Below are 51,208 nucleotides of genomic sequence, written 5' to 3'. Positions count from 1 at the left end.
AAACACTCCCCTTTTCAATAAATAATTATATCATTTTTTTCATAGCGTAGAAATACAACTTATTAACAGCTATACTTCTTTATTTTTAAAGGTTTTATTCAAATTAAAATAACAAATAATTTAAAAAATGAGTTGTAAAAATACAACCCATTTTATAGTTTTTTATTTTTTATTCTATCCATGCCTCAGCATCACTATCTATTTCTTTAGTTTCATAAAGATCTTCTAGAAAAATTTCAGCTCTTCTTTTACTATTAAACTCTCCAAAACTATACTCTTTACCGTTTATTTCAACTATAATCTCATACATCTTTAAGCCACCTCTTCTCTATAATCCTCATCATAATAAAGTTCTCCATCTTGGATAAAATATCTTCCAAAGATTCCTATTCCACACTCTTCATAATATAGCCAAATATTATTTGCTTTATCTCCAATTACTTCTTTGCAGATATTAATAAAACTTTCAAATAGCTCTAATGATATTGGGTTCCATGCAGTACTAAATATTAACTCATCTTTATTGATAGAGGAAAATAGAGAGTTCCATTTAGTCCCCCAATTTTCAGTACACCAGTCATACCACAGTATTAACATCTCACCATTATAATCTTTAAGTTCCTCTGATGAATATTTCTCATCCACATAACGATCTATATTAACTAACTTACCATCTATTCTGACCTTCAGAATTTTATTCTTAATTATTTCATCTAATATCTTTTGCTCTAGTTTATCTGGATTCTCATAGTAATATTTACTGAAAGCTTCTAAAGTATTGGTTTTAAAAGCTCTTAATAGAATATTTCGAGGTCTTTTAATAACCTTATTAAAATCAAAATATTCATCTTCAAATTCATCTTTAGACATAACCTTTTCTTTTATTCTCTCTAGTTCCTCTTGTGTTACATTCAATCTGATTCTATTAAAACAGTAGTTAGGCATTTGCTATCCTCTCCTTTATTTCATTTATTGTGTATTGCTGTACATTAAACTCATTTAACAGTTCTTCCAATTCCTTTATATCCTTAGCTTCTTCTATATACCATTCTCCCCAAGCTATTATATTTACTATAAATCCATCCTTTGTAATGTCTACCTGAATATCTTTAGTTCCTAAGCAATTAATACTTTCTGCTGATATAACTTTATCCATAACCTCATCTCCTTTTAATGTTCAATAAGCCCATTATCATAAAAGCTAAAATAATCCTCATCACTTATAATGATGTGATCCAGTAATTTAATGTCTAATATTTCTAACAGGTCTTTTAGCTCATGTGTTAGTTCAATGTCTTTTCTACTTGGCTTCAAATCTCCACTAGGATGATTATGAGCGAATATAATGCCCTTAGTTGGGTATTTTAAGGCTCTCTCTACAATCAGTCGAGGATAGACTACACTTCTGTCTATAGTTCCTCTAAATAGTGTTTCTTCCCCAATTAAACGATTAGAGGAGCTTAAGTATATAACCTTAAACTCCTCTGTATTTTTGAATCCTATATCACTTCTTAGATAATTAAGAAGTTCAGTTTTGCCCTTTACTGTTGCAAGGTCTTTCTTTCCGATGTTTCCTTTGCTTATTGTAGTCATAAGTTCCTTAAACTGTTCTAGCTCTTCACTTATCTCATAACTCTTTATTTTAGTTACTACTTCATCTATGTCTTTACACTTTAGAAATCTCAATATTTTCTTCATATATCCTCCATTTTATACAACAGTTGAGGGTTTAATACCCTAACCATTTTTTACCTTCACAAGCTACTCTATTAAATTCATCCCAGATCTTTTCATCTAGAAATTCAAAATGAATAGTTCCCTTTTTAAATATTTTAAACTTAAAGAATTCTGAGTTATTCCATTCACCAAAATTTACTCCCATATCAACTTTTGATTCTATGGTTAGAATTCTACCGATATCTTTTCCAATTAAATTACAGATTACTTTTTCTAAATCTCTTAGCTTATCTCTTTTTAGATAACTAAGCTTTTGTAATCTGTTGCTGCCTTTATCGTATTTCAAATAGAATGTATCAATCATATCTGGAAGGATAAACTTCTTTCCAACTTTCCATCTTTCATTAGTTTTCCATCCCTCTATATGAACTCGATTCTCTGGATAATATCGAGTTAAATAATCAAAGCTCTCTTCTATACAATTCTGAAAAATCTGTTTAGAATTCTGGATTAGAATTTCCAATAATTTATTTATATTATCTACTGTAAAAGGCAAGTTGCTATACTCCTGCTTATTATCAAAGAAATCCTTTTTAACCTGTGATGTCATTTTTTCTTCTAATTTAGTTTTATCAAATACTAGCTTCCAAAATGATGTTCTTACTTTTTCAAGAACCTCTTCATACTCTTTTTTACTATTACTAGAATTCTTTTCTAATAGGCTTTTTACATAAACTTTTTCTATGATTCCATCTAAGAAATATTCTAGTTTGCTTTTTAGAGTTAGATATTCCCCTACAATCTCTTTTACTGCTGTATATTTATCTTCTAAATTTTGTAATACATCTACTTTAGCTAGTTGGTTCATATTAAGCTCTTGAAAATCAATATCATCTTCTTTAGAGAAACCATCAAATTTAAATTCAAACTTCTTACCCTTAGTTTTATTTTGCAATTTAATTAATGCAACTTCTACATTAGTTTTTCTTTCAGCATCTTTAAAACAGTTTCCAAGATATTCTATATCAGCATTATTTCTCTCTAATATATCTATTAGAAGCTTTCTCTCTTTTGTACAAGGATTTCTTATACTCTCAGCATTTAAAAGACATCTTATGTATGTTCCTTCCTCTGATATATCCCAAGCTTTAAGCAAATGCTTAACTCCATTATCAAATGGTGGATTCATAAGGATTAAATCAAAAATATGATCTGGTTTATATTTTAGAAAATCATCTCCTAATATTGGATATTTCTTTTCTCGCAATATACTTTGTAATTCTGGACTCTTTTCAATACAAAATACTTTAGCTGATTTTTGATTTACAACACTAAGTAAATCACCTTTTCCTGCACTTGGTTCTAATATATTCATACCCATTAAATTAAGTCCTGATACCATTTTTAATCCTATTTCATATGGTGTGGGATAGAAATTCTTATCAAACATTTTCATCCTCCTTTATTTCTATGAAAAATGAATTTCTTTTATCTTCATATTTTTTCATCTCATACAAAAAGTCATCACAAGCTTTCTGATAATTAGTTTCAAGTATTAAAAATATGTCATGAACCATTCCATACTCTGGATCTGTTTCTAAATATTCTCTACAACATCTGTATTTGCTTGTAGGTGGATTTAGTGCTAAAGCTTGGTATTGACTCAATGGGAGTTTATAAAGTCTTGCTCTAATCTTTTTCTTTGTTGTAGTTATTCTCATAGCTATTTTCTTTTCAGTAGCAAATCCCTTTTGGTCTCTGTCTCCTTCAATTAGAAAATCTTTCATAAACGCTTGTAAAGCTTTCTTAAATGATTCAAATTCCTGAATTGTATATTCTGTTATTTTAAACTTCTTAGTGCCTTTTAGTTTATTTGCTACTGCTCTATGTAAATAATATTTCATAATTTCCTCCTAAATTAAAAGAGGTCATCCCTAAGGACGACCTCTTGTCTAATTCTCTATTTAGTTAATTTCACTTTCTATAGCAACATCTTTGCCACTGAAAGCCATTCCTATTTTTATTACTTTTGATACTCCATTATTTTTCATAGATATATCATATTTTTTCTCATTTATTTGAGCTAAAGCTTCTCTCGCTTTATCTTCAATGGAGTTTTTATCACCTATTTTAAACTCAAATATTAATCCATAGTTGCTCTTATCTTTAGGTTCTAGTGCTATATCATATCTACCATAACCACTTTCTCTATTAGAAGTAATTATATACTTATCACCTAGTGTTAAAAGAACTCCTAGCATAAAGTGATGATAGTATTTCTCGCTATCTCCAGTATCATGATAACTTACTGCGGACATATACATTTTTTTAAATTTATTTATAAATGAATTTAAATTTCCTAAAAATAAATCTTCCATCATAGTTCCATAAAAGTGAACATCTCCTTTTGTGTATGTCTCTATGAAACTTTGTCTAAAGAAACTTTTAATCTCTTGATTAGGTATTTTTAATGAATATGATTTAAGTCCAGTTATTGGAGATATTCTCATTTTCTCATATGTTAAATATCCTGAAAATAACATTAAAGACCAAACAGTATTCGTATTATTTAAATCATCAAATATTATATTTTCTGAAATCGTTTCCCAGATTGATTCTCCCTTGAATATTAACTCCAACTCCTCAAATACCTTTTTATCATTTTTAGCTAATAGTTGTTTTATTAGAGCATTATCACTTGTATTTATCCAGTAGGGATTAAGTTCTTTATTGTTAATACAATTTATAATAGACCAAGGATTATAAACTAGTTTATCTCCAAATCTATAACCGTTGTACCATTTTTTAATTTCTTCTAGTTCATAATCTAATTCATAATATTTTAAAGCTTGTTCCACTTCACCTTCAGTTAATCCAAAATAATTAAAATTATTATCCAATATTGTAGATACAGTAATATTATTTAAGCCAGAAAATATACTTTCTTTTGCTATTCTCAATATTCCAGTAAGCACTGCAAATTCCAAGTAGGGATTTCCTTTTAATGCTGCACTCAGAAAATTACGAAAGAAGAATATAGCTTCATCATAATAACCTTGTGAGTGGGCTGTTACTAATGGAGTATCATATTCATCTATTAGGATAATTACTTTTTTTCCATATTTTTCATACAAATGCTCTGATAAATTTAAAAGTGAATTTTCCTGTGCATCTCTTTTTTCTTCTAAAATAAGTCCATATTTTTTGTATTCTTTTTTTATCAAACCTATAAATTTTTCTAAGCAAAGCTCCCAGTTATTGACTTTTATATCTTTTAAACTGATATATATAACTGGATATTCACCTTGATATATCATTTTATCTGTATTCGAAATATTAAGATCATTAAATAAATTTCTATTAAGCTCTCTATCTTCTATGTTAAAGAAATAGTTAAGCATTGACATATTTAAAGTTTTTCCAAATCTTCTTGGTCTTGGTAATAGTGTTACTTCGGATTTCTTATTCAATAATTCATCTATGAACATTGATTTATCAGCAAAATAATAGTCATTTTCTATTATTTTTTTGAAGTCATCTATTCCTGCAGGTAACTTTTTCTTAACCATCTTTTTCACCTCATTAATATATTTTCTTTAGTATATCACATCTTCTACTCAAAATTAACACTTATCTATTCTACTGTGAAACATGAAATTCTCTAATTCTTGATTATATTCTGTAGTTCCAACTTCATATTCAAAACTTTCCATATATTCTCTCTCTGCTTTTTGAAATTCTTCCATCGCTTCATCTAAAGTTTCAAAACATCCTCTAAACTCTAGTTGATATGTACCATTATAAGTACTTACTACATACATAAATTACCTCTCTAAACTGTTTAAAATCAATTTTAAAGCCTATCTTATTTGTAACGAGTATTTGTCTTCTAAATGTACTCCTTTTATGTTTTTACCCTGTTTTAAGAGTTCTGACAACGTCCTTTTGTCTGGTACTAATTCTATTTTCTTTTGAATATATTTTTTAGGTATAAGATCTAAATTATCTATTGCAACTGAAACACTTTTTCTAAGTCCTAAGTTTCCTAATTCTGTTTCAATTTTATTTTTATCTAAATTTAAAAGAATGTCTGTAAGATACTTTTTCAAGTTATTAACTTTTTTTTCTTTTTGTTTTCTAAGCTTTTCTAATCTATCTTCTTCTTGTGATAGTATTTCAACTTCTAAAGAAATATTCCTAATATATTTGATAATGTTACTACTTTTATTTTCTAGTTCTTCTTGTAAAAACTCCATAATATAATTATAGTTTTCTCTATCACTCTCATTCTGATCTGACTCTAAGAATATATCTAACGTATCTATCATTCCGTTTACAATTTCATAAGCTTTCATAATTTCCTCCTAAATATAAAAACCTCTGGAAATCTCCAGAGGTCTATTGTTTATTATGCTATTTTATTATTTTTCATTAAATATTTGCACGCATTTACTATTTTTACATCTTTGCTATTTGTTATCAGATAAATTAAGTAATCCTTGTTTTCTTTAAGAATATCTCCTAAAGTTTTTCCTTTGTATTTTCCAAAAGTTATTTCTATTCTTTTGGCTTTTTCATCTTTTGGCAGATCATCTTTAATTTCATTAGAAATATTCTTACTTAAATTTAATGTTGGAGTATCTTTAAATATGTAACTCTTTCCTTTTTGTTCTATAGGATACCATCTATTTTCAACTTCATATAGATACCGACCTATTCCCCAAACGGAAGCAACTCTTTTAAAAGCACAACTGATTCCACCTTTAATCGACTCATAGTCTGTAACTCCCGATCCATCTTCTTTTGCTATCCATTCACTATCAATTCTTATTTCTAGAGTTGCAATGAAACCCCCAGTTATTTCTTTGTAAGATACTCTCCAGTTATTTAACCCCACAGTATCATCAAGTCTATTTTGAATTGCTCTTGCTTGAACATAGGCTAAAGCTAGACCTTTTGTTTTATCCGAATTAGTAGCACCAACTCTAAATTCTAGTTCTTCATCAGAGAATGGTTTTTCTAATCTTTCTTTTAATGTTTTTACATCCATAAGTGACCTCCTTAAAATACTATAGTTTGGACTATCACTTATATAATATATAATCATTTTTTATTAAATTATTCTATAAAATTTAACTCCAATCATCGTCATCATCGTCATCATCGCTAGAATCATATTCATAGTTATTATATTTATTTAGATTATTAAAAGTACTTTCATAGTTATTTAAAATAATTTTATATTCATTTTCATTAAAAAAATTAACATTAGGATTATCAAGAAAAGCTTCTAAGTTAAAGTCAAGTTTAATATTTTTAGTTTTAGATTTAGGATAAATATTTAAAAAATTATTGAATTTAAAGAAAGGTTCTTTAAATTCAAAATCATAAATATTCATAGAATCTATTGATATATATTTTTTAGTTAATTCAATAAAAACTTTAAAATAAAAATATAAATTAGAGTCATATTTTATTGAATTAAATGTAGTAATATTGGATATTGTTGATCTGATAAGTCTAAAGTCATTTTGCTTTCTATAATAATAACTACTAATATAACTATCATTACAATTTTGAAATTTTTTATTATCAAGTTCAAATAGTTCTAACTCTGAAATAAATTTATTATATTCTTTTAAAGAATCGGATTTAATAAGACTAAAATTTTTACATTCAATAAAATTAGATAAAAGACCTTTAGAATTGATAGCAATTTTATATTTATAACCATTATAAATGAATATAACTCTATTTTTCTCTAAGTGGTTTTGCTCAAAATTAAGATTGGATTTATCTAATTTTTCCTCCAATACAGATTTTATAAAATCTTTGCTTCTATCTTTTTCGGAAATATTAGTTAAAATATTAGTTAATTGATTAATTGTCATATTTTATCGCTAATTTAGGTAATATCCTAATTAACTCCTCCTTATCTTTTGTATAATTTATAATACATAAATTTTTATCAAAATCATCTTTAAATTTTTCTAATTTATTTCCAATATTAATTCTATCTATATTATTAGGAATAAAGAAATTCGAATACTGTTTTGGATAAGTTTCATCACTACTTTTAAATATAAAATACTCATGTTGAAGTAAATCTAATTTTATTTCTCTTAAATAAACTTCTAGCTTTTTATTGTAATTTGAAATCTCATTTTGTAAGAGTTTTATAACTTTAGATTGTTCATTTACAGTTTGTTTTAATGAATTTATTTGTCCTTCTTGGTACTTTAGTATAGAGTTTAGTGTTGATTCTAAGTTTTTAAACTCTTCTGGAAGATTAAGACTAATAGATGTATTTAAAATATCTTTCCAATTTTTAAATAATCTATAATTATTATAAGGTTCTGAATACTGTTGAATAATATAGTTTTCATTGTTTTTTAAGATAGGTATAAAGTATTTTTTTTCATCTTCTTTTAAGTTTGAGTATAATTCATTTTCTTGTTCATTTTCAATTCTACCAAACCTATTTAAAGGAATCTTATATATTTTGCCTTCATCAAAGAATTTTAAATGTAATCTATTTTCATAGAAATAAACTTTATCAACTTCATTTAGTGTTTTATTAGCAATATGTCTAATATCTTCTTCAATAAATTTTAAAGCTAATTTTTTAACGTCACTATTAAAAAGATTGAAAGTTTCATTTCCTAAGAAGCTTCTCCCAAATAAAGCAATGTGCTTTATAGCATTTAATTCAAACTCTGTATAATCTTCGTTTGGATAAATCAATTTTATAAGACCTTCAAGAGTTGCATTATAGTGAGAAATAGATCTAACTGTATCTTTTGGATTAGCTATAGTTTTAACTTCTAAAGATATTTCTCTAAGTAAACTTAAAATATGTATGAAGTAATTTATATTCAAAGATTTTTCTGAATACTTTTCTAAATAATGAAATTGTTCAAATTTAAGATGCCATCCAGGAATAACAAAACTTATTCTATCTTTAAATGGTGACTGTCTAAAGGCTTCAGGAAAGAAAGTAAATAAATCTATTTTATAATTAGGATTAGTTAATAGATTTAATTGTTCTTCTTTAAGGTTACCTACAAAACCAATTGAAACAGAATTTATTATATTAGCTCCATTTCTTCCAGAATTTCCATCAGCTAAAAAGCTACGTAGTTTTGTTGCTAACTCTGGTGATATTGAACTTCCCTCAGAAATTTCATCAAATACTACAACTTTGTAATTACTTAAAATTCCTAAATCATTCTTAGATTTAGCATCTCCAAATAGCTTGGATTCTGTTAATGAACCTGTTGGACAATATGCTTCTCTTGAAAATTTTTGATATGTAGAAGATTTTCCAGTGCTCTTATCTCCTAATTCAATAAAGTTAAATGATTTCTGGCAAAATGGAATTATTCTAATTAATAGTATTATCTTCTCCATAAAAGAAAGATTGAACGGTTCATATCCAAATGTTCTTAAAATTAAATTGACTCTTTCACTAACAGAGTAATTTTGAACTAGTTTTTTCCAATCCTCAAGAGAAAATTCTTCATTAATAGAATCTTCTAAATCATAATATGTTGATAAACGATCTAGTTGTATCTTTTGGGTAATAGAATGTTTATTAGGGTTAAATGCAAAAGTATAGTTTGGCATACTTAAATCCTCTCCTTGTGTAGGGTTATAAAGCAAAAGCTTTTAAATAAAGAGTATCATAATATATCAAATGAAATCAAGATATTCTATCAAATAGAGATTTAACGTTTGAGTAGCTCTTGAAACGCTAGTATAGACCATTCAAATTATATATTTTACATTGCTATTTTAGAAGAATACAATGTAAGAAAATTAGCTGTGATTAATATGGGAGGGTGTATGAGACCAAATATTTTTAAATTTGCTACAAGTGAGCTATCACAAGATGCTCTTATATGCTATGTATTAGATTATTATAATGACCTATTTAAAGATAAATATCCGTTAGAAAATAAATTTGCAAGATATGTTATTAGTGAAATTTTAGAAAAAATAGAAATTAAAAACCTTGAAATAAATAGTTTAGAAGTAAAAAAGCAATTTATGGCAATAGATATTTTATTAATATTAAATGATAAAATTTATATAATAATTGAAGATAAAACCTTTACATCTGAAAGAGAAAATCAGATGAATGGCTATAGAGAAAAAATTATTAAACATTACCAAGCTAAAGAAGAAAATGTGTACTGTATTTACTATAAAACTGGAGACGAAAGCTATAAAAATATTTCATTGATCCAAGAAGGAAAGAATATAAGAACTTTTTTAAGAGAAGAGATTATAGAAATATTTGATAAGTATGAAGGAAGTAATATCATATTTCAAGATTACCTATTAAATTTAAAAGCTATTCAAAATGAAAGAGATTCTTTTAAAAGTAAAGATTTAAGAAAAGATACCTTTACTTGGAATGAAGTTATTGGATTTTATAATGAATTAGATAAAGCTTTTGTTAAATTAAGATCTGAAGGAATAATGCCTAAAGATATTGATTTTAATTGGCAATATACAGCTAATCAAAAAGGTGGATTTATGTGTTACTATTTTGAAAATGTCCTTAATTTTGATAATTATGGTTATTATTTGCAGCTAGAATCTAATTCAATACCAGAAAAAACCATTCAAGAGAATTTGAAATTTGTGTTTAAAGTTTGGAGTGACAATAAAGATATTTCTTTATTGTATAAGGGGTTAGATATATTAACAGAAAATTATGGAGATACAATAGTAAAACCTTCAAGATTTGCTCGTGGAACTTGGATGACACAAGCAATAATAAAAGATTATCTAGTAATTAATGAAATTGGAGTAATAGATGTTTATAAAACAGCAATAAATATAGTTAATTGGCTAGAAAGTCTTAGATCTTTAAAAAGTAAATTATTCGATATTTCAAGGGAGTGATTCTTAAGTATAAATTGATTTTTATATAATAAAAAGAGTATACTTAATTTAACGATAAATAATTGGAGATGTCAAGTTTCCAAGAAAGAGCTTTAGAGTCTAGTCAACTTTTAAGGCTCTTTTTATTTTTTATAAAAGTTTAAAAGAGTTCTATATTTTATTTGAATTTATGCTATGGTTTAACTGTAATTAAAAAATGAGAGTGAATCAAACCAATCGATAAAAGTCAATTTGGTATAATTAAAATAGGATTATTTGAGTCTGATTCTAAAGACTAACAAATAGAAAAAATAGATATAAAAAAGTATATATAGTTTCGATTAAAAAAATTTGACTAACCTAAATAAAAGAGGTATACCCTAGTAATATTATCATAAATTAAATTGTAAAAGAGGTGGGGTTATGGAAAAAAATATTAAATTATTATTAGGAAAAATCCTGGGTGAAATTTATGAAATGCAGGGATTTAATTGTGTTGTATCTCCTGGAACTGTATATGGACTTCAAAATGGGTTTGAATTTATATTGGATGAAGTTATAGGAGATTATAAAATAACAACTGAAGATTATAAAAATTTTGTAAGTATATTAAATCCTATTTATAATAATAAAGAAAATTTATCAAAATTTAATGGATATTATGACATAGAAGAGGAGATGAACAAAGTAGGGATAGATCGAGAAAAAGCTATCCTTCTTTTTAATTACTTTAATAGAAATAATTGTTATGAAGAACTTATTAAAAAATTAAATTCACCAAATTCTCCAAACGAGCTAAAGACATTTAGATAAAATTATACTAATTCATCTAAAATGGGGGTATCTAATGAAAAAAAGAGTAATCAGTTTATTTTTATTTATATTTTGTATTGCTTTTGGGACATGGGAAAAAATAGATGTAGTTGATGAATTTGGGGATAAAACAGGACAAGTAACAATGGTAAAAAATGTAGATTTATTTCAAGGATTTAGACTTCTTAAGAATAATGATGATTCTGTAGTAATGGATGTAATGATAGGTCCTCAAGCTCAGGTAGGAGAAGTGTATCCTTTAAAATTAAAAATAGATGGCGGACAAGTAATCGAAATTGAAGCTGTTGCAGTATCTGATAGGCTTCTTAGATTATTAGTTGATGAAGAATTTTTTAATAGCCTTAAAAAAGGAAATAAAATAGCAATTGTAGCCTATAATACAAATGGAGCACCAATGAATATGATTTCTGATTTAATGGGGTTTACTAAGGCATATGAGACAATAAAACAAACTCCAAATATGAATGATAATAAAAAAATTAAAATTGGAGAAGAGGAATTTATAGTTTATTATCCTAATGGTCGTGTTAAAACTTATATTAATGATTATCTTGGTGACAGTGAATACGCTGATGAACCTATAGATTTTATACCACTAAGAGCACTTTTAAAAGAAATAGAAGAGATGGTTAATGAAAATATAAAAGCTAAAACACAAGATCATATTTGGCAGCTTGGAGAAGGTTTAATTCCTCATTTAAAAGGATTATCTTATTCTAAGAACTTAAGTGAAGAAGAAAGAAATGAATTGGATAGCCTAACGGCAGAAACAAATGAACTAGTAGAACGGTATCAAAATGCTTTTAATTAAAAAAAAGAATGGCATAGACTAGACCATTCTTTCCATAAGTACTTAATCACAATATCAGAGCTGATAATTGTTTCAGTTAAGTATAACATGGTTTTCAAAAAATAGAAAGAACCTCTGGGGGGGGGGAGAGGTTCTTCTTTGGGGGGATTAAATTATACTTATAACACTTTTCATATTAACTTAGACAACTCGTTACATGAAAAAAGTTTGAAGAAATATTTTTTTATAAAAAAGTAGAGGATGAAAAACATCGTTTTATTTTGTAAGTAGATGATTTCTCTACTATATACTAGATATATAAACCTTTTATGCTTAATGTTCATTTTTTCCTTCTAGGGGTTCCATCAGGAAAACGCGGAATAACAACGCTAAGGATTTTGGTAATCCTTTATAACACCTTTGTTTTCAATGCGTTTTGGCTATTTTTCATTAGAAAAAAATTTCAGTAACCTTTATGAGTGATATATTAGATTTTTAATGACAAAAAGATAAAAGGTCCTCTGGGGGGGAGTGAGGACCTTTTAGGGGGGATTAAACTTTATTTATTAGCATTTTATAATATTTTGACGTAAGAGTTTTGAAAAAAGTTTCACAAACTCTATTTTTTTAAAATTAATTTTTTTATTAAAATTGAGGGTATGTATTATGTCGAACACTTTTTTTGAAGGGTCTTAAAACGCCTCTCAGAGCGTCGTTTTTTAGAATAAAAAAAGTGTAGAAAGTGAGAGCCTTCTACACAGGTATTTTTAATCATTTTTCTTGTTTTCTAGTTCATTCCAATCGTTAATCAATTTATAAAATGTACTTTTTTTAAGTTTTAATATTTTCATAGCTTCGACACCAGAAATCTCTCTAGTTTTCCAAAGCGGATAAATCTCTTCCCAGTTTGATGGAAAAGGTATAGGTTTACGCCCTTTATACTTTCCAAGTTCCTTTGCTATCAGTATCCCTTCTTTTTGACGCTCTAAAAGGGGTCCCGTCAGGAAAACGCAGAATAACAACGCTAAGGATTTTCCTGACCAGCTATAAACCCTTTACTTTCAAAGCTTCAATCTATATTTAACTCTTAAAAAATTTTAAATATTATTATTACAAAGAAAGATAGTAATTCTATATATCGTTTGTCCTACTTTTATTTTTGAATAGCTAATTCCTTAGCTTCTAATATAGCTTTATGCAATTTTTCTTCTAATAATTTTTTAGGTGGCAAACTTGCTAAATATTCAGAAACTCGTATATTCCCTTCTGTAAGTCCTAAAAGCTCTATCTCTTCTGAATCCTTACTTGCACAAAGTATTATGGCAATAGGTTCCTCTTCAAATTCTTGCTTTTCATACTTACTTAGCCACTTAAGATAAAGTTCAACTTGTCCTTTATATTGAGGTTCAAATTCTCCTAACTTTAATTCTATTAAAACTAACCTTCTCATTTTTCTGTGATAAAAAAGAAGATCTAAATAATAATCTTTATTTCCTATTTGAATTCTTTTTTGTCTTCCCATAAAGGCAAAATCACTCCCAAATTCTAAAAGAAATTTCTCTAATTCTTGTAAGATTCTATTTTCTAAATCTTTTTCAGAATAACTATTTTCTAGCCCTAAAAAATCTAAAATATATGGATCTTTAATAAAAAGAGATTCGGTCATTATTTTCTGATTAGATAAAAGTTCTAAATCTTTTTTTATTGTTTCTTCTGGCTTTTTAGAAATTGCAGTTCTCTCAAATAACATTGAATTAATTCTTTCTTTAAAAACTCTAACAGACCACCCTTCATTTATAGCCATTGCTATATAAAACTCTCTTTTTAATTCATTTTCTATTTTAATTAATTCTACAAAATGTGACCATGATAATTGTCGTGACAGTGTCGCGACATTCTTAAAATTTTTAAATGCCTTATAGAACTGAATCATCCTTAATAGATTACTTCTACTAAACCCTCTACCATATTCAAAAGCTAAACGTTTAGATAATTCTACAACAATATTTTCACCATATATTTTATCTGCTTTATCTAAAATATCTTTTTGAATATATTCTCCTATTTTCCAATATAGAATTATTAGCTCTGAATTTATGGCTTTTAAAGTACTAGATTTTGAAGTCTCGATTAAGCTTATGATATAACTATAATTTCCCTGAATGTCTAAATTCTTTATTTCGTCATTTTCCATAATATATCTCCATTATTATTTTATTATAACTCCCCTCTTTCTTTAAGAACCTTTTCCCATCTATATATAGTAGCTCTTGGAACTCCAAATTCTTTTGATAATTCAGTTTTATTAAATCCCTTATTATAAAACATCTTAAATCTATTTAAACTATCTCCTTTTAATTCAATGCTACCTTTTTTTCTTCCCTTATATTTTCCTTCAGCCTTAGCAATAGCAACACCTTCTCTAACTCTTTGATTGATATTTTCTCTTTCTAATTCTGCAACAGCTCCAATTATAGTTAAAAAGAATTTACCAATAGCTGTTCCAGTATCAATATCTTTATCTAAAACCTTTAGAGTAGCTCCTTTATCCTCAATTTCTTTAGTTATTTCTAATAAGTCCATTGTACTACGACTTAATCTATCTAAAGATTTAACAACTACTACATCACCCTTTTGTAATCCCTCCAACATAATTTTTAACTGAGGTCTTTCTTTATCTTTTCCAGACACTTTATCACTGTAAACAATATCAGCTTTATCATAAGCTAAAAGCTGTCTATCTAATTTTTGCTCAACGGTTGAAACTCTAACATAATACTTTATCATAAAAACTCCTTCTAATTTAATATTCTACAGAATTGTGATTTTTTTTTAATTGAGTAATGAAAGATTGTTCATCTTTAATTTTTTTGATATCAATTTTTCGAAAAAACCAACCATAAGAAAAGTGACCTACTACATACAAATTATTAATTAAATTATCATTTTCTTCATATTGTTTTTTAAGTTCAGAAAAAAATGGTTTTATGCTCTTAGAAGAAAATCCAACAATTAAAACATTTATTTTAGGATTTAATGTATGTAAGTCAAAAATAAGTTTAGCCATAGTTGAAAAACTATTTTTTAATAAATTTTGGTCTACTTTAGATAATTCTTTAGTTTTAACTGAATAAATTGGAGTTTTATTTAAACAAATATAATTTTCATTTTTCTTTAAGTTTAATTTTTTATCAAAAAACTTTCTTAAATTATTAGCGGCAGCTCCTTCTGAAAAATATTGTTGATTTTTGAACTCTGTCGTTCCAGGGTTATCACCGACAATAATCCAACTAATAGTATCAAAATTATTTACATTCTCTAAATCTTTATTAAAAACCATTTTATCGCTTAATTTGGACTTGTTTTCAACATATTTTTTAAAATTCTTTATATAATATTGGTAATTCAAATATTTCCCTCCAAAATTGTATTATTAAATTTGTTTTTAATTTATAATACATTATATGTGTAGAAAAAGCAAGAAAAACAGTGGAAATAAGATATATTTTATATAAATTTCTATGTATTATCTATGGTACAGTCTACTTAATACACTGTCAAACAATACAAAAGAGAGTCCTAGTGGACTCTCTTTAAGTTCTATAAATTTCACTCTTATAATCTACTTCCAGAATTAATAAAGTAATCAGCAACTTAATTTAAATTAGTCAGACACTATCTGACTAATTCTATCTTAATTTTCTAGATAGCTTCTATATCATTTTATAATTATATTATGTCTTTAAATATCAATTCGTTCATTACTGCATTTTTCATACTATTTTCAAATGCATTCCTGAATACAGAATCGTTTACAAAGTTTTTATAAAGCTCAATTTCTTTTCTTCTATGTTCTCTCATGACATCTTCTAAAATTTTTGTGAATGCTAAATCTCGATTTTGAGTATCCTTGTTTTTAGCAACCTTCTCTTCATAATCCTTATGTTCTTTTATATCTTTCATCAAGGATACGAATTTTACTTTCTGCTCTTCAGGTGTAGCCTTCCATCCTTGAAAATATCGTTCATTGAAGTTTTTAATGATTTCATCAAGGTGATCCTTTTCCTCCTCCATACCATGGGCTCCCCTCATATTAGGGTTTTGAGGATCTACTTCTGCTTCAGCATCCTCCAAAGAAATTGTTACATTTAATTTTGTTCTTTCCAATCCATAGCTTGAAAGATCTACAGTCTCCAGAAGCTCATCCAAAAGTTCATCTTCTCTTGTCTTAACTTTTAACTTAGGAATTAGGAATTTTAAAAACCAGAAAAGTTTTTCCCAGTCTGGAATTTCATAAGGTATAATGGATGCCATTTGACTGTAAATCTTTACAAATTGCTTGGCCTTTATTTTGTAATCTATTTTCTCCTTATCCTCAAGCTCTAACTCCTCATTAAATCTTTGAGCAGAATAATCTATGATAGGGCTTAGTTCCTGGGCATCTACTCCGCTAAAATATTTTTCTATAAAATCTTCAACTTCATGCCAGTCATACACTCCTGTTTCATCCAGCTTCTCCTTTAAGTCATGAAGAATATTTATATCTGTTGCACCGCTTAAAGATGTAGCTGTATAGAAGGGATCAAAGGAATCCTTAATTTCAGCTGTTGTATTGAAAAAGTCCAAAATAAAAAGATCTTCTGTCTTCTTGCCAAGATCATTTGCTGAACGATTAAGCCTTGATAAAGCCTGTACTGCTAACACTCCCTGAAGTTTCTTGTCCACATACATTGCACAGAGCTTCGGCTGGTCAAAGCCAGTCAGATATTTGTTTGCAACTACCAGAATTCTGTAGTCATCGTTGTCAAATTCTTTTGAAGTTTCTGTTTCAGGAAAACCGTTAATATCAGTTTCCGTATATTCGATTCCATCCACTATTTTCTTTCCTGAAAAGGCTATCGCGACTTTAAATGGATTGCCATGTTCCTTCAGGTATTTTTCTATTGCCTTGTAATACCTTATAGCAGATTCGATATTCTGGGTTACCACCATTCCTTTAGCCTTGCCCTTCAGCTTCTTGGTGCTGAAGATTTTAGAGATGAAGTGCTCCATCATTATTTCAGCCTTGGTTCCTATTGTAGCTTTATTTGCCTCTACATAGATACGCAGCTTTCTTTGAGCCTTTTTAGAATCGAAGAGAGGATTTTCAGTTATTGATTTTTCTATCTCATAGTAACTCCTATAGGTTGTATAGTTAGCTAACACATCCAAGATAAATCCTTCCTCTATCGCCTGCTTCATTGAATATAGATGGAACGGTTTGAATTTTCCTTCTGCGTCCTGTCTTCCAAATCTTTCCAGCGTAGTATTTTTTGGAGTGGCTGTAAAGGCAAAATATGAAGCATTTCCCTTCATCTTTCTTGCTTGAATAGCTTTTAAAATCTTGTCCTGAATATCTTCTTCATTCTCATCTTCCTGACAATTTCCCATAGCCTCATTCATCTTTCCGGCAGCAGTTCCGCTTTGAGAGCTGTGGGCCTCATCTATTATTACGGCAAATCTTTTGCTACTCAGATCTGCTATACCATCTACTATGAATGGAAATTTCTGAATTGTGGTTATTATTATCTTCTTTCCATTCTCCAGTGCCTCTTTCAAATCCTTGGAGTAGTAAGCTGGAGCTACGATATTTTTTACTTCGGAAAATTCCTTTATGTTATCCCTAAGTTGTTTGTCTAAAAGTTTTCTATCGGTTACAACTATGACCGAGTCAAATATAGGCTGGTCTGCTGATTGTCCTTCTACTACTTGAATGTTCTCTGGGTAGGCTTCTATCAACTGGTATGCAGCCCACGTTATAGAATTAGACTTTCCTGAACCTGCAGAATGCTGTATAAGATAAGTTTGTCCTGCTCCATTTTTTCCAACATCAGCAAGAAGCTTCCTTACTACATCCAGCTGATGATATCTCGGAAATATTATCCTCTTCTTGCTTAGGGGGTCCGTGTTTTTTCCTTCTAGAGTCACAAAATGCTGGATAATGTTTGCTAAGCTCTCTCTGCTTAAAACCTCTTTCCAGAGATAATCGCTTCTGTGTCCAAAGAGATTTACAGGATTCCCCTTTCCATTGTTATTTCCCTTATTGAAGGGCAGAAAGAAGGTTTTTTTTTCGTCTAATCTCGTAGTCATATATACCTCGTCTGTATCTACTGCAAAGTGGACTATACATCTTCCAAAATTAAGAAGAGGCTGGGTTATATCTCTATCTTCCTTATACTGCTTTATTCCATGAACCCTTGCTGTCTGCCCCGTCCAAGCATTTTTCAGCTCCATGGTAATCACTGCTAGTCCATTAATAAATAGAACCATATCTATTTCCTGAAGAGGGTTCTTTTCGTTGTATTGCAGCTGCCTTGTTATACTGAACTGATTTTTCTGAAAATTTTCCTTTACCTTGTTACTACTACTTTCCAATGGTAGCTGATAAAACATTGTAAAGTGTGCATCGTCAATTTGGATACCCTTTTTCAAAACTTTTAAAATTCCGTCCTTCTTGATAATTCTATCCAGTCTTTCAAGGATTTTAAGTTTATAGTCCGAATGTTTTTTCAGCTTTTCTAGTTCTTCTTTATGGGTAGTCTCAAGGAAATTCCAAAGTCTTACTTCATCTACTGCATATTTCTTGTTGAAATCTCTTGGAAAACCTAGCAGATATCCATTTCCACCAAAAGAAAAACTTGTCTCTCCTATTTCATCCTCAACATGTTCTTCACTTATAATTCCAGTAAGAGCCCTCTGGATTGCTGATTCTAATGCCTGTTCGTTAGTCTTGCTTCGCATGATAATCCCCCACTTTTATTTTTCCTGTAACCGCATTATCTATAAGTATTTCCTTGTATTCCTTTAACTTCTGGATCTGCTTGTACTGTAATGAAACTACATTGTCTATTTTTTTAGATTCTTCATCTATAGGCCAAGCTCCGTTTTTTTCCCGAAATCGTATCATTGAAAACTGAGAAAGTTTAGATTTAAGTTCTTGTATATCATCTATTTATATGATACAATTTAAAAAAAATGGAGGTGAAAGATGAAGATAGACGCTAAAAATTAATCAAAATTAAATATAATTTTTGGCATCTAGTGAAATTTTCACTTTTTTGTAATGTAATTTTTTGCTTAACTGTAGAATAAGAAACTGACCATAGGATTTACGGAAGGAATCCCTTGAATTTTTTATACCTCTAAATTTTTAGGGCGTATGGATTTTTTTCAATACCATAAAGTCAGCTTGTCTTATTATTGCAATGTAAGAGTACAATTTTATAATATGAAAATTATGAAGACTACTGACTAGTGGTCTTTTTTTGTTTATCCAGATGCCAGAAATATTGGAGGTAAAGATGAGCAAAATAACAATAAACAGATTAGATTTCAGCTATGATAATCCTTATAAAGAGATATTTAATGATTTAAATCTAATTTTAGACACGGAATGGAAAACTGTTATTTTTGGAAAAAATGGAAGAGGAAAAACCACATTTATGAAGCTGTTGTCAGGGGAGCTAGTTTCTAGTAAAGGCACTATCTCCAAAGAGTGTGAAATCAATTTTTTTCCAAAAGAGATCCCGGATGAAACAAAAGACGTATTAGAGATTGTAAAAAATCTTATAGCTCCCTTCAAAAATTTGGAGGATACCATAGCTAAGGCTCTTAAAGATTTTCAGGGAGAAAATATAGAGATCTATTCTACAGCTGAAGAACTTTATAGCAAATACGGCGGATATACTGTAGAAAATAAAATCGAGAAAGAGATGGAGATGTTAAATTTAGATTTAAAAATGCTCTCCAGATCCTGGAATACTTTAAGCGGCGGAGAAAAAACGAAATTTCAGCTGCTCTCATTATTTCTTAAAAACGACAGCTATCCCATTATTGACGAACCTACAAATCATTTGGATATAGAAGGCAGGGAGCAGATAGCCAGGTATCTGAATGGCAAAAGCGGATTTCTCTGTGTTTCTCATGACAGAAATTTCTTAGATACAATCTCAGATCATGTCCTGGCAATGGAGAAAAATAAAGTTTACATTACAAAATCCAGCTTCCTTCCATATTATCAGGAAATGAAGAACAAGGAAATGAGCGCTATCAAAAAAAATGAGGAGCTGAAAAAAGAGATCAGATTTTTACAGGAATCTGCCAAAGAAAAAATAAACTGGAGCTTCAATTCTGAAAAGCAAAAATCCTCAGAGAGAAACTTATCTCCTATGGTAGATAAGGGTTATGTCGGTGCTCAGGCTGCCAGAATAATGAAAAGGGCTGTTTCTATCAAGAATAGAAAAGAAAAAGAAATAGAGGAGAGAAAAGAACTTCTTTTAGATCTTTCTAAAGAGCATTCTTTTAAATTTCTGAAAGAAAAAAATAAAGCAGATACAATCTTGACGGTAAATAATCTGAATATAAGCTATGATGAAAAGACAGTTATACAAAACTTCAATCTGACTTTAAAAAATGGGGAGCGTATCTGTTTAAAAGGCCCTAACGGATGTGGGAAAAGCTCTATAATAAATGCTATAAAAAAGAAAATTCCATATACTGGAATTATATTCATTCCCAATAATATAAGAGTTGTCTATCTGGAGCAGGAGTTTGAAGCAACATATTTAGAGCTCACTTTGAAGGAATATATCAGGGAGCTTGGAGAAGATGAAGCTGAGTTTAGGAAGCTGCTTTCCGCTTTTGGAGTTTACAGTGATATTTTAAACAAGAAACTAAAGCTATTCAGCGAAGGGGAAAAGAAAAAGATAAATCTGGCAAGCACAATGCTCAGAGAATCAAGCCTTCTTGTCTGGGATGAACCTCTTAACTATATCGACATGGAAATGAGAGAGAAGCTGGAGGAGATGATTTTAAAATACAAACCAACTATTTTATTTATTGAACACGATAAAATGTTTATAGAGAATATTGCAACTAAGGTATTCTATCTATATAAAAACTAAGAAAAAAGGAGTGTAATTATGAATTTGGGATTAAAAGATAAGGTTGTTCTTATAACGGGAACTAATAACCCTGAGGGTATCGGTGCTGCTACTGCATTAGCTTTTGCAAGGGAGGGGGCGAAGGTTGCGATGGTTTATAAAAAGCTTAATCATTCTTATGATAAAGACAAAATTGGCAGCAACGGATTTGACAGATATCACGAAGCTCTTTCCAGAGATTGTATAGCTCTTGAGGAGGAAATAAAAAAAATAACCTCTGACTATTTGATAATAGAAGGAGATATCAGGAAACAAGAAAATGTTGCTGATATCTTTGAGTCAGTTGAAAAAAGATTTGGTACTGTCAATGTTTTAGTTAATAATGCCTGCGGTTATCCTGTCAATGATACTATATTTACTATAACCGAGAAAGACATCAATGACGGATATGATGTTGATGTAAAAGGGCTTATATTCATGATTCAGGAATTTGTAAAAAGATTCAGCAAATTTTACGGATATTCTCCTAAGGAAACCTCACTGCAGGAAAGATTGGTAGATAGAAGTCTTAGCAAAGATTTAACGGCAGGAATACCTAAACTGCATGGAAGAATAATCAATATGAGTACAGATGCTGCCCAGGTAATGCCGGGAGTAATTGCCTACGGATCTTCAAAGGCTGCAGTTGAAGCTCTTACAAGATCTATTGCCATAGAAGTCGGACATTTAGGGATAACTGTAAATACAGTGGCACCAGGTCCTACTCAAACTGGATATATAGATACAGAATTAGAAAACAGCGTACTTCCTTCAATTCCTCTTGGAAGACTGGGAGAACCTGGAGATATAGCAGATATGATTCTATTTTTTGCTTCAGAGAAAGCTTCGTGGATAACAGGACAGGTAATAAAAGTATCTGGTGGACATGCTTTATAATTAGCTGAAAGTTGTTATAAACTTAATTTTTTTAAGAGATGGCATCATTTAGCAAGCGCCATCTCTTTTCTCATAAACTACAGTTTTTGAACCTTTAAATTTCAAGGTAGTTTTGAAACCAAAATTTTGATAAAATAGTTTCATAACTATTGCCAATAATATTTTCAAAATCTATGTATCAAAAACATATGTTACGGAGGCTATTTTAATGAAATTTGGATATGCAAGAGTTTCTACTACGGATCAAAATTTAGAAATGCAAATCAGTGCACTGGACAAATATGGAGTGGATAAAATATTTTCAGATAAAGCGACTGGAAAGAATATGCAGAGAAAAGAATTTGTTAAACTACTGGAGCAACTGAGAAAAGGAGACACACTTGTGATATTTTCTCTTTCCAGGCTTGGAAGAAAGACCAAAGATCTTATCGAATTGATAGAAAAATTTAATTCAGAAGGGATCTCTCTAGTGTCACTTAAGGAAAGCATAGATACCAACTCCCCGGTGGGAAGAGCTATGATAGGTATGATCTCTATCTTTGCAGAACTGGAAAGAGAACTGATTACTGAAAGAGTGAAAGAAGGCGTGAAAAATGCCAGATCCAGGGGAAGGCTTGGTGGAAGACCACGTTTAGACAGTGAAAAAGTAAAAGAAGCCTTAGCTCTCTACCATACAGAACATTATTCAGTACAGGAAATCATAAAGAAAACAGGAGTTTCTAAAGCCACACTCTACAGGAGACTTTCTGAGTTAGAGGATAAAAATGAAAACAACTAAATTTCGTTTTCTTACTGACAAGGAAAAGAGAGAACTTTTTATTCTTAAAACTGCAAAGAGAGAGATTGTAGATAATTTTACACTTACTTCGGAAGAGATTTCACATATTGGAAGACTCAAAAAACCCTATCTAAAAATAGGTTATGCTCTACAGTATCTTCTTTTAAAAAACTTTGGAAGACAACTTAATAATGATATTCCCTTGGAAATCTTAAGCTATGTAGGAGAGCAGCTTAAGGTTCAAGAGTTCAATTTAAGTAATTACCTCAGTAATGACATAACTAGAAAAAGGTATTTTGCAGAAATATCTGATACTTTGGGATTTTCAAGATTCAAAAAGGACAGCTGGATTGAAAAAACAGCTGAGAATATAGCTTTGAGAGCTTCAAATGGTTTAGAATCTGCTTTCTTGTTTCTGGATGAATTGAAAAAAACAAGAATTGTTACTCCCGGAATATCAACGATTGAAGATATTCTTTCAAAGGCATGGATAAAAGCAGAGAAAAAAATCTATGAAGAAGTCCTCCTGCAATTTAAAGACCGAAGGAGACTAGATACATTGCTGGAGAATAGTTCTGATCCAGAATCAGTTTTTTCTCAGTTAAAAAATACTTCTGTAAATATCAGCTCGACTGGAGCTAAAGAGCTGCTTTCCAAGATAAAGTTTATAGATGAAATAGATTGTAACTGTGATTTAAGTTTTCTATCAGAGTCAAAAATATCATATTTTCTGACAGAAATTCAAAAATCTGATAAGTTTAGAATCCAAAGATTTGCAGATGAAAATAAGAAGTATGCTTATCTTGCCATGTTTCTGTATTTCAGAAGGCGATACTTTGTTGATATGGTAATAGAGGTCACCTCAAGTTATGCCCATAAGGTACTGAAGCGGAGCCGTAAAAAAACTCAGAAGCAGAATGCACTTAACTTTCAGAATTACAGAAATAACTCCAATAGACTCAAGGATATTCTGAAAGAGATTATTGAAATTAATGAGTTCGATGAATTCAAGAAGTATAAGGATTCTCTGCTGCCACTGAAAGAGGAACTGGACTCCCAGGAAGATGAGATGGAAGATATAGATTTTCTTCTTAAATCTCATCACAGCTTCAATTATACCAATGAGCTGCTGGAATGCATAAACTTTGATACGAACACTAAACCTGAACTTGTTAAGCTTTTAAACTCCTTTCCCACATATAAAAACAGGAAAAGATTAGAGATTAATATCAATTTTAGCAGCACACAGTGGCAGAGATACATCAAAAAATACGACTATAGCAAAAAAATCATTGAGGTTGCCTTGCTCTATACCATTCGTGATAATATAAGATCCGGAGATCTTTTTGTAAGGGAAAGTGCAAAGTACAATAGTTTTGACCATTATCTCATTGAACCAGTAGAGATAGGAAGTGATGATGAGGCAGTTAAATTTCTTAATGAAATCAAGAATTCGTTTATTCTTCCTAAAAATTGGATTTCAATTTTGAGATAGATAAAGATGAAAGAAATTTCTTCAGCGACAAAATCTACAGCTATTTTCCTAAGATTACCATGACTGAAATGATTTATGAAGTGAACACCTGGACAAATTTTTTAGATAGCTTTAAAGAGAACTCACAACAGGGTGCCACTGGAAAACAAAAATCCATAGTAGCGACTCTTTTAGCTAATGGACACAACATAGGTTTTTCAAAGATGGCTGTATCGAGCTCCATCGATGAAGGAGTTTTGAGAAGGACTAATGAATATTATTTTAATCATAGCACACTTTCTAAAGCTCAAATATCCCTTGTGAATTATCATCATTCCCTTAACATAGTTAAAAACTGGGGCGATGGTGGAAGATCTTCATCCGACGGGATGAGAATCCCTATAAATTCAAAGACTATCTATGCAGACTACAATACTCATTATGGGAACAGAGGCGGGGCAATCTATAGGCACATAAATGATCAATATACTCCTTATTACGTCCAAATGCTTCAAGGCCGTGACAGCAATCATGTTCTGGATGGGCTGCTGTATCATGGAACAGATCTCAATATCTATGAGCATTCCACCGATACCGCCGGATATACTGAGCAGATGTTTGCCTTAACATATCTTTTAGGTTTCAAATTTAAACCGAGAATAAAGAACGCTGAACAGCAGCAGCTTTATTACTTTGATAACATATCTGTCGGAGATGTTCTGTTTAAAAAAATTAACGAGAAGGTAATAATTGAAAATTATCATGAAGTATTGAGGCTGGTTGAATCTATCAGAAGCGGAAAGGTGAAAGCTTCTCTTATAATGCAGAAAATAGGGTCCTACGCCAGAGATAATGCTATTGCAAAGGCTCTTAAAGAGCTGGGTAGAATTTTCAAAACTATCTATCTTCTAGAATATTTTACAGATAAAACTCTTAGAAAAGAAGTTCAACAAATGCTGAATAAAGGGGAATCTATAAACTCAGTTGGAAGAATTCTACACTTTGGAAAAAATGGAAGAATAAACGAGTCCACGATAGAGGATCAGCTGGAAAAAGCCAGCTCTCTTAATATCCTTCTTGGAGTTCTTGTAGCCTGGAACTCAAGATATCTGGAAAAGGTTCATAAAACTGTGAAAATGGAAGATTGGTTTGATGAAGAGCAGTTTAAAAGAGTCAGTCCTCTTGGAAGCAGCCATGTAAATTTCTTGGGCAAATATATCTTTGAAGAAGAAAAAATTGTGAGTGAAGATGGTTTGCGTCCATTAAAAATAAAGTCTTAGAAGATTTCTAAGGCTTTATTTTTTCAATGATATGATTTCGGGAAAAAAACGGAGCTTGGCCTATATAAGAAATTATTCTTTCTTGTTCTTCTAGAGGGGGAATGATAAAAGGAATTTCTTTCATTCTACTTTTTGATAAATCCCATTGTCCTATTCTTACTCCATCAGAAGCTTTTCCAAAAAACGGAACATAAATTTTACTTCTAATTGCTAAGTGGAAAAATTCTGGATTGATATCTTTTATTAATTTAAATATATAATATGCTGGACTTACAATTCCAGTATACTCTGAAATCCCATAAGAACCCTGCCAAGCTTTCATTTTATTCATTCCAAATTGTCCTTTTTCAATCATTTTATAACCGGATAAATCATCTGGAATAAAATTATGATTCTCTTCCATATTTTCAATATCTCTTAAAATAATACCTTTTTCTCTTGTTATTGAAAGTAATGGTAAGTGAGTTTTATCTTTTATAGATATAGGTGATAAAATCTGTTTTAATTTGCTTATTTCCCAATGAATAGGAATTTGTCCTAACCATTCATCTCCAGAATCCTTCATTTCTACTTCTGGATTCAATCCTTTAGTCACAGTATTTTGAACTATAACCTGTTTTCTTTCATTCAAAAGTTCAATAAGCTTCTCTTTTTGAGTTATAGCTTTGTCTATCTTATTACATTTTTCATCAAGAAATTTAGTGATAGCAACTTGTTCTGAATATTTTGGTTTTAATGCAAATATTTTTAATAAATCACTCCGGTTAAGTGTTGATCGAACACCCTGGCCAATTTTATTGTATACTAAATTTAAATATAGTGAATAATAATAATAATAGCTGTATTTTGGTAAAAATCTTTTCCTATTATCATTCTAATATAAGCAGGACTCATTATCCCTAGTTCGTGTACTATTCCTACTCTACTAGTTTTTTCATTTTCTAAGTCAATTAATTTAAAAACCAAATTATCTTTTTCAAAAATTTGATAACTTCTATAATCTTTCGGAACTAATCCTTCAGGATCATCTATATCATTATTTACAACTCCTCTTAAAGTAAGCGATAAAATATTATCACACACTTTTTTAGAGTTTATTTTTTTTAAAATTTTATGATATCTTTTAGAAGGAAGAATTTCCCAATGTTTTGGTATCTCTCCTAACCACTCGACACCAGATTCTTTATATTCTAAATATCTTTCAAATTCTATACTTTTCATAGAGTACCTCCAAGCAGTTCCATGATTAGTCCTTCATTTTCTAATTCTAGTTCCATTATTTCTTTTGTAACTTCCTGGATATCTCTCAGTGGCTTATGATGGTAGAAATACTTATTGAAGCTTATCTCATATCCTATCTTTGTCTTATCTAGATTCATCCACGCTTCTTCTAGGTGTGGTTTTACTTCTCTTATAAAGTAATTATATATATTTTCTTTTAGAGGTATATTTTCGTAATCTTTAAGATCAGTTTCTGTTTCATAAATAATAAATTCTCTTGGATTTTCTGTAGAGAAGTATCCGTAATTTTCTAGTTCGTTAACCTTACAATCATATTTTTCTAGAAGTTCAAGAAGTTTCTCTTCAGAAAATTTTTCTTTCTTCTTTATAACCTTTTCAGCTCTCTCATCATATTCAGTTATAGCTCCATATATGGACTTCTTTTCTTCGGTAGATAGAACCAATTTTAGCTCCTTTATGGCTTTTTCTACTTCTTTTTTGAAGATATTAAAATCTAAATGTTCCTCTTCTCCAATATGTTCCATAAGAGTTTTTGCAGCTTCATATACCTTTCTTTGCTTTTTCCAAGTTTCTTCCGAGAATAAAGCCTTCTTATTTTTAGCATTCAGTCCGATATTATTCTTTTCGTACCAGCTTTCAAGTCCTTCAGAATTTTCATATACCTCTTCTCCATACTCTTCATAGGCTAATTTCATAGGTTCTATAATACTCTTTTCAAATCTCAAATCTTCGATAGCTTTAGTGCTGAATCTTGCCTTCAGCCTTTGTGGTCTTTCTATTGTAACCTTATTATATCCGAAATCAGAATTATCAAATATTTTGAAACTATGTCAGTTTCTCCTTTTCTTAGGATCTCTTTAAAATTAGTATAAATATCCTGTATTTCTTGGATGTGCTCAGATGTAAGCTCACAATTTTTTTTCCCCAGGTTTTTTCTTAGCTTTTTATATTTCTGGCTGGCATCTATCAGCTGTACTTTTCCTTTTCTGTGCTCTGGCTTATTGTTATTTAACAGCCATATATAAGTTGTTATTCCTGTATTGTAGAAAATATTATTAGGTAGCTGTATTATTGCTTCAAGCAGATCATTCTCTATAATATATCTTCTAGTATTGCTTTCTCCTCCCTCTGCATCTCCTGTAAACAAACTGGACCCGTTATGAACTGAAGCTATTCTGCTTCCTATTCCATTCTCAGAGGCAGGCTTCATCTTATTTACCATCTCCATAAGGAAAAGCAGCTGTCCGTCACTTGACCTCGGTGTAAGATCTGCTTCTTCCTCTATACCCCAGAAATTTTTAAGATTAGCTGTAAAACGTGGATCTATAACACTTTTTCCATCCTTTATATATTTTGCATCATTATTCCACGATTTACCATATGGAGGATTGGAAAGCATAAATTCGAATTTGTAGCCTGAGAATTCATCTGTTGCCAGAGTGGAACCTACCTTTATATTCTTAGGATCATTTCCCTTTATCATCATGTCAGACTTACAGATTGCATAGGTCTCGTCATTCAGCTCTTTACCGAAAAGATATACATCGCTCTCTGCTTTTATTCTTCCCTCTTCATCTTTGATGAAGTTCTGGGATTCTGTCAGCATTCCTCCGCTTCCGCAGGCAGGGTCATATACAGTTATTACAGAAGGGATTTTGTCCTTTATAGGCTCAAAAACAATATGAGTCATAAGATCGATAACCTCACGAGGAGTAAAGTGCTCTCCTGCTTCCTCATTATTTTCCTCGTTAAACTTTCTGATAAGCTCTTCAAATACATATCCCATTCCTAAGTTTGTCAGAGGAGGAAGCTTCTTTCCATCTGGTCCCTGCTTTTCGAAAGGTGTCAGATTTATTTCTGTAGATGTAAACTTTTCAAGTACGTCAAGTAGAATATCCTTTGAGGCCATATGTCTTATCTGCTCTTTTAATTTGAACTTGCCTATTATCTCCTTAACATTATCACTAAATCCGTCCAGATATTCTTCAAAATTTGCAAGTAATATTTGCTGTGAATTTGTTGCGGTATCCTGTAACTTCTGCATTGTCCATTTGCTTGTGTTGTAAAAAACATATCCTGTAGCTTCCTTTAAACCTGATTCGTCCCAATCAGCTAATTCCAGGTCTTCTTTCTGGAACTTCATCTCCTCTAGTACCTTCTCTTTGGTAGATTCTAAGAGAGTATCTAACCTTCTTAAAACTATCATAGGAAGAATTACATCTCTGTATTTTCCTCTGACATATACATCCCTTAAACAATCATCTGCTATCGACCATATAAAATTAACTATCCTGTTATGAACTGTGTGATCCATTTTTATACCTCCGTTATTTTTAATTTAATTAATCAGTATTTTTTATCTCTTCTATTCTTCCACTTTCCATTACCCAAATCAGAATATCTTCTGTCATCCTTAATACCAAGTGAGCATCGTATAACTTTACATCTTCCAAATACATTTCTCCATCAATTTTTGGTCCCTCAAGACTATGATCTCCTAAATCACTGGCCATTGAATAAACAGAATACATAGCCTTAAATCTTGTATATTTACAAGTATTTGAAATTAAAGGAGACTGATCTATTATGTCTTTCGGCTTTTCAATCAATTCAATATTTTTATCTGTACTAACTTTTTTCAATCCCATTACCCATTTAGTTTTATCATCTTTTGCTAAACTAAATAACCCCATTATTAAATTTCTACAAGATGTTATCGTTGCTATTTCATTTCCTGAAATATAATTTTCTAAAGCTTGTTCATATACTCTTCTAAAATCTGGATTTAAGTTATTCAACCATTCTGAAAGCTTAGATTTTTCTTTTTCCAACTCTAATGTTCCTGCAAATCTCTCCAATGAAATCTTTATACTATTTTTTTCTCTGACTATTTCTAAATCTAAATTTAGAATTTTTAAAGAATTTATAAATTCCTTAAAATCTAGACTCTGATTTTCTTCTAAAAACATATTAATATCGTTTTCTGGCAATGTCTTCAAATACTCTTCTATCAAGTAATACTTTTTACGATGAGTCGAAACTTCTTCCAAAACAGAATCTCTGTCTTCTACTATAAATTCTATATTTATTTCCTTAATGATAGATTTTAGTAAAAATAATAAACCTTTTACGTTATTCCCATTATCATAAAGCTTATTAAAAATCTCTTTTATTCCAATGTAATAGTCTTTAAAAAAATTATTATCATTTTCAAATGGTCCATTATAAGTATAAGGATTTAAATATTTTGAATATTCCTCATATAAATTTTCATATCCTGTATTAGAAAGAATCCTTTCCCATACCGAGTTACTACCAACTTTTAAAAAACTTTTATTTGCTATTACTGTCGCTATTTTTGATAAAGCAATTTTTTCTAAACTATCCACTATAATCCCCCCTATTTATCTTTATAATTGTTTTAGAATTTCATCACTGACTTTTTATTTTCTAAAGCTATCTGATAAGAATTCATAACTTCTTTTTCAATCTCTTTTATATTTTTTACTTCTTTCACCATTTCAATATATCTATTGGAATTCAAAATATATTCATTCTGAGAAAGCTCTTTTGTGCTTAGAAGTCTTGATATTCCAGGAATTTCCTTTCTTAATTTATATTCTTCTACAAGCTTATTTAAGTTTTCTTCAGTTATAGAGGTAACTCTTGTTAATTTTTTAAAGTATTCCTTTCCATCTAGAATAAACACTTCTTTACTTTTCTTCTCTTTGTCAAAGAAGATAATGCTTGTTGCTATACCTGTATAGGGTGCAAAAATTCCTCCTGGCAGTGATATTATCCCTGAAATAAGCCCCTCTTCAATAAGATTTTTTCTTATTAATTGATCTGCTCCTCCTCTAAATAAAATCCCTTCTGGAACTATTATGGCACCTCTTTTATTCATCTGTGAAACGATTAAAGAAATGAAGGAAAAATCTTCACTGGCCCTGCCTGGAATTCCCCAGTGTAGGTAATCCCTATTTCCATAGTCTTCCTTAGTAGATTTTATTGAGAACGGTATGTGACTTGCAACAACATCTGCATACTTCAATTTTTCATCTAAACTATCTTTAGCTTCAATCTCCCCTTCTTTTCCTGCCGTTTCAAGAAGTATTTTTCCAAAATCTAAGGCTTTTTCATTGATATCATATCCTATGATTTCTTTAGCATTTCTTCCAACTTTTATAGCAAGGTTTCCAATTCCAAAACAAGGATCCATCAAAGTTTCATCAGAAGATACCTGTAATATTTTATTCAGTATTTCAATAACTGAATCAGGAGTTGTAAATATTATGGGATTTCTTGCCACTATTTTGAATATTGACTGGATTTTTTCATAGATTATCATGTATCTAGATCTCACCAAGTCTTCTCCAAAATTTAATTCAGACTTTAATAAATCTGTCACTCTCCATATGATGTCTTTAATTTGAATTTCATCCATTTTTTTTAAAGATTTAATAATTTCATGAAAACTCGGAAAACTTTTAAAAACTTCTTTTAGCTGAGCCTCAAGCTCTAAATAAGTAGGATTTTGTCTTAACCTTTCCATATCTACATTCACTGCATATTTTGTCAATTTATAAGACTTCTTTATATGCTCCTTATCTCTATTAATATCATCAAAGAGTTTATAAAAACTAAATACAATACTTAACTCGATTATTTCATCAGAATTAAATTTACTTCTTAAAGAATCTCCTGTTTCATATAAAAATCTTTCCATATTATTTCACCTCATATTTAGCTAAAATCTTTCTTTCTATTAGTTCTTTCTTACTTTCTAAGTACTTTAGTGTTTCTTTCTCTTCATTTTCAAAAGCTCTAATTAAAGTTTGAAAGTTTTCCTGTTCTTTCAAAGAAGGACAATCAAATTCAAAATCTTCTAACGTTGATTTTCTTACTATCTTCATCACAGTCCCTGAAGTGTTTTTCTCGAAATATTCTTTAGCTTTTTCGGTCTTTAAAAGCCATTGTAAATATTTTGGATTCATTTTTTTCTCATTTACTCTTATTATAAAATACAACGAACTTGCCAATAAATTTTCATAATTTTTTTCTATTAGAACTACTTCAAATTTATTTCCCTTTGCTTGAAACACTATGTCATTCTTTTTTAAATATTGCTTTGGATTTATTTTTTCTAAATCTACTTCTCCTGATTTTAGTTGATCTTCTTTTATCTTATCATTTTCAAGACTTGAAGGGACCAATATTCTGATATTTCCTTTTTCTTCTATTGTTTTAATATTAGTTGGATTAATAAACTCTTTGACAAGACTTTTTAATTTAATCATCAAAAATCACACCTCCATATTTTTAAGAATATTTTATTCTGTTTTTATATGATAAGAATAACTTATGTTAAAAAAAATGTCAACTTATTTTTAAGAATATTTTATTCTGTTTTTAAAAAGGTTTTTTCTAATAAAATATATTTTAAAAATTTAAATTTATATTATAATTTCATCATAAAGATTATTAATCTCTTCTTCTTCTATTCCAATATATTTCAAGGTTTGCTCGATACAAGAATGATTTAATACTTTCATAATAATAGCAATATCTTTAGTTTTTTTATATGCTGTATATCCCCAAGTTTTCCTAAGAGAATGAGAACCTATTGGATATGATATATTTAACATGTCTTTTATTTTATTGAACTCTTTACTAACTCCATTATTTGTAAGAGGAGAATCAATTAGATATTTTCTATTATACCTACTAAGACTTTTAAAAATATATCCTTCTGTACTCGAATACCCAGTTGATTTATAATACATCTTTAATTCCTTTAAACTTTTTTGAACATTAGAATTTAAAATAACAACTCTTTTTTTTCTAGTTTTAGTTTCTTTTATTTCAATATATCTATTATCAATAATATCCTCAAAACATAAACTTCTTAAATCTGAAATTCTAAGAGCAACATTAATACCAATATTGAGAAATGATAAAAAAACAACTTTATTTTTTAATTTTAAAAACTCTCTAATTCTTTTTAAATCATCTTCTTTGATATGCTTCACTTCTTGACCTCTTTTATTTAACATAAATTTCTCCTTTAAAGTTATTAAATATCAATGCAATCATATGTTTAATATCTTCTAACTTGGAGTAAAACTATTTTTTAATACTTTATAGAATTTTAAAAATCTTAACTCAAACTCTATAAATAGAAAAAACAAGAGCTTTTAAAACTCTTGTTTTCACTGGATTTAATGCTACATATTCTATGATAATATCTACCATTATTTCTTCAATACTGATTTTAAAGTCTTTATATAAATGCTAGGTGATTTCTTCTTCTGCTCATTTAGTATTTCATAACCAACACCTTGTTTTTGAAGAATCTCCCTTGCTTCCATTTCCTCTTCTAAAGTTAATTCAGATTTTTTCTTTTTAGTAGGTTCTGCTTCATAGATAGCAAAATAGATCTCTATCTTTTCAATCTTTCTACGTCCCTTTCCTTTCGTTTCTTCAGGAAATCTGTATATCTTTTTCTTTTCTAATTCAGCTTTTGATGGTTTAATAATTTTATCGTTAATTCTTCCTAATGTATATGTTTTCGGAATTTCTAAGACATCTCTAAATCGATCTATTTCCATTACAAAATAACCTGTGCTTTCAAACTGTTTCAATAACATATACAATCTCTTAGCATACTTTCCATTTATGCCTTTTAACTCTGCATCTTCTAATAGTAGTATCTCCTGTTTTTTATGTTTTAATTCATTATCCCAATAGTCTAACTCTTTAACTGTTAGAGGTTCCTTTTTCTTAGCTTTATCTATTATGTGAATATCATGTTTATAGAAAAGAAAGGGAATAAATAGTGATGGTATCTCTATCTTCAAAGTTTCATCATCAATCTCTTGAGTTACAAATATACTTCCAGATATTCCATAACCTTTTTCTTTATCAATTTCATATCTTTTCGAAACTGTTAAACCACGAATAAACTCACTAAACTCCTCTTTAGTATAGGGTCTAGTTGTAGAAGCTTCCCATATTTCACGCTTCTTTATTGTGATAACTCTCTCTTTTATCTCTAACCCTTTATTCCACTTATTAAACTCTTTTAATAGCCATCCAAAAGCATTTACAAAAATCTCTTTTTCAAAGTATATTGGTAATCTATTTAGCTGTTTATTGAATCCAATTTTCCCCATTTTTCACCTCTAATAATATCTAATAACTCATTGTAACATAAACCCACTTTAAAATCAAAAGTGTTTATATAGGTTGCTACAATTTGGGGTTTATATCTACTACAATATAGGGTTTATACTCACTACAATCTGGGGTTTATGTTACTACAATTTGGGGTTTATAATTTCACACTACCCCCTTTCGACCATTGATTTTATTAACCTAGATTGGGGTTCATTTTTTCCTAATAGTCTTTAATAGTCTTTAATAGTCTTTAATAGTCTTTAAGAGTATTTAAATAGTAAAAAAACAAAAATAAAAAGGATGCTAAAAGCACCCTTACAACAAGTTCCGTAAAGCCCACTACTTTAGTGGTGGGAGTGTCAAATATCTAAGTTTTCTATATCAATTGAATCTAAAATTTCTTTCAATGCTATTAATTCATCTTTAGACAAAGTTATTCCTTTTCCCATTTTCTCATGGTCTTCATCCCAATCACGAATATCTATTTTTGGTTTTCTAGAATTCCAAGAGATTAGATTAACTTCTTTTTTCCATCCCTTAGCACCTTCTCCAATTGTTCCTAAATTTTCAATAATCTCAAATTTTATTTCTGCCATCTGCCTCTCCTCTATTTAAAATTATATTTTTTTAAAATAATTATAATTAAGCTATATTCCTAGTTTTTAGACAGTTCAATATATCAATAGGTATTTTGTCATACGTCACTTGCAAAATCTCTTTAAAGTATAAATAATCCGTTATACGTTGAAAATTGTATATGCACTCTTTATATCTCTCTACAAAATTTACTTCTTCCTCTAAAACATCTATAGTTCTTAGAAGTAGATTCATAATTTTTAATAACTTTGCAACCTCTTCCATAAAAACATAATCTATCTTTCTAAGCTCTAAATATTTATATGATCTATCCTCTTTATTTTCTAGTGTAACTAAAACCATCTCTTCTGTATCTACAAATTCTATGTCTAACTCTCTACTTTTACAAGTTACATTTTTTGTAAATTCTATAACATCTGATAGCTTATATGGATAATCTTCCGTTAGATCTGTAGTTATATACTCAACTGTGACCTCTTTACTCATAACCCATCTAAAAAAATTAATAGACATAGCTTCTAAAACTCCTCTACTTAAAACATCCATATTAAAATCATATGCTACATCTTTTGCCAGTTGATTTGATAATTCTAAAAAGCTTTCAAATCCAATCTCTTTACTAAAGGCTACATCTTCTTTTAGATAATTTTCTATTTTTGCTATGGATACAACCAGTGAGTCGAAGGCTAAGTATCTAAATTTTCTACCGTTATAGTGTTCAATTCCTTTATATATTTTAATTAAGGCATCTTTATCTAGTTTTCTTCTTGCTGTACCATCTAAAGAGTTAAGGTAGAACTCGTATAGGTCATCTATATTTTTCTTCTTATTCTTATCAATTTTTACTTTTAATTTTCTTGCCACAAATCCTCCCCTAACTTTTTTATATTATAACTAAAAAGGAAGCAATATCTCTATTGCTCCCTTTAATTATACTATTTAGCTACCTTTTCTGCTAGCCCTTTTCCAACTCTAAATTTAACTACTTTTTTCTCTGGAACTTTTATTTCCTCTCCAGTTTTAGGATTTCTACAAGTTCTTGCTGATTGAGTTGTAGTTTCAAACTTTCCAAATCCTAATACCGATAAATCGTCACCTTTTACTAGAACCTCTTCTAAAGTTGAAAAGAATCCATTTACCAATCTCTCAGCTTCCTTCTTTGTTGTTATTTCCATCTTCTCTTGGTATAAAGCTATAAACTCTTGCTTAGTCATAGTTATCTCTCCTTTATTAGTTAGTTTTCTATTTTTACTAGAGTATAGTCTATATCCTTCTTTTTTTCAATAAAAAACTAGTGTGAAATCCAAAAGTAGATTTGAATATAGTTCTAAAAAAATGACAATAATAGAACAAATAGAATATAGTTCCCCTTTAATCCTCAGGGGTATGAGACAAATCTTTATGTATATCTTATTCAGCCTATATTAGAAATATTCTTATAAAAAGAGTGGAATATTGATGAAAACTACTAAAAATACTCTTTTTAGTAGATATATTCTATATTTTACATGCATTCTACTATGAAAGTGAGTATAGAAGATGCTTTAGCATTTTTCTATACTCACTGAAATATATACGTGCTTTTTTATTTATTTCTAAATTATTGTGGAACTATAATATAATATAATATAATTGGAGGTTTTATAAATGGATACAATACAAATTAATTTAAAATTAGGGGATTACGAATTAAATTATTATGAGCTTGAAAGAGTTAAGTGGTTTATAAATAACATCAAAAGTAAATACGGATATACATTTTGTGATGTACTTAATTTTACAAATTCTAAATCAATTGGGATTAAAATTTCATATCCAAGATTTTTTTTTGGAAGTAACGTCTTTTTAATAAGTACAAAAGAACAGTGCTTTGAAGTTCAAAATTTTTTTTGTGAAGCTATACAGAAATTTGATCTTTTAATGAATGCCAATATAGTGTTACAAAGAGTTGATATTCCTTTTACTTACATGATACAATCAGATTTTGAATTTGATAGTTATGATAAAATCTATAAAATTATGGCAATGGTTCATAGAGAGAAAAGAAAATTAGGAAGTGCGAAATCATATTCTGATATTTTAACTAAAAAGTCAGAAACTTTAATTTATGCTGATACTAAAGATCCAAGTAGTTATAATAAAAAAATTATGATTTATAATCAATTTTTAAATACTTATACAAAAACTCCAAATAAAGAGACTTTTGATATTTATATAAATAAATATCCTAATTTAAAAAATAGAATGAGAATAGAAGCTTCACTAAAAATTAGTAGAAAACATTTTTCAATTTATAATTTTCAATCACTAGATATTGTAGGTTGGTATCTGCCTAAATTAAAGGAAATGATAGTTAATGACCTATTAGACTTTAATATTATTGAGAAAATTTATAATATGGACTCTGCTTTGTTATCAGATAAGTTAAATCTAGAAAGACAAAACAATAATTTTAGCTATGAACTTTTTATTTTAAATAATATTTCTGAAATCAATGATTATGAAATCTTAAGAAGGGCTATTAAAATAAATATACCTAATAATAAAACTAGAGAAAATGCAATTACCATAATAAGAAAACATTTAAAAAATTACTCATCTAATAAAAATATTATAATTATGGATGTATATAATGAACTATTAAAAATTAAAAAATGTGTTGAAGAATTTGAAATTATTTAATAATATTTGGGCGAGAATTCTCCCACCTCTTTAGGTGGTGAGATGAATCGCTTTTCTTTTATTAAAATGATTGGAAATATTATGGTATATTGACACTCCCACCACTAAAGTAGTGGGCTTTACGGAACTTGTTGTAAATATCAAATTAAAACGTTCTCAAACGCTCTAATTCACCTATATAGGGAAGATTACTATTTGATAGGGTATTCATAAAGCAACGAAATTTAAAGTATAAAAACCATCCCAATTATGGGATGGTTTATCTTTTTTCTATAAGTATTTTTCTAATATTTTTTCTATTCTTTGAATATCTTTTTCCAGTGTTTCTTTTTTCTTATTATCTAAATCATCAAAAGATATTTTCTTTAGCTTATCATTAATTTTTTCATATTCTTTTGAAAAATCAAAATCTACCATTGAAGCTATTTGAACTACTTCCATTTTATTTTCCATTACCATTTGCAATTCTTGCTTATTTTTTCCTTCATCTAAAAGCTTTAAATACTTTTTAATATCCTCTTCAGGTTTTAAACAAAGCTCATCAATCATCTTTTGTGGTAAAGTCATTAGAATATTTTTTCCTACAACTGTTTCTAGTTGTTCAAATAATCTATAACGTCTTTTATATCTTAGTGCTGTCATTTTATTGAATCCATTTTTATCTAACCACTTAGTATACACACCATCATACTGATTAGATCCACTTAATTTTTCTTCAACATCAACAAATATTTTACCTAATTCTAAAGCTGTTTTTGAATGTAATTTATATAATTCAGTCGATTTTTCAATTAAGAATTTATTTATTTCTATATCATCAGTTAATTCAAAAATCTCTTTAAAATTTAGTTCATTCTCTATAATTTCATTTGAAAAAATAGAATCATCTTTTGCTGGTAACAAGTTGTTACCAGCATTTTTTTCTGTAACTATAAGAGCTTCGTCTTTTCCATAAATACCTAAATCTAATCTTGAATCTCTGCTATTTGGTTGACTTCTTCTTGCTGGCATTTTTTTATTTAATTTCCCCATGAATAACCCCCAATATCTCATTTGTTAATTCCTCATACGCTATCGCTCCTGCTGAAGTTGGTGAATATGAGAAAATAGAACTTTTTACCCTAGATACCTCTGATAATCTTATGTTTTGTGGTATCGTTGTTTTCAAAATTAAATTATTATAATTTTCTTTTAAAAACTCTATATTATCATTGTGAACATATAATCTTTTGTCATATTTTGTTATAAATATTCCACCAATCTCTACTTTAGCACCTCTATTTTTTAATTTTTTAATTAAATGAACTGTATTTTCAGTTTTTCTTATACAAACATCTTCTGGAATCGTTGGTATAAAAACATAATCTGATGCTATTAATGCATTTAATGGTAAGCTTCCTTCTGTAGGTGGACAATCTATTAATACATAATCATACCCATTTAAATTTTCTAAACTATCTGTTAAAATATAATGTCTATCTTCTACTTTTATTCCTTCTACAGTACTTACAAGAGCTTCCTCATTTATTGTAGCTACTATATCAAGTTCTGGTGTTACAGTTATACAATTTTTTATATTTTCACCTAATACTAGATCTTTTGTATTTTTGCTTATCTCTTCTTCATCTAATATAGTATAAGTTAAATCACCTTGAGGATCCCAATCTATTACTAATACATTTTTTCCCATAGATTTTAATTTTGCTGCTATCGAATGGCATGATGTAGTTTTTGCAACTCCTCCCTTCATATTCATGATTGATATTACTTTCATTCAATCCGTTACCAAATACTTATAAAACTCTATAATTATTTTAATAAAATATATAAAGTCAAAAGTATCATTCCTTGTTCATAGAAGCCTGTTTCGACAAAATCTACTCCAGTTCGGTTGTGCTTCTCCGAAGGCTTAAATTCCCGCATAACGAGCGGTATCTGTATAAGTCCAGATTTAACGTGCCAACCATCAAGATTCTACTCCATGCCAATACCACTTTCGCAATATTCTGGATTCAACGACACTTTCTATGTTTTTTATTTTATATTCGCCCGATTGACAACTTATACTCTCTTTAGGTAACGTTTTCACCTCCTTTTTTTATATTATAAATTTATAAAAGTCAAAACTCATTTTTGAAATTTATAATTTTGTTTTAACTGTTAACAGCCTCCCTATATACCAATATTTTTTCTATTATATTTTATAATAGAAATTATATCAAATTCTTTTTAATTATCTCTTCTAATTTTTCTAAAGTTAAAGTTTTATTTAAGAAATCTCTCATACAATCTAATATTATCTTCTTTTTAATTTCTTCTAAATTTATATTTTCTTCTTTGATTAAATCTATATAAATATTAACATATTCATCCAAATAATTTCTTAATTTTTCTTTATCTGTGAGAATTATTAAACTTTCCTCAATAACTGGTTCCGATTCTTGTTTTTTTATAACTTCTACTTCTTTTACCAATTGAGGATATTTTTCTAAATAATCACAAATTAATTTTTTTCGACTTCCTAAAAATGCTAATTGTTGAACTTTTGTTTCCATTCCACATAATTTAATATATTCTCGATAAACATATCCTTCTATTCCGTTCTGAATTTCTAATGGTAACTTTTCAAATTTAGAAAATAGGATATTTTGGTTTTCTTTTTTTTCTGCTTCTAGTTTATCATTAAAGTTTAAAGTATTTTCTTTAAAATTTAATTTTTTATTTTCTACTATATCAATAATATCTTCTGCCCAGTCATTTTCTAAAGCTTTTAAAAAATATCCTCTTGGGCTCTTCAGAGATTTTTGTTTCGCCATATATAATGCTGTTTTTTTTACTTTATCTAAACCAAATTTTAATAAGGATTCGTATATAGTTTTAGGCATAGTTGTTAATTTTTTTGCTTCTTTAGGCATTAAATTAAAAATTTCTTCAACTAGCTCTGGAGTTATATTTTCATTTTCATTTTTTATTACTTCATGTTCCATATCACTAATTAACATATTTGATGATATTTTTTTAAAATAATTTAAATCTTCAAAGAATCTCTTTTGTTTATCAACAATACTAATTTCTGGAAAATGTATTTCAATTTCTGATTTTAACCAAGTACTATCTTTTAAAAAGTTATATTTTTCTATTAAGTTTTTGGCTACTAATTCTTTAAAAGCACCCTCTAAAGTTTTTATCGTTTGAGGTAAATTTCTTTTTTCAAATTTTAATGGAATTCTTTTTATTAGAAAGACAGTATCTATTTTTAAATAATTTTGGTTAAATCTTAATTTTTCAATAAGCATGTAAATAGTTCGTGCAATTGAAGATTTTAAATCTAAAAGCAAGCCACTATCATATACAAAATAACCTTTGTTTACCATATTATCGAAAAAATGATCTGATATTTTGATCCAATAAGCTTCTTTTATTCTCTTATCATTAAACTCTGTTCTTAAATGTTGATGATTTTTTTCTAATAAACTTTTTGCTTTAAAAGTTAAAATAGGAGTACTTACTTCTTCAGATATAACACCTTTATTTTCACTTGAATACATAGTATTTTTAAAATTATAGTTTGTAGATGATAATCTCATTAATGAATTCTTTATAACTGCTCCATAATTTTTTGAACTAATTTTAGCTTCTGTTTTTATTTCTGAACTTGTCGTATAGAACTCTTGTTTCATCCCATTTCTTTTCATGATTGACATTAAAGCTATAAAAATAACCTCTTCAGTTTCTCCAGGAATATACTCTCCTGCTGATGGAGTAACTGTTATAAATGTATCACGGTTTTTATTAAAATAATATGTTGTTATTTCATTTTTTCTTTTCTTAGTATTTTTAGAGAAAATAGGAAACTGTATTATATTTATATCCACTCTTACAAGGGATTTATTTTTTATTGAGTTTTCATCAATATAAAGTTCTTCTTCTAAATAATACGTTTCTCCTGTATCAATCGTTTCTGTTTCCATGTAATTATCTGAATCAAATTTTTTAATGTTTTTCATTGAAATCTCCTCTTAATTAATCAAAAATAAGAAATACTTATTACTAAGGTATATCTCTAAAATTTAACTTATTTTTTATAAAAAAACATCAATTTTTATGAAAAATATACCTCAGTAATAAGTAAAATAGCATTTTTTAGCATTTTTTTCAAATTTTTATGAAAAATATACCTCTTTGATAACGAAAACTATTGAAATACCTTAGTAATAAGTATGAAATACCTTAGTAATAAATATGAAATACCTCAGTAATAAGTATAGATATACCTCAGTAATAAGCAAAGTATACCTCAGTAATAAGTATAGCCTGTTTTTGCATTTAAGCCAATAAAATCAATGGTTAGATGCATAAAAAACACATGTATTTTTTGTACATAACAATATATACAATATAACAATATATACAACTATATACAATGTCGTCTACGAACTACTCAACTACTTAGAACTTCCAATTATTGAAGTAGGAGCTTCTTAGAAAGTATCTGAGTAACCTTAAAATAATTCTTAGACAACTGACCGTAAAACTTAAAAAAGCTATAAAACTTTATAATTTTGATTTTAAAGCACTTATATATTTCTAACTAGTATTTTATCCTAAAAAGTAATACAATCGTTTTTATGGCTATCTGATAGCTTTTAATCACCATTTAAAGCTTGGGTTTAATATGTAGTCATCATAACTAATAAAAATCTATATTTTCTATCAAAAACCTTGTTATCAAAAATTAGATCTTTTAACAGTGCTTGGGCAAGAATTCTCCCACCCTCTTTAGGGTGGGGTAGTTCATCCACTTCACAGAAAAATGCCGAGAAGCTAATTACTTTAATCATAAAATATTTAAAAAGCTATAATACTTTATAATTTTCATTTTAAAGCCATTCTATGCATTTATCTAGTATTTTAATACTGGTTTAGTCTATAATCGTTTTTAGACCTATCTCAGAGCTTTTAATCATCATATTGTACTATATTCCGTTATCTTTAGTTCAATCTTCTATTCTTAACCTAGTATTTTAACTCTTTTTAACTGTATTCATATAAATAAATCAATTTCTTCGACATTTTCCTAACAAAAAGAATGAGTAGGCAAGGGAAAGGATTAATATATATGTAATATATAAAGGGTATATATAAAAGAGATAACATAAATTAAATATATTAGATTTATAATCTAGTATAGGATTAGAGCCGTATAGGCAATAAATGTGATTAGCTTATGTTTCGGCAAATTTTTCATTTACTCAGCATATCTAGTATATTTATATAAAATATTTAATCTAAATAGGCATAACCCTAATAATTTATATAAAATTCTATATCTAGTATAATTAATCTATAATTACTTATCTTAATTCTAATTGGCTTATAAATCTAATATATTTAATCTATATAAACTAATCTCGATATATTTATATAAAATCCTAAATATCATATAATTAATCTATGTTATCTAGATATTAATCCTAAGTATATAATTTACCTAGATTATTTAATTTATGTTATCTCTTTTATATATACCATTTATATATTACATATATATTAATCCTTTCCCTTGCCTACTCATTCTTTTTGTTAGGAAAATGTCGAAGAAATTGCTCTATTTATATAAATACAGTTAAAAAGAGTTAAAATACTAGGTTAAGAATAGAAGATTGAACTAAAGATAACAGAACCTAGTAGAATATATCGATTAAAAGCTCTGAAATAGGTCTAAAAACGATTGCAGACTAAAATACAATAAAACAATAGTCAAATAGCTATAAACCCTTTAAAATCGAAATTAGAAACTCTGATAGACATGCTGAAAAAATGTAAATTGATTAAAATAATTGAGTTTTAGAGTTTGAGTAAAAAGTACGACAGTAGTAAAACAAATATTATGAATGGAATATGAAGCTAAAGTCCTGATTAGGAGAAAAGAGAAATGGAAACATTGGACTCCATATCTAAGTAACTAGAATTGATAAGGATAAGTAAATATGGCGATTATAAAACTGGAAGAGAATTCTAAACTTTGAAAGTGCAATTGCAAGTTCCAATGTGAATCCCATTGCCGATAGTTTATCTTAAAACATGGCTAACATGTCGTTTTGCATTATGATTCTACGAGAGATATTTTAAACGTGTTATTGGGTATCGGTAAAGTGTAAGATTTAGTGAGAGATTACAAAAGTTTTGATAGGGTGATTTTTAGATATTAGAAAAGATGGAAATATTGGAATTAAAATATCTTATCCTAGATACTTTGGAAATTCAAACGTATTTTTAATTAGAAGTAATAAGCAAGTATTGGAGGTAAACGAACATTTTTGTAGAAAATTAAAAGAACATTATTTATTAAGAAATAGTTATATTAGTCTAGAAAGAGTTGATATCCCATTTACTTATTACAAAAATGCTCAACATGATTTTCATAGTTTTTTAAATATTTATATGATTTTAGGTGAAGTCCACGCAAAAAAAAGACCTAACGGTATTGAAAAATCATATAATGATTTATTAACAAAAAAATCTGAGACTATAACTTATGCAGATTCAAAAACAATAAGTGCATATAATTCTAAAGTTACAATTTATAATCAATATGAAAATATTAAAACTAAAGTTGCTGATGAGGACGAACTAAAATTTTATATAGATAATTTTAGTGATTTGAAAGATAGAATCAGAATAGAGTTTTCTAAAAGAATTATTAGTTAATGTCTTGATAAAAGAAAAAGCATTAGGAAATTTCAATTATGAGGTAGCATTTTTAAAATATAATGGATTTATATATGATTACGAAATTTTGAGAAGAGCTTTTGGTATTTTTATTGAAAATAATAAAACTAGAGAAAGTGCAATTACAAAAATGAGAAATATATTAAATGATTATACTGAGCGAGAAAATATTATCATAATAGATACTTATTTAAAATTAAAGGAGATTAAGAATAGTGTTGATAGCTTTTACACTATAGAATAAATGTTATTTTATTCTATAAATATATAAATTATGTTTAAACTTTATCTGTAAACAAAGTTTACAGATAAAAAATATAAATGTCAAGTGTTTTTAGTATTATCATCTGTTATGATATACTATTTTTAGAATAAAAAAAGTACACAAAAGTGTACTTTTTTAAACTTAAAATTTATAAAGGAGTCCCATAGTAGCTTTTTTATCTCCGATAGAATCACCAGAAACTTTTCCTTTTATTGTAAAATTATTATTTAGATTAAATTGAATTCCTATTTCACCAACAATTGCTCCATATTTTTCTTTTCTCACTGGAGTTGCATATTCTGAACTTCCTAATTCAGTTAAACTAAAAGTATCTCTCCATTCATTTGCATTATTTAATTCTTTTTCGTATCCTGCAAAGAAATCAAATGTAATTAGTGAGTTGAAATTTTTACTTCCTTTCATTCCCAATATTAAGTTATTTGAAATATTAGTTTTTGAATCTACAGTAACATTTCTAGAGCTTTCAAGATCTGCACCTGATTGTTCTATTTTTTCATGTCCAAATAAAGTCGTTTTTATTTCTCCTATTGCAGATAAATTCATCATAGATAAATCAAATGGCTTTTCTATTCTATTAGTCATTGAAATAGAATATGAATTAAAGTCTGCATCTGTAGATGATCTTTCCATAGTATTTAAACCAATTATTGCATCACTTAGGAATGTATAGTTAAAGCTATCAAACTTTTTACCTGAATATAATCCAGCCCCAAAATAGTTTGTAGAAAGTTTAGCACCATTATCGTATTTATTTTTTGAATATTCATATGATAATGTTAATCCTGTATTTTCAGAAAGAGATTTTGATCCCATAAGTAAATATGATTCTCTATCGTAAGATACTGTATTCGAAACTTTTTTAGATTCTTTTTTCTGAGTATCTGTGAAAATACCAATCTTATAACTTCCTAAATAATCTTCAGCTAAAACTCCACTTACGTTTCCTGTAAAATCAGAATCATAAGTTCCACCGTTAGCCTCAATATATGTTTCCTTTGTATCTTTTAAATTTGATTGTGCAGTACTATTTCTTAAACTATTTTCAAGAATAACCCCATTTAGGTTGGCGTATTCATTAGAGAAAATACTTTCAAGGTCTGCTGTTTTTCCTGTTGAAACAAGTTTATTTACTAATTCTGCAAATTTCGATGAACCATTTCCTTCACCATAAACGTAGTTATCTAGTCCTACATTTTTAATCAAATCACTGTAATAACCAGAAACTGTATCTTCAATATTTTTCACTTTATTCATTGTTAAATCAATAACATTTTTATTATCTTCGTTTTTATTTTCAGAAGCAGCAATCTCATACACTCCTTGAGTAGTAAGATTTTCTAATCCAACTATGTTTCCTCCTGCAGTTATGAAGTTTTCCTTTATATAAGAATCTCCCTTTCCTGTTTCGGCCATGATATTCATCTCACCTGCAAGCTTAAAGTCTCCTGCTGCTTTATATCCTGCTGATGTTGAAGAGTTTATTCCAGAACCTAAAGAAAGAGTAGCTAAAGCATTAGTATTTTCAAGGATACCGTAGTTATATACCATACCCCCACTAACTCCCTGCATAAATACTCTATCAAAAGAATTTCCTAAATTATCTTTTATATCTATTCCTGTAATGGCATTTGTTCTAATTGTCCCATAGTTATATGCTTCTGTTCCCGAACCTCCAGCTACTATTCCAGTTATAAACCTATCTCCTTCTATAATACCATCCTTATCAGTATCATAAATGGAATTATCTAAATCAATTACTCCATAATTGTAACCTTTTGCACCATCAGTAAGAAACATACCATAGCCAGATTTATTTTTACTTAAAGACGATACATTAATATTTCCATAATTATAACTGCTAGATTGTGAAGATCTACTTTCTTGTCCATACGAACTTGATAACTCTGAAGACAATGCATTTATAGTTCCATAGTTATAATTGTTTCCTGAATTTGATGAAGATGAATATTGTCCATATGATACATAATTTTGTGCTGCTGCTGAAATAGTTATAATTCCATAATTATAATTATGGCTTAATTTAGAAGTATATTGAGCAAATAAACTTTTTCCTCCTATTGATGTCATGTCTATAATTCCATAATTATAGTTATTGCCTGATTCGGCTATGTATTGTCCTTTTGATTCTGCATTTCTAGATGAAATAAGTATATTACCGTAGTTATAATTATTACCTGAAGATGAATATTGACTCCATATCATCCCATAATCTAGTGAGTGTTGTGAGAGTCTCATATTACCATAATTATAATTACTCCCTAAAGTTGAACGTTGACCATGGAAGTTTTCAGCTCCGCCTAAAATCATATTACCATAATTGTAATTATTGTTTGATGAACGTTGTCCATATATCTCGCCTTTTATTGTTGATAAAGCTATATTACCATAGTTATAATTATTACCTGAAGATGAATATTGACCCCCAAAAACATTATCAAGTGATGTATTTATTCTTGATGGAATTTGTATCCATCCGTAGTTGTAGTTATTACTTGATGAATGTTGACCTAGCTCTAGCTTTGAACCAGAGTTTCCTGATAAAGTTATATTACCATAGTTGTAGTTATTGTTCCCTGAATATTGACCATATGCTGTTCTTAAATTTGATGTCCCTGAAACACTTATGTTTCCATAGTTATAATTATTACCCGTAAATGCATTTTGACCATATAATTTGTCTGATGAATCTGATAATATGCTTATATTACCGTAATTGTAGTTATTATTTTTATGACCTGAACTTTGACCGTATGATGTCCATACTCCTGAAACATTTATGTCTCCGTAATTATAATTGTTCCCTGAACTTTGACCGTATGATGACGATGTTGATGACGATGTTCCTGAAACATTTATAGTTCCATAGTTGTAGTTATTCTTCTCTGAACGTTGACCGTATGATGACGATGTTGATGAAATACTTATATTACCATAATTATAGTTCTCACCAACACCTAAATATGAACGTTGTCCATACGATAACAATGATGATAAGACATTTATGTTTCCATAATTATAATTGTTTCCTGAAACTGAATTTTGGCCATATATTGATGAAACGTTTATATTACCATAATTTAAATTTATTCCATTTTCTTCAGAGATTTGTGAATTTACAATATTTCCAAAATTGACCAAGACTATATTATTTCCGCCATTCTCACCATTTTTTATAGAATAAGTTATGTCATTAATTATAATTTCACTATTTGAATTTTTTAGATATTCATAAAGAGATTTATGAGATTCTCCATTTAAATTGTTTTTTGAAGAAGTAATCTCATCTAATTTTTCTAATTTTTCAACAAAAATATTTTGTCCATGAACAACAGTATTATTGTCATCATTATAATTTTGATTATAATCTTTTAGTTCAGAAAATTTTATATCTGTTTGTAAAATTCCATCTTTATGGATTCCACTAAGATTTTCCATTAAATTTTCTAAATCAATTTTATCATTAAGTAAATAATTGCTTAGATATTGATTTAATCCTTTTAAATTTACTCCACTTTCTCCATCAGAAACTCCTACAAGAGAATCGTCTTTATAAAATAAAAATTCATCCCCAATGTTAGATATGATAAGTCCGTTTAATTTATTTCCATTGTGCTCTTCATTTTCATCAGTTATTTGAATAGTAGGTGGTAATCCCTTATCGTTATCTTTATCTATTAAATATTTAGCTTCTACACCGTCTAATCTTATGTTATTATCAATATCATTATATTCCAGTAAAACTTCTTTTTTATTTATTATAACAATTAATGAATTCCACTTTTTCTCTCCAATCTCAGGTAGTTCACCATCTTCAGGTTTACCCATGTTAGGATTAACAGTAACTTCTTGAGCTATTTTGTTTTCTTCATCCAATACCACATAGTACTTACCGTCTTGTTCATGTATTTCTCCCTTAGAAAGAGCTTCAGTAAATTCTACTCCATCCATTTCTTGGATTTCCTTATCTAAGGTCCATCCTTCTTCTTCTCCAATCTCAGGTAGTTCACCATCTTCAGGTTTACCCATGTTAGGATTAACAGTAACTTCTTGAGCTATTTTGTTTTCTTCATCCAATACCACATAGTACTTACCGTCCTGTTCATGTATTTCTCCCTTAGAAAGAGCTTCAGTAAATTCTACTCCATCCATTTCCTGGATTTCCTTATCTAAGGTCCATCCTTCTTCTGCTCCAATCTCAGGTAGTTCACCATCTTCAGGTTTACCCATGTTAGGATTAACAGTAACTTCTTGAGCTATTTTGTTTTCTTCATCCAATACCACATAGTACTTACCGTCCTGTTCATGTATTTCTCCCTTAGAAAGAGCTTCAGTAAATTCTACTCCATCCATTTCTTGGATTTCCTTATCTAAGGTCCATCCTTCTTCTGCTCCAATCTCAGGTAGTTCACCATCTTCAGGTTTACCCATGTTAGGATTAACAGTAACTTCTTGAGCTATTTTGTTTTCTTCATCCAATACCACATAGTACTTACCGTCTTGTTCATGTATTTCTCCCTTAGAAAGAGCTTCAGTAAATTCTACTCCATCCATTTCTTGGATTTCCTTATCTAAGGTCCATCCTTCTTCTTCTCCAATCTCAGGTAGTTCACCATCTTCAGGTTTACCCATGTTAGGATTAACAGTAACTTCTTGAGCTATTTTGTTTTCTTCATCCAATACCACATAGTACTTACCGTCTTGTTCATGTATTTCTCCCTTAGAAAGAGCTTCAGTAAATTCTACTCCATCCATTTCTTGGATTTCCTTATCTAAGGTCCATCCTTCTTCTGCTCCAATCTCAGGTAGTTCACCATCTTCAGGTTTACCCATGTTAGGATTAACAGTAACTTCTTGAGCTATTTTGTTTTCTTCATCCAATACCACATAGTACTTACCGTCTTGTTCATGTATTTCTCCCTTAGAAAGAGCTTCAGTAAATTCTACTCCATCCATTTCTTGGATTTCCTTATCTAAGGTCCATCCTTCTTCTGCTCCAATCTCAGGTAGTTCACCATCTTCAGGTTTACCCATGTTAGGATTAACAGTAACTTCTTGAGCTATTTTGTTTTCTTCATCCAATACCACATAGTACTTACCGTCTTGTTCATGTATTTCTCCCTTAGAAAGAGCTTCAGTAAATTCTACTCCATCCATTTCTTGGATTTCCTTATCTAAGGTCCATCCTTCTTCTGCTCCAATCTCAGGTAGTTCACCATCTTCAGGTTTACCCATGTTAGGATTAACAGTAACTTCTTGAGCTATTTTGTTTTCTTCATCCAATACCACATAGTACTTACCGTCTTGTTCATGTATTTCTCCCTTAGAAAGAGCTTCAGTAAATTCTACTCCATCCATTTCTTGGATTTCCTTGTTTAAAGACCAATCTTTATTAGAATTATCTGGCTGAGGTAATGTAATTGATGGTTTTGAATCAGAAGAGCCTCCTCCTCCCCCGCCTCCACAAGCTGTAAGTGAAAACCCTATCATTCCCGTTATTAAAAACTTAACCATTGTTTCTAAATTTAAAGAAATATGATTTTTAAGATATCTCTTTAAATTTTTTTCTTCATTAAAAATATTTCTCATAATTTATTCCCCCTCTTTATTTAATATTTAAATTATTCAATTAAATGTAATTCATTTATTACGTTGGTTAGAATTTAATATAAAAATTGGATACTTACCAATAATGTAGCAAGTATCCAAAATTAAAACTTTAGAATAAAGCAATATTAATTGTAAAAACTTTTTAATTATCCTTTATATTCTGAAAAATTACCACAACTACTTGATGGATATTTTGATGATCCTGTTATTGCACAAGTTTTTCCATTAAAAAATCTACAATTTTTGCAAGCTTTCATTACTTTACTTCCCCCTTTCTATATTAACTTATCAAATGAATTTTAATTATTTACTCCAAATTCTGCCATTTAGCTGGTACCCTCTATCTTTTAAAATAGTAATTATAGCTATATTTTTATCTGAAAAGTCTCCTGTTTTATGCATTGAAATTAACGTTTCACTATCTAAATCTTCTAGTCCTTCTCTTACTGAATTAACTCTAGTTGCTTTTTCTTTCGTTGCTTCAAATCCAGCCTTACATAATTTTTCTCCTGCTCTTAGTAACTTATCAAACATATTTTTCATCTCCTCTTTATATTTTTTTACTTATGTTTTTAAAATTTTTTTATTATATATAATAAAATTACCCTATACTTGAATATTGTGGGTCTGCCCCCGCCCCATAATAAACTTTAATTTTTAAAACATATGTAATTTGTACTTCTTTTTTATTTTTTAAAAATTTAAATTTATGAAAAATAAAATATTTAATTTTTATATTTAAATTTTTTATGTATATTTTTAAAAATCTCATATCTTCAACCATTCTAAAATATGATTCTTAACTCGTTCATATAAAACTCCCCTTTAGTTGTAATAAGTTTTACATAATCGGTAATCTGGCATCTTCTTATTTCTTCTATAGTTACTTTTTCCAGTTTATTTTCTATTGAAATATGAATTTTCTCCTTTTTTGAGCAATAATCTTTTAAAACTATGAGTTTATCTCTAAAGAGAATAATTTCTCTATAAAAAGGATTTAAATGACAATAAGTGGTAAAAATACTTCTAATAAAATTTGGTTCGTCTGAAATTCCATTAGTAATAAAATTGTAATATTCTGCTGTAGATTGACTTAATGTAAATTGAAGATAGGTTTTTTCATCAAATTCTTCTCTAATTATTTCATGTGTTTTTCTAATAGAGAATGTTATTAAAATTGTATTACAAAGTTTTTCTCTAGTAATTTTAAAATGCTTGGCATCTCTATCCAGAATATCTAGTATAAGTTTAGATACCATTATTTTTATTCTTTTTTTAGACAT

General features: G+C 28.7%; 48 protein-coding genes. 11 read left to right on the top strand and 37 right to left on the bottom strand.

Features of this window, described 5'->3' with window-relative positions; all coding sequences use genetic code 11:
• Window positions 1-169 precede the first annotated feature (169 nt).
• The 12 genes from NON08_RS14865 to NON08_RS14810 all read right to left on the bottom strand — a co-directional run bounded on the left by NON08_RS14865 (window position 170) and on the right by NON08_RS14810 (window position 9,303).
• A complete protein-coding gene (locus tag NON08_RS14865) occupies window positions 170-310 on the bottom strand; it encodes a hypothetical protein (protein ID WP_256692384.1) in 141 nt (46 codons plus the stop codon).
• A gap of 2 nt (window positions 311-312) precedes the next feature.
• Window positions 313-945: a hypothetical protein gene (locus NON08_RS14860; protein ID WP_256692383.1), complete on the bottom strand. Its 633-nt coding sequence runs from the start codon at window positions 943-945 to the stop codon at window positions 313-315.
• Entirely contained in the window at window positions 938-1,156 is a 219-nt protein-coding gene (locus NON08_RS14855) for a hypothetical protein (protein ID WP_256692382.1), read from the bottom strand. Before NON08_RS14855 ends, NON08_RS14860 begins: the two co-directional genes overlap by 8 nt.
• Window positions 1,157-1,170: 14 nt before the next feature.
• Window positions 1,171-1,698, bottom strand: a complete 528-nt coding sequence (locus NON08_RS14850; RefSeq protein ID WP_256692381.1) for a JAB domain-containing protein — start codon at window positions 1,696-1,698, stop codon at window positions 1,171-1,173.
• A gap of 31 nt (window positions 1,699-1,729) precedes the next feature.
• Entirely contained in the window at window positions 1,730-3,127 is a 1,398-nt protein-coding gene (locus NON08_RS14845) for a DUF4942 domain-containing protein (RefSeq protein WP_256692380.1), read from the bottom strand.
• Entirely contained in the window at window positions 3,120-3,581 is a 462-nt protein-coding gene (locus tag NON08_RS14840) for a hypothetical protein (RefSeq protein WP_256692379.1), read from the bottom strand. The genes NON08_RS14845 and NON08_RS14840 overlap by 8 nt, the downstream gene beginning before the upstream one ends.
• 60 nt (window positions 3,582-3,641) lie before the next feature.
• Entirely contained in the window at window positions 3,642-5,246 is a 1,605-nt protein-coding gene (locus tag NON08_RS14835) for an AAA family ATPase (RefSeq protein WP_256692386.1), read from the bottom strand.
• A 54-nt stretch (window positions 5,247-5,300) separates the two neighbouring features.
• The gene (locus NON08_RS14830; RefSeq protein ID WP_256692378.1) at window positions 5,301-5,498 is read right to left on the bottom strand and encodes a hypothetical protein; all 198 of its coding nucleotides are present in this window, start codon (window positions 5,496-5,498) and stop codon (window positions 5,301-5,303) included.
• Window positions 5,499-5,537: 39 nt separating this feature from the next.
• Entirely contained in the window at window positions 5,538-6,032 is a 495-nt protein-coding gene (locus NON08_RS14825; RefSeq protein ID WP_256692377.1) for a siphovirus Gp157 family protein, read from the bottom strand.
• A 53-nt stretch (window positions 6,033-6,085) separates the two neighbouring features.
• A complete protein-coding gene (locus NON08_RS14820) occupies window positions 6,086-6,727 on the bottom strand; it encodes a Rad52/Rad22 family DNA repair protein (protein ID WP_256692376.1) in 642 nt (213 codons plus the stop codon).
• Window positions 6,728-6,809: 82 nt separating this feature from the next.
• Window positions 6,810-7,568: a hypothetical protein gene (locus tag NON08_RS14815; protein WP_256692375.1), complete on the bottom strand. Its 759-nt coding sequence runs from the start codon at window positions 7,566-7,568 to the stop codon at window positions 6,810-6,812.
• Entirely contained in the window at window positions 7,558-9,303 is a 1,746-nt protein-coding gene (locus NON08_RS14810; protein ID WP_256692374.1) for a BREX system Lon protease-like protein BrxL, read from the bottom strand. Before NON08_RS14810 ends, NON08_RS14815 begins: the two co-directional genes overlap by 11 nt.
• A 219-nt stretch (window positions 9,304-9,522) precedes the next feature.
• Between NON08_RS14810 and NON08_RS14805 the strand changes: the two genes are divergently transcribed.
• From NON08_RS14805 to NON08_RS14795, 3 genes are all read left to right on the top strand, one after another.
• Window positions 9,523-10,590 (top strand): PD-(D/E)XK nuclease family protein, encoded by a 1,068-nt coding sequence (locus NON08_RS14805; RefSeq protein WP_256692373.1) that lies wholly within the window; start codon window positions 9,523-9,525, stop codon window positions 10,588-10,590.
• A 402-nt stretch (window positions 10,591-10,992) separates the two neighbouring features.
• Window positions 10,993-11,382, top strand: coding sequence for a hypothetical protein (locus tag NON08_RS14800; RefSeq protein ID WP_256692372.1), 390 nt, complete (start codon window positions 10,993-10,995; stop codon window positions 11,380-11,382).
• 34 nt (window positions 11,383-11,416) lie between these two features.
• Window positions 11,417-12,214 (top strand): invasion associated locus B family protein, encoded by a 798-nt coding sequence (locus tag NON08_RS14795; RefSeq protein ID WP_256692371.1) that lies wholly within the window; start codon window positions 11,417-11,419, stop codon window positions 12,212-12,214.
• A gap of 746 nt (window positions 12,215-12,960) precedes the next feature.
• Here the strand turns inward: NON08_RS14795 and NON08_RS14790 are convergent.
• The 6 genes from NON08_RS14790 to NON08_RS14765 all read right to left on the bottom strand — a co-directional run bounded on the left by NON08_RS14790 (window position 12,961) and on the right by NON08_RS14765 (window position 19,139).
• Complete coding sequence (locus NON08_RS14790; protein ID WP_256692370.1) at window positions 12,961-13,215, bottom strand: hypothetical protein; 255 nt, start codon at window positions 13,213-13,215, stop codon at window positions 12,961-12,963.
• 131 nt (window positions 13,216-13,346) lie between these two features.
• Window positions 13,347-14,387 (bottom strand): PDDEXK nuclease domain-containing protein, encoded by a 1,041-nt coding sequence (locus tag NON08_RS14785; protein ID WP_256692369.1) that lies wholly within the window; start codon window positions 14,385-14,387, stop codon window positions 13,347-13,349.
• A 23-nt stretch (window positions 14,388-14,410) separates the two neighbouring features.
• The gene (locus NON08_RS14780; RefSeq protein WP_256692368.1) at window positions 14,411-14,980 is read right to left on the bottom strand and encodes a recombinase family protein; all 570 of its coding nucleotides are present in this window, start codon (window positions 14,978-14,980) and stop codon (window positions 14,411-14,413) included.
• Window positions 14,981-14,996: 16 nt separating this feature from the next.
• Window positions 14,997-15,602, bottom strand: a complete 606-nt coding sequence (locus NON08_RS14775; RefSeq protein WP_256692367.1) for a hypothetical protein — start codon at window positions 15,600-15,602, stop codon at window positions 14,997-14,999.
• A 320-nt stretch (window positions 15,603-15,922) separates the two neighbouring features.
• On the bottom strand, window positions 15,923-18,973 hold the full coding sequence (locus tag NON08_RS14770) for a type I restriction endonuclease subunit R (RefSeq protein ID WP_256692366.1): 3,051 nt from the start codon (window positions 18,971-18,973) through the stop codon (window positions 15,923-15,925).
• Window positions 18,957-19,139 carry a hypothetical protein gene (locus tag NON08_RS14765; protein ID WP_256692365.1) on the bottom strand — a complete coding sequence of 61 codons (183 nt, stop codon included), beginning with the start codon at window positions 19,137-19,139 and terminating at the stop codon, window positions 18,957-18,959. The genes NON08_RS14770 and NON08_RS14765 overlap by 17 nt, the downstream gene beginning before the upstream one ends.
• Before the next feature lie 394 nt (window positions 19,140-19,533).
• Here NON08_RS14765 and abc-f point away from each other — a divergent pair, with 394 nt between their 5' ends.
• From abc-f to NON08_RS14740, 5 genes are all read left to right on the top strand, one after another.
• Complete coding sequence (gene abc-f / locus NON08_RS14760) at window positions 19,534-21,135, top strand: ribosomal protection-like ABC-F family protein (RefSeq protein ID WP_256692364.1); 1,602 nt, start codon at window positions 19,534-19,536, stop codon at window positions 21,133-21,135.
• An 18-nt stretch (window positions 21,136-21,153) separates the two neighbouring features.
• Window positions 21,154-22,050: an SDR family NAD(P)-dependent oxidoreductase gene (locus NON08_RS14755; protein ID WP_256692363.1), complete on the top strand. Its 897-nt coding sequence runs from the start codon at window positions 21,154-21,156 to the stop codon at window positions 22,048-22,050.
• Between the two features lie 208 nt (window positions 22,051-22,258).
• Window positions 22,259-22,828 carry a recombinase family protein gene (locus NON08_RS14750; protein ID WP_256692300.1) on the top strand — a complete coding sequence of 190 codons (570 nt, stop codon included), beginning with the start codon at window positions 22,259-22,261 and terminating at the stop codon, window positions 22,826-22,828.
• On the top strand, window positions 22,815-24,323 hold the full coding sequence (locus tag NON08_RS14745; RefSeq protein WP_256692362.1) for a DUF4158 domain-containing protein: 1,509 nt from the start codon (window positions 22,815-22,817) through the stop codon (window positions 24,321-24,323). Before NON08_RS14750 ends, NON08_RS14745 begins: the two co-directional genes overlap by 14 nt.
• A complete protein-coding gene (locus tag NON08_RS14740; RefSeq protein WP_256692361.1) occupies window positions 24,302-25,582 on the top strand; it encodes a transposase in 1,281 nt (426 codons plus the stop codon). The genes NON08_RS14745 and NON08_RS14740 overlap by 22 nt, the downstream gene beginning before the upstream one ends.
• A 7-nt stretch (window positions 25,583-25,589) precedes the next feature.
• Here the strand turns inward: NON08_RS14740 and NON08_RS14735 are convergent, their stop codons facing one another.
• The 12 genes from NON08_RS14735 to NON08_RS14680 form a co-directional block, all read right to left on the bottom strand.
• Entirely contained in the window at window positions 25,590-26,213 is a 624-nt protein-coding gene (locus tag NON08_RS14735; protein WP_256692360.1) for a restriction endonuclease subunit S, read from the bottom strand.
• A gap of 179 nt (window positions 26,214-26,392) precedes the next feature.
• Window positions 26,393-26,803 carry a hypothetical protein gene (locus NON08_RS14730; RefSeq protein WP_256692359.1) on the bottom strand — a complete coding sequence of 137 codons (411 nt, stop codon included), beginning with the start codon at window positions 26,801-26,803 and terminating at the stop codon, window positions 26,393-26,395.
• Window positions 26,800-27,519: a hypothetical protein gene (locus NON08_RS14725; RefSeq protein ID WP_256692358.1), complete on the bottom strand. Its 720-nt coding sequence runs from the start codon at window positions 27,517-27,519 to the stop codon at window positions 26,800-26,802. Before NON08_RS14725 ends, NON08_RS14730 begins: the two co-directional genes overlap by 4 nt.
• Before the next feature lie 80 nt (window positions 27,520-27,599).
• The gene (locus NON08_RS14720) at window positions 27,600-29,138 is read right to left on the bottom strand and encodes a type I restriction-modification system subunit M (protein ID WP_256692357.1); all 1,539 of its coding nucleotides are present in this window, start codon (window positions 29,136-29,138) and stop codon (window positions 27,600-27,602) included.
• Between the two features lie 28 nt (window positions 29,139-29,166).
• On the bottom strand, window positions 29,167-30,213 hold the full coding sequence (locus NON08_RS14715; protein ID WP_256692356.1) for a hypothetical protein: 1,047 nt from the start codon (window positions 30,211-30,213) through the stop codon (window positions 29,167-29,169).
• A 32-nt stretch (window positions 30,214-30,245) separates the two neighbouring features.
• Window positions 30,246-31,550 (bottom strand): N-6 DNA methylase, encoded by a 1,305-nt coding sequence (locus NON08_RS14710; RefSeq protein ID WP_256692355.1) that lies wholly within the window; start codon window positions 31,548-31,550, stop codon window positions 30,246-30,248.
• Window position 31,551: 1 nt separating this feature from the next.
• Complete coding sequence (locus NON08_RS14705) at window positions 31,552-32,121, bottom strand: restriction endonuclease subunit S (protein ID WP_256692385.1); 570 nt, start codon at window positions 32,119-32,121, stop codon at window positions 31,552-31,554.
• A gap of 156 nt (window positions 32,122-32,277) precedes the next feature.
• Entirely contained in the window at window positions 32,278-32,877 is a 600-nt protein-coding gene (locus tag NON08_RS14700; RefSeq protein WP_256692354.1) for a tyrosine-type recombinase/integrase, read from the bottom strand.
• A gap of 198 nt (window positions 32,878-33,075) precedes the next feature.
• The gene (locus NON08_RS14695) at window positions 33,076-33,996 is read right to left on the bottom strand and encodes a replication initiation protein (protein WP_256692353.1); all 921 of its coding nucleotides are present in this window, start codon (window positions 33,994-33,996) and stop codon (window positions 33,076-33,078) included.
• 363 nt (window positions 33,997-34,359) lie between these two features.
• Window positions 34,360-34,596 carry a YdbC family protein gene (locus NON08_RS14690; protein ID WP_256692352.1) on the bottom strand — a complete coding sequence of 79 codons (237 nt, stop codon included), beginning with the start codon at window positions 34,594-34,596 and terminating at the stop codon, window positions 34,360-34,362.
• Between the two features lie 46 nt (window positions 34,597-34,642).
• Window positions 34,643-35,461 (bottom strand): hypothetical protein, encoded by an 819-nt coding sequence (locus NON08_RS14685; RefSeq protein ID WP_256692351.1) that lies wholly within the window; start codon window positions 35,459-35,461, stop codon window positions 34,643-34,645.
• 71 nt (window positions 35,462-35,532) lie between these two features.
• A complete protein-coding gene (locus NON08_RS14680) occupies window positions 35,533-35,811 on the bottom strand; it encodes an HU family DNA-binding protein (RefSeq protein WP_256692350.1) in 279 nt (92 codons plus the stop codon).
• 433 nt (window positions 35,812-36,244) lie between these two features.
• Here NON08_RS14680 and NON08_RS14675 point away from each other — a divergent pair, with 433 nt between their 5' ends.
• Window positions 36,245-37,279 carry a hypothetical protein gene (locus NON08_RS14675; protein WP_256692349.1) on the top strand — a complete coding sequence of 345 codons (1,035 nt, stop codon included), beginning with the start codon at window positions 36,245-36,247 and terminating at the stop codon, window positions 37,277-37,279.
• 270 nt (window positions 37,280-37,549) lie between these two features.
• On the opposite strand, the gene NON08_RS14670 is transcribed toward NON08_RS14675, so the two are convergent.
• From NON08_RS14670 to NON08_RS14655, 4 genes are all read right to left on the bottom strand, one after another.
• On the bottom strand, window positions 37,550-38,311 hold the full coding sequence (locus NON08_RS14670; RefSeq protein WP_256692348.1) for a hypothetical protein: 762 nt from the start codon (window positions 38,309-38,311) through the stop codon (window positions 37,550-37,552).
• Window positions 38,295-39,053 (bottom strand): ParA family protein, encoded by a 759-nt coding sequence (locus tag NON08_RS14665; RefSeq protein WP_256692347.1) that lies wholly within the window; start codon window positions 39,051-39,053, stop codon window positions 38,295-38,297. Before NON08_RS14665 ends, NON08_RS14670 begins: the two co-directional genes overlap by 17 nt.
• Before the next feature lie 439 nt (window positions 39,054-39,492).
• Window positions 39,493-41,286 carry a hypothetical protein gene (locus NON08_RS14660; protein WP_256692346.1) on the bottom strand — a complete coding sequence of 598 codons (1,794 nt, stop codon included), beginning with the start codon at window positions 41,284-41,286 and terminating at the stop codon, window positions 39,493-39,495.
• A gap of 663 nt (window positions 41,287-41,949) precedes the next feature.
• A complete protein-coding gene (locus tag NON08_RS14655) occupies window positions 41,950-42,120 on the bottom strand; it encodes a hypothetical protein (RefSeq protein WP_256692345.1) in 171 nt (56 codons plus the stop codon).
• Window positions 42,121-43,579: 1,459 nt separating this feature from the next.
• Between NON08_RS14655 and NON08_RS14650 the strand changes: the two genes are divergently transcribed.
• Together NON08_RS14650 and NON08_RS14645 are read left to right on the top strand one after the other, a co-directional pair.
• On the top strand, window positions 43,580-43,990 hold the full coding sequence (locus NON08_RS14650) for a hypothetical protein (protein ID WP_256692344.1): 411 nt from the start codon (window positions 43,580-43,582) through the stop codon (window positions 43,988-43,990).
• A 4-nt stretch (window positions 43,991-43,994) separates the two neighbouring features.
• Window positions 43,995-44,255, top strand: coding sequence for a hypothetical protein (locus NON08_RS14645; RefSeq protein ID WP_256692343.1), 261 nt, complete (start codon window positions 43,995-43,997; stop codon window positions 44,253-44,255).
• A gap of 162 nt (window positions 44,256-44,417) precedes the next feature.
• Here NON08_RS14645 and NON08_RS14640 read toward each other — a convergent pair whose 3' ends face one another.
• From NON08_RS14640 to NON08_RS14630, 3 genes are all read right to left on the bottom strand, one after another.
• Window positions 44,418-49,904, bottom strand: a complete 5,487-nt coding sequence (locus NON08_RS14640) for a hypothetical protein (protein ID WP_256692342.1) — start codon at window positions 49,902-49,904, stop codon at window positions 44,418-44,420.
• Between the two features lie 324 nt (window positions 49,905-50,228).
• Window positions 50,229-50,459 (bottom strand): hypothetical protein, encoded by a 231-nt coding sequence (locus tag NON08_RS14635; RefSeq protein ID WP_256692341.1) that lies wholly within the window; start codon window positions 50,457-50,459, stop codon window positions 50,229-50,231.
• 251 nt (window positions 50,460-50,710) lie between these two features.
• Window positions 50,711-51,208: hypothetical protein (locus NON08_RS14630; RefSeq protein ID WP_256692340.1), on the bottom strand; the 498-nt coding region annotated here is incomplete at its 5' end.

Source organism: Cetobacterium sp. NK01 (assembly GCF_024506395.1).
GTDB classification, from domain to species: Bacteria; Fusobacteriota; Fusobacteriia; order Fusobacteriales; family Fusobacteriaceae; genus Cetobacterium_A; species Cetobacterium_A somerae_A.
This window is presented reverse-complemented; position numbering and strand designations above follow the sequence as displayed.

Bases quoted from the DNA above. Each gene is read 5' to 3' on its own strand.
- NON08_RS14830 (WP_256692378.1), bottom strand. From the start codon at position 5,498: ATGTATGTAGTAAGTACTTATAATGGTACATATCAACTAGAGTTTAGA.
- NON08_RS14710 (WP_256692355.1), bottom strand. From the start codon at position 31,550: ATGGAAAGATTTTTATATGAAACAGGAGATTCTTTAAGAAGTAAATTT.
- NON08_RS14755 (WP_256692363.1), top strand. From the start codon at position 21,154: ATGAATTTGGGATTAAAAGATAAGGTTGTTCTTATAACGGGAACTAAT.
- NON08_RS14730 (WP_256692359.1), bottom strand. From the start codon at position 26,803: ATGAAAAGTATAGAATTTGAAAGATATTTAGAATATAAAGAATCTGGT.
- NON08_RS14810 (WP_256692374.1), bottom strand. From the start codon at position 9,303: ATGCCAAACTATACTTTTGCATTTAACCCTAATAAACATTCTATTACC.
- NON08_RS14680 (WP_256692350.1), bottom strand. From the start codon at position 35,811: ATGACTAAGCAAGAGTTTATAGCTTTATACCAAGAGAAGATGGAAATA.
- NON08_RS14670 (WP_256692348.1), bottom strand. From the start codon at position 38,311: ATGGGGAAATTAAATAAAAAAATGCCAGCAAGAAGAAGTCAACCAAAT.
- NON08_RS14635 (WP_256692341.1), bottom strand. From the start codon at position 50,459: ATGTTTGATAAGTTACTAAGAGCAGGAGAAAAATTATGTAAGGCTGGA.
- NON08_RS14765 (WP_256692365.1), bottom strand. From the start codon at position 19,139: ATGATACGATTTCGGGAAAAAAACGGAGCTTGGCCTATAGATGAAGAA.
- NON08_RS14640 (WP_256692342.1), bottom strand. From the start codon at position 49,904: ATGAGAAATATTTTTAATGAAGAAAAAAATTTAAAGAGATATCTTAAA.
- NON08_RS14700 (WP_256692354.1), bottom strand. From the start codon at position 32,877: ATGTTAAATAAAAGAGGTCAAGAAGTGAAGCATATCAAAGAAGATGAT.
- NON08_RS14840 (WP_256692379.1), bottom strand. From the start codon at position 3,581: ATGAAATATTATTTACATAGAGCAGTAGCAAATAAACTAAAAGGCACT.
- NON08_RS14660 (WP_256692346.1), bottom strand. From the start codon at position 41,286: ATGAAAAACATTAAAAAATTTGATTCAGATAATTACATGGAAACAGAA.
- NON08_RS14750 (WP_256692300.1), top strand. From the start codon at position 22,259: ATGAAATTTGGATATGCAAGAGTTTCTACTACGGATCAAAATTTAGAA.
- NON08_RS14780 (WP_256692368.1), bottom strand. From the start codon at position 14,980: ATGATAAAGTATTATGTTAGAGTTTCAACCGTTGAGCAAAAATTAGAT.
- NON08_RS14690 (WP_256692352.1), bottom strand. From the start codon at position 34,596: ATGGCAGAAATAAAATTTGAGATTATTGAAAATTTAGGAACAATTGGA.
- NON08_RS14725 (WP_256692358.1), bottom strand. From the start codon at position 27,519: ATGAAATTAGCCTATGAAGAGTATGGAGAAGAGGTATATGAAAATTCT.
- abc-f (WP_256692364.1), top strand. From the start codon at position 19,534: ATGAGCAAAATAACAATAAACAGATTAGATTTCAGCTATGATAATCCT.
- NON08_RS14815 (WP_256692375.1), bottom strand. From the start codon at position 7,568: ATGACAATTAATCAATTAACTAATATTTTAACTAATATTTCCGAAAAA.
- NON08_RS14860 (WP_256692383.1), bottom strand. From the start codon at position 945: ATGCCTAACTACTGTTTTAATAGAATCAGATTGAATGTAACACAAGAG.
- NON08_RS14705 (WP_256692385.1), bottom strand. From the start codon at position 32,121: ATGATTAAATTAAAAAGTCTTGTCAAAGAGTTTATTAATCCAACTAAT.
- NON08_RS14655 (WP_256692345.1), bottom strand. From the start codon at position 42,120: ATGATTAAAGTAATTAGCTTCTCGGCATTTTTCTGTGAAGTGGATGAA.
- NON08_RS14865 (WP_256692384.1), bottom strand. From the start codon at position 310: ATGTATGAGATTATAGTTGAAATAAACGGTAAAGAGTATAGTTTTGGA.
- NON08_RS14795 (WP_256692371.1), top strand. From the start codon at position 11,417: ATGAAAAAAAGAGTAATCAGTTTATTTTTATTTATATTTTGTATTGCT.
- NON08_RS14665 (WP_256692347.1), bottom strand. From the start codon at position 39,053: ATGAAAGTAATATCAATCATGAATATGAAGGGAGGAGTTGCAAAAACT.
- NON08_RS14785 (WP_256692369.1), bottom strand. From the start codon at position 14,387: ATGGAAAATGACGAAATAAAGAATTTAGACATTCAGGGAAATTATAGT.
- NON08_RS14720 (WP_256692357.1), bottom strand. From the start codon at position 29,138: ATGGATCACACAGTTCATAACAGGATAGTTAATTTTATATGGTCGATA.
- NON08_RS14745 (WP_256692362.1), top strand. From the start codon at position 22,815: ATGAAAACAACTAAATTTCGTTTTCTTACTGACAAGGAAAAGAGAGAA.
- NON08_RS14820 (WP_256692376.1), bottom strand. From the start codon at position 6,727: ATGGATGTAAAAACATTAAAAGAAAGATTAGAAAAACCATTCTCTGAT.
- NON08_RS14845 (WP_256692380.1), bottom strand. From the start codon at position 3,127: ATGTTTGATAAGAATTTCTATCCCACACCATATGAAATAGGATTAAAA.
- NON08_RS14855 (WP_256692382.1), bottom strand. From the start codon at position 1,156: ATGGATAAAGTTATATCAGCAGAAAGTATTAATTGCTTAGGAACTAAA.
- NON08_RS14800 (WP_256692372.1), top strand. From the start codon at position 10,993: ATGGAAAAAAATATTAAATTATTATTAGGAAAAATCCTGGGTGAAATT.
- NON08_RS14835 (WP_256692386.1), bottom strand. From the start codon at position 5,246: ATGGTTAAGAAAAAGTTACCTGCAGGAATAGATGACTTCAAAAAAATA.
- NON08_RS14850 (WP_256692381.1), bottom strand. From the start codon at position 1,698: ATGAAGAAAATATTGAGATTTCTAAAGTGTAAAGACATAGATGAAGTA.
- NON08_RS14805 (WP_256692373.1), top strand. From the start codon at position 9,523: ATGAGACCAAATATTTTTAAATTTGCTACAAGTGAGCTATCACAAGAT.
- NON08_RS14770 (WP_256692366.1), bottom strand. From the start codon at position 18,973: ATGCGAAGCAAGACTAACGAACAGGCATTAGAATCAGCAATCCAGAGG.
- NON08_RS14675 (WP_256692349.1), top strand. From the start codon at position 36,245: ATGGATACAATACAAATTAATTTAAAATTAGGGGATTACGAATTAAAT.
- NON08_RS14825 (WP_256692377.1), bottom strand. From the start codon at position 6,032: ATGAAAGCTTATGAAATTGTAAACGGAATGATAGATACGTTAGATATA.
- NON08_RS14695 (WP_256692353.1), bottom strand. From the start codon at position 33,996: ATGGGGAAAATTGGATTCAATAAACAGCTAAATAGATTACCAATATAC.